The 57047-nt window shown below is 58.1% G+C and carries 53 protein-coding genes and 3 tRNA genes (2 of these 56 running past the window's edge); 33 read left to right on the top strand and 23 right to left on the bottom strand.

What is annotated here, in order from left to right:
* From uvrC to nadB, 6 genes are all read left to right on the top strand, one after another.
* A protein-coding gene (gene uvrC / locus B7L15_RS02580; RefSeq protein WP_085917480.1) for an excinuclease ABC subunit UvrC crosses the window boundary here: on the top strand, positions 1 to 526 show its 3' portion. It extends 1289 nt beyond the left edge of the window; the window shows 526 of its 1815 coding nt (coding positions 1290-1815); its start codon lies beyond the left edge, outside the window; it ends in the stop codon at positions 524 to 526.
* 96 nt (positions 527 to 622) lie between these two features.
* Positions 623 to 1171 carry a CDP-diacylglycerol--glycerol-3-phosphate 3-phosphatidyltransferase gene (gene pgsA / locus B7L15_RS02575; protein ID WP_085917479.1) on the top strand — a complete coding sequence of 183 codons (549 nt, stop codon included), beginning with the start codon at positions 623 to 625 and terminating at the stop codon, positions 1169 to 1171.
* 76 nt (positions 1172 to 1247) lie between these two features.
* Positions 1248 to 1322, top strand: a tRNA-Gly gene (locus B7L15_RS02570).
* Between the two features lie 12 nt (positions 1323 to 1334).
* Positions 1335 to 1408 (top strand) — tRNA-Cys (locus B7L15_RS02565).
* Between the two features lie 33 nt (positions 1409 to 1441).
* A tRNA-Leu gene (locus tag B7L15_RS02560) sits at positions 1442 to 1528 on the top strand.
* Positions 1529 to 1726: 198 nt separating this feature from the next.
* Positions 1727 to 3331, top strand: a complete 1605-nt coding sequence (gene nadB / locus B7L15_RS02555) for an L-aspartate oxidase (RefSeq protein WP_085917478.1) — start codon at positions 1727 to 1729, stop codon at positions 3329 to 3331.
* Here nadB and B7L15_RS02550 read toward each other — a convergent pair.
* Both B7L15_RS02550 and B7L15_RS02545 read right to left on the bottom strand, forming a co-directional pair.
* A complete protein-coding gene (locus tag B7L15_RS02550) occupies positions 3328 to 3726 on the bottom strand; it encodes a hypothetical protein (protein WP_139839339.1) in 399 nt (132 codons plus the stop codon). The genes nadB and B7L15_RS02550 overlap by 4 nt on opposite strands.
* Positions 3686 to 3979: an FAD assembly factor SdhE gene (locus B7L15_RS02545; RefSeq protein ID WP_085917476.1), complete on the bottom strand. Its 294-nt coding sequence runs from the start codon at positions 3977 to 3979 to the stop codon at positions 3686 to 3688. Before B7L15_RS02545 ends, B7L15_RS02550 begins: the two co-directional genes overlap by 41 nt.
* Positions 3980 to 4185: 206 nt before the next feature.
* Here B7L15_RS02545 and B7L15_RS02540 point away from each other — a divergent pair, with 206 nt between their 5' ends.
* The 3 genes from B7L15_RS02540 to lapB all read left to right on the top strand — a co-directional run bounded on the left by B7L15_RS02540 (position 4186) and on the right by lapB (position 6114).
* Positions 4186 to 4482, top strand: a complete 297-nt coding sequence (locus tag B7L15_RS02540; protein WP_085917475.1) for an integration host factor subunit beta — start codon at positions 4186 to 4188, stop codon at positions 4480 to 4482.
* A 126-nt stretch (positions 4483 to 4608) separates the two neighbouring features.
* Positions 4609 to 4914 carry a lipopolysaccharide assembly protein LapA domain-containing protein gene (locus tag B7L15_RS02535; protein ID WP_085917474.1) on the top strand — a complete coding sequence of 102 codons (306 nt, stop codon included), beginning with the start codon at positions 4609 to 4611 and terminating at the stop codon, positions 4912 to 4914.
* Entirely contained in the window at positions 4915 to 6114 is a 1200-nt protein-coding gene (lapB, locus tag B7L15_RS02530; protein WP_085917473.1) for a lipopolysaccharide assembly protein LapB, read from the top strand.
* 12 nt (positions 6115 to 6126) lie between these two features.
* Here the strand turns inward: lapB and pyrF are convergent, their stop codons facing one another.
* A complete protein-coding gene (pyrF, locus tag B7L15_RS02525) occupies positions 6127 to 6825 on the bottom strand; it encodes an orotidine-5'-phosphate decarboxylase (RefSeq protein WP_085917472.1) in 699 nt (232 codons plus the stop codon).
* Between the two features lie 220 nt (positions 6826 to 7045).
* On the opposite strand from pyrF, the gene B7L15_RS02520 reads away from it, so the two are divergent.
* The gene (locus tag B7L15_RS02520) at positions 7046 to 7330 is read left to right on the top strand and encodes a ComEA family DNA-binding protein (protein WP_085917471.1); all 285 of its coding nucleotides are present in this window, start codon (positions 7046 to 7048) and stop codon (positions 7328 to 7330) included.
* A gap of 54 nt (positions 7331 to 7384) precedes the next feature.
* Here B7L15_RS02520 and B7L15_RS02515 read toward each other — a convergent pair whose 3' ends face one another.
* Genes B7L15_RS02515 through B7L15_RS02490 form a run of 6 tightly spaced genes read right to left on the bottom strand, consistent with a single transcriptional unit; the run spans position 7385 to position 15592 of the window.
* A complete protein-coding gene (locus tag B7L15_RS02515; protein WP_085917470.1) occupies positions 7385 to 8875 on the bottom strand; it encodes a bifunctional 2-methylcitrate dehydratase/aconitate hydratase in 1491 nt (496 codons plus the stop codon).
* 11 nt (positions 8876 to 8886) lie between these two features.
* A complete protein-coding gene (gene prpF / locus B7L15_RS02510; protein WP_085917469.1) occupies positions 8887 to 10071 on the bottom strand; it encodes a 2-methylaconitate cis-trans isomerase PrpF in 1185 nt (394 codons plus the stop codon).
* Positions 10072 to 10085: 14 nt separating this feature from the next.
* Positions 10086 to 12710 carry a Fe/S-dependent 2-methylisocitrate dehydratase AcnD gene (gene acnD / locus B7L15_RS02505; RefSeq protein WP_085917468.1) on the bottom strand — a complete coding sequence of 875 codons (2625 nt, stop codon included), beginning with the start codon at positions 12708 to 12710 and terminating at the stop codon, positions 10086 to 10088.
* Between the two features lie 12 nt (positions 12711 to 12722).
* The gene (gene prpC, locus B7L15_RS02500) at positions 12723 to 13850 is read right to left on the bottom strand and encodes a bifunctional 2-methylcitrate synthase/citrate synthase (RefSeq protein ID WP_085917467.1); all 1128 of its coding nucleotides are present in this window, start codon (positions 13848 to 13850) and stop codon (positions 12723 to 12725) included.
* A gap of 56 nt (positions 13851 to 13906) precedes the next feature.
* On the bottom strand, positions 13907 to 14794 hold the full coding sequence (gene prpB / locus B7L15_RS02495; protein WP_441316941.1) for a methylisocitrate lyase: 888 nt from the start codon (positions 14792 to 14794) through the stop codon (positions 13907 to 13909).
* Positions 14795 to 14851: 57 nt separating this feature from the next.
* Entirely contained in the window at positions 14852 to 15592 is a 741-nt protein-coding gene (locus B7L15_RS02490) for a GntR family transcriptional regulator (protein WP_085917526.1), read from the bottom strand.
* A gap of 274 nt (positions 15593 to 15866) precedes the next feature.
* Here B7L15_RS02490 and pabB point away from each other — a divergent pair, with 274 nt between their 5' ends.
* Both pabB and B7L15_RS02480 read left to right on the top strand, forming a co-directional pair.
* A complete protein-coding gene (gene pabB / locus B7L15_RS02485; RefSeq protein ID WP_085917465.1) occupies positions 15867 to 17222 on the top strand; it encodes an aminodeoxychorismate synthase component I in 1356 nt (451 codons plus the stop codon).
* 117 nt (positions 17223 to 17339) lie between these two features.
* Positions 17340 to 17960, top strand: coding sequence for a phosphoadenosine phosphosulfate reductase domain-containing protein (locus B7L15_RS02480; RefSeq protein WP_085917464.1), 621 nt, complete (start codon positions 17340 to 17342; stop codon positions 17958 to 17960).
* A 13-nt stretch (positions 17961 to 17973) separates the two neighbouring features.
* On the opposite strand, the gene cysB is transcribed toward B7L15_RS02480, so the two are convergent.
* Positions 17974 to 18948 carry an HTH-type transcriptional regulator CysB gene (cysB, locus tag B7L15_RS02475; RefSeq protein WP_085917463.1) on the bottom strand — a complete coding sequence of 325 codons (975 nt, stop codon included), beginning with the start codon at positions 18946 to 18948 and terminating at the stop codon, positions 17974 to 17976.
* 254 nt (positions 18949 to 19202) lie between these two features.
* Between cysB and trxA the strand changes: the two genes are divergently transcribed.
* Complete coding sequence (trxA, locus tag B7L15_RS02470) at positions 19203 to 19586, top strand: thioredoxin (protein ID WP_139839338.1); 384 nt, start codon at positions 19203 to 19205, stop codon at positions 19584 to 19586.
* A 44-nt stretch (positions 19587 to 19630) separates the two neighbouring features.
* On the opposite strand, the gene B7L15_RS02465 is transcribed toward trxA, so the two are convergent.
* Positions 19631 to 20734 carry an AI-2E family transporter gene (locus B7L15_RS02465; RefSeq protein ID WP_085917462.1) on the bottom strand — a complete coding sequence of 368 codons (1104 nt, stop codon included), beginning with the start codon at positions 20732 to 20734 and terminating at the stop codon, positions 19631 to 19633.
* A gap of 204 nt (positions 20735 to 20938) precedes the next feature.
* Here B7L15_RS02465 and B7L15_RS02460 point away from each other — a divergent pair, with 204 nt between their 5' ends.
* On the top strand, positions 20939 to 21772 hold the full coding sequence (locus tag B7L15_RS02460) for an SIMPL domain-containing protein (protein ID WP_085917461.1): 834 nt from the start codon (positions 20939 to 20941) through the stop codon (positions 21770 to 21772).
* Here B7L15_RS02460 and serS read toward each other — a convergent pair.
* Positions 21717 to 22994, bottom strand: a complete 1278-nt coding sequence (gene serS, locus B7L15_RS02455) for a serine--tRNA ligase (RefSeq protein WP_085917460.1) — start codon at positions 22992 to 22994, stop codon at positions 21717 to 21719. The two genes, B7L15_RS02460 and serS, sit on opposite strands and share 56 nt — an antisense overlap.
* Positions 22995 to 23156: 162 nt before the next feature.
* Here serS and B7L15_RS02450 point away from each other — a divergent pair, with 162 nt between their 5' ends.
* From B7L15_RS02450 to B7L15_RS02435, 4 genes are all read left to right on the top strand, one after another.
* Complete coding sequence (locus tag B7L15_RS02450; RefSeq protein WP_085917459.1) at positions 23157 to 23747, top strand: DUF4202 domain-containing protein; 591 nt, start codon at positions 23157 to 23159, stop codon at positions 23745 to 23747.
* Positions 23748 to 23835: 88 nt separating this feature from the next.
* Positions 23836 to 26934 (top strand): D-2-hydroxyglutarate dehydrogenase YdiJ, encoded by a 3099-nt coding sequence (gene ydiJ, locus B7L15_RS02445; RefSeq protein ID WP_085917458.1) that lies wholly within the window; start codon positions 23836 to 23838, stop codon positions 26932 to 26934.
* 74 nt (positions 26935 to 27008) lie between these two features.
* A complete protein-coding gene (locus tag B7L15_RS02440; protein WP_254902834.1) occupies positions 27009 to 28085 on the top strand; it encodes an efflux RND transporter periplasmic adaptor subunit in 1077 nt (358 codons plus the stop codon).
* An 18-nt stretch (positions 28086 to 28103) separates the two neighbouring features.
* Complete coding sequence (locus tag B7L15_RS02435) at positions 28104 to 31247, top strand: efflux RND transporter permease subunit (RefSeq protein WP_085917456.1); 3144 nt, start codon at positions 28104 to 28106, stop codon at positions 31245 to 31247.
* Here the strand turns inward: B7L15_RS02435 and trpC are convergent.
* The 3 genes from trpC to B7L15_RS02420 all read right to left on the bottom strand — a co-directional run bounded on the left by trpC (position 31244) and on the right by B7L15_RS02420 (position 33809).
* Positions 31244 to 32047, bottom strand: coding sequence for an indole-3-glycerol phosphate synthase TrpC (gene trpC / locus B7L15_RS02430; RefSeq protein ID WP_085917525.1), 804 nt, complete (start codon positions 32045 to 32047; stop codon positions 31244 to 31246). The two genes, B7L15_RS02435 and trpC, sit on opposite strands and share 4 nt — an antisense overlap.
* 101 nt (positions 32048 to 32148) lie before the next feature.
* Positions 32149 to 33168, bottom strand: coding sequence for an anthranilate phosphoribosyltransferase (gene trpD, locus B7L15_RS02425; RefSeq protein WP_085917455.1), 1020 nt, complete (start codon positions 33166 to 33168; stop codon positions 32149 to 32151).
* Positions 33169 to 33203: 35 nt separating this feature from the next.
* A complete protein-coding gene (locus B7L15_RS02420; RefSeq protein WP_085917454.1) occupies positions 33204 to 33809 on the bottom strand; it encodes an anthranilate synthase component II in 606 nt (201 codons plus the stop codon).
* Between the two features lie 269 nt (positions 33810 to 34078).
* Here B7L15_RS02420 and B7L15_RS02415 point away from each other — a divergent pair, with 269 nt between their 5' ends.
* Positions 34079 to 34996: a metal ABC transporter solute-binding protein, Zn/Mn family gene (locus tag B7L15_RS02415; RefSeq protein ID WP_085917453.1), complete on the top strand. Its 918-nt coding sequence runs from the start codon at positions 34079 to 34081 to the stop codon at positions 34994 to 34996.
* Between the two features lie 18 nt (positions 34997 to 35014).
* Here the strand turns inward: B7L15_RS02415 and B7L15_RS02410 are convergent, their stop codons facing one another.
* The gene (locus tag B7L15_RS02410) at positions 35015 to 35683 is read right to left on the bottom strand and encodes a phosphoglycolate phosphatase (RefSeq protein ID WP_254902833.1); all 669 of its coding nucleotides are present in this window, start codon (positions 35681 to 35683) and stop codon (positions 35015 to 35017) included.
* Positions 35684 to 35829: 146 nt separating this feature from the next.
* Between B7L15_RS02410 and B7L15_RS02405 the strand changes: the two genes are divergently transcribed.
* Positions 35830 to 37128 (top strand): NAD(P)/FAD-dependent oxidoreductase, encoded by a 1299-nt coding sequence (locus tag B7L15_RS02405; RefSeq protein WP_085917451.1) that lies wholly within the window; start codon positions 35830 to 35832, stop codon positions 37126 to 37128.
* Positions 37129 to 37150: 22 nt separating this feature from the next.
* Here the strand turns inward: B7L15_RS02405 and rpe are convergent, their stop codons facing one another.
* Positions 37151 to 37846, bottom strand: coding sequence for a ribulose-phosphate 3-epimerase (rpe, locus tag B7L15_RS02400; protein ID WP_085917450.1), 696 nt, complete (start codon positions 37844 to 37846; stop codon positions 37151 to 37153).
* Positions 37847 to 38077: 231 nt separating this feature from the next.
* Here rpe and cysP point away from each other — a divergent pair, with 231 nt between their 5' ends.
* Genes cysP through B7L15_RS02380 form a run of 4 tightly spaced genes read left to right on the top strand, consistent with a single transcriptional unit; the run spans position 38078 to position 41882 of the window.
* A complete protein-coding gene (gene cysP, locus B7L15_RS02395) occupies positions 38078 to 39085 on the top strand; it encodes a thiosulfate ABC transporter substrate-binding protein CysP (protein ID WP_085917449.1) in 1008 nt (335 codons plus the stop codon).
* A 24-nt stretch (positions 39086 to 39109) separates the two neighbouring features.
* Entirely contained in the window at positions 39110 to 39964 is an 855-nt protein-coding gene (cysT, locus tag B7L15_RS02390; RefSeq protein WP_085917448.1) for a sulfate ABC transporter permease subunit CysT, read from the top strand.
* Complete coding sequence (cysW, locus tag B7L15_RS02385; RefSeq protein WP_085917447.1) at positions 39964 to 40791, top strand: sulfate ABC transporter permease subunit CysW; 828 nt, start codon at positions 39964 to 39966, stop codon at positions 40789 to 40791. The genes cysT and cysW overlap by 1 nt, the downstream gene beginning before the upstream one ends.
* Complete coding sequence (locus tag B7L15_RS02380; RefSeq protein WP_085917446.1) at positions 40788 to 41882, top strand: sulfate/molybdate ABC transporter ATP-binding protein; 1095 nt, start codon at positions 40788 to 40790, stop codon at positions 41880 to 41882. Before cysW ends, B7L15_RS02380 begins: the two co-directional genes overlap by 4 nt.
* Before the next feature lie 77 nt (positions 41883 to 41959).
* Here the strand turns inward: B7L15_RS02380 and B7L15_RS02375 are convergent, their stop codons facing one another.
* The gene (locus B7L15_RS02375) at positions 41960 to 42577 is read right to left on the bottom strand and encodes an alpha-ketoglutarate-dependent dioxygenase AlkB family protein (protein WP_085917445.1); all 618 of its coding nucleotides are present in this window, start codon (positions 42575 to 42577) and stop codon (positions 41960 to 41962) included.
* A gap of 174 nt (positions 42578 to 42751) precedes the next feature.
* Here B7L15_RS02375 and B7L15_RS02370 point away from each other — a divergent pair, with 174 nt between their 5' ends.
* Positions 42752 to 43345 (top strand): YajG family lipoprotein, encoded by a 594-nt coding sequence (locus tag B7L15_RS02370; RefSeq protein ID WP_085917524.1) that lies wholly within the window; start codon positions 42752 to 42754, stop codon positions 43343 to 43345.
* Positions 43346 to 43380: 35 nt separating this feature from the next.
* Here B7L15_RS02370 and B7L15_RS02365 read toward each other — a convergent pair whose 3' ends face one another.
* From B7L15_RS02365 to B7L15_RS02355, 3 genes are read right to left on the bottom strand one after another with little or no spacing between them, the layout of a single operon-like run.
* Positions 43381 to 44016 carry a thiopurine S-methyltransferase gene (locus B7L15_RS02365; protein ID WP_085917444.1) on the bottom strand — a complete coding sequence of 212 codons (636 nt, stop codon included), beginning with the start codon at positions 44014 to 44016 and terminating at the stop codon, positions 43381 to 43383.
* A gap of 21 nt (positions 44017 to 44037) precedes the next feature.
* Complete coding sequence (locus B7L15_RS02360) at positions 44038 to 44673, bottom strand: TIGR04211 family SH3 domain-containing protein (protein WP_085917443.1); 636 nt, start codon at positions 44671 to 44673, stop codon at positions 44038 to 44040.
* 48 nt (positions 44674 to 44721) lie between these two features.
* Complete coding sequence (locus B7L15_RS02355; protein WP_085917523.1) at positions 44722 to 45048, bottom strand: DUF1820 family protein; 327 nt, start codon at positions 45046 to 45048, stop codon at positions 44722 to 44724.
* A gap of 374 nt (positions 45049 to 45422) precedes the next feature.
* On the opposite strand from B7L15_RS02355, the gene B7L15_RS02350 reads away from it, so the two are divergent.
* Both B7L15_RS02350 and B7L15_RS02345 read left to right on the top strand, forming a co-directional pair.
* On the top strand, positions 45423 to 47465 hold the full coding sequence (locus B7L15_RS02350) for a hypothetical protein (RefSeq protein ID WP_085917442.1): 2043 nt from the start codon (positions 45423 to 45425) through the stop codon (positions 47463 to 47465).
* The gene (locus B7L15_RS02345; RefSeq protein WP_085917441.1) at positions 47462 to 48220 is read left to right on the top strand and encodes a TlyA family RNA methyltransferase; all 759 of its coding nucleotides are present in this window, start codon (positions 47462 to 47464) and stop codon (positions 48218 to 48220) included. Before B7L15_RS02350 ends, B7L15_RS02345 begins: the two co-directional genes overlap by 4 nt.
* Here the strand turns inward: B7L15_RS02345 and mscK are convergent.
* Positions 48217 to 51549, bottom strand: a complete 3333-nt coding sequence (gene mscK / locus B7L15_RS02340; RefSeq protein WP_254902832.1) for a mechanosensitive channel MscK — start codon at positions 51547 to 51549, stop codon at positions 48217 to 48219. The two genes, B7L15_RS02345 and mscK, sit on opposite strands and share 4 nt — an antisense overlap.
* Before the next feature lie 152 nt (positions 51550 to 51701).
* Between mscK and B7L15_RS02335 the strand changes: the two genes are divergently transcribed.
* The 4 genes from B7L15_RS02335 (at position 51702) to B7L15_RS02320 (ending at position 53839) form a co-directional block, all read left to right on the top strand.
* On the top strand, positions 51702 to 52739 hold the full coding sequence (locus tag B7L15_RS02335) for a phospholipase A (protein WP_085917439.1): 1038 nt from the start codon (positions 51702 to 51704) through the stop codon (positions 52737 to 52739).
* Positions 52740 to 52810: 71 nt separating this feature from the next.
* Entirely contained in the window at positions 52811 to 53143 is a 333-nt protein-coding gene (locus B7L15_RS02330) for a DUF883 family protein (RefSeq protein WP_085917438.1), read from the top strand.
* A complete protein-coding gene (locus B7L15_RS02325; RefSeq protein ID WP_085917437.1) occupies positions 53143 to 53544 on the top strand; it encodes a phage holin family protein in 402 nt (133 codons plus the stop codon). The genes B7L15_RS02330 and B7L15_RS02325 overlap by 1 nt, the downstream gene beginning before the upstream one ends.
* Entirely contained in the window at positions 53519 to 53839 is a 321-nt protein-coding gene (locus B7L15_RS02320; protein WP_085917436.1) for a YqjK family protein, read from the top strand. Before B7L15_RS02325 ends, B7L15_RS02320 begins: the two co-directional genes overlap by 26 nt.
* Before the next feature lie 19 nt (positions 53840 to 53858).
* Here the strand turns inward: B7L15_RS02320 and B7L15_RS02315 are convergent, their stop codons facing one another.
* Positions 53859 to 55043 carry an NAD(P)/FAD-dependent oxidoreductase gene (locus tag B7L15_RS02315; RefSeq protein WP_085917435.1) on the bottom strand — a complete coding sequence of 395 codons (1185 nt, stop codon included), beginning with the start codon at positions 55041 to 55043 and terminating at the stop codon, positions 53859 to 53861.
* A 177-nt stretch (positions 55044 to 55220) separates the two neighbouring features.
* On the opposite strand from B7L15_RS02315, the gene B7L15_RS02310 reads away from it, so the two are divergent.
* Together B7L15_RS02310 and B7L15_RS02305 are read left to right on the top strand one after the other, a co-directional pair.
* The gene (locus tag B7L15_RS02310) at positions 55221 to 56288 is read left to right on the top strand and encodes an efflux RND transporter periplasmic adaptor subunit (protein ID WP_085917434.1); all 1068 of its coding nucleotides are present in this window, start codon (positions 55221 to 55223) and stop codon (positions 56286 to 56288) included.
* On the top strand, positions 56288 to 57047 hold the 5' end (the start) of the coding sequence (locus B7L15_RS02305; RefSeq protein WP_085917433.1) for an efflux RND transporter permease subunit. It continues 2354 nt past the right edge of the window; only the first 760 of its 3114 coding nucleotides appear in the window; its start codon is at positions 56288 to 56290; its stop codon lies off the right edge, out of view. Before B7L15_RS02310 ends, B7L15_RS02305 begins: the two co-directional genes overlap by 1 nt.

Here is a 57047-nt window from a genome sequence, read left to right as displayed (position 1 = left end):
GGCGGCGGGTGATGACTATGCGGCCATGCAGCAGGCGCTAACACGGCGGCTCAAACGGATTAAAAACGGCGAAGCCATAGCGCCGGATATTTTAATTGTCGACGGTGGCAAGGGACAGTTGAACATGGCCCGCGAGGTGTTGAGCACGCTGGACATCAGCTCGATCACCTTGCTGGGCGTAGCGAAAGGCACCACGCGAAAAGCCGGCCTTGAAAGCGTGTTTCTCGACACGCCAGACCATCCATTACCCCTCGACCCCGCTTCTCCAGCGCTGCACCTTATCCAACATATTCGCGACGAATCACACCGCTTTGCCATTGCAGGCCACCGTGCCCAACGCGACAAGGCAAGACGCACGTCGACACTTCAGGACATCCCCAAGGTCGGCCCCAAACGGCGACGAGAACTGCTGCGTTTTTTTGGTGGTTTGCAAGGTGTGCAAAAAGCCAGTCGCGCCGAACTCGCCCGCGTTCCAGGTATCAGCGAAGCCCTGGCCGAGAGCATTTATCTCGCACTCCACGGATAAAACCCATCGTGGACATGGATGCCATAGGCCAAGGCAGATAGAATAGCGCCATACACCTTTGTTTCCATGACTCCACGGCAAGGATCGCACTCCGCGATGAATATACCCAACATACTCACGCTCGCAAGAATCGCGTTTATTCCCCTGCTGGTGGTGCTGTTTTACCTGCCTTTCAGTTGGAGCATGCCCATCGCCGCCGGGATGTTCGCCCTGGCGTCCGTCACCGACTGGCTTGACGGCTACCTGGCGCGTCGCTGGGATCAGTCCACGCCTTTCGGGGCATTTCTTGACCCTGTCGCCGATAAGCTGATGGTCGCCGTCGCCCTGGCACTGCTGATCGAGCGCTTTGATACGGCGCTACTTACGCTCCCTGCCCTGGTGATCATCGGGCGCGAAATTGTCATTTCAGCACTACGCGAATGGATGGCGGAAATGGGCAAGCGTGGCATGGTCGCCGTATCCTGGGTCGGCAAGCTTAAAACCACACTGCAGATGGTCGCCATACTGGTGCTGCTTGCCTTCCCTCCTGCGCATCCGCTGGCGCAAATCGGCGTGGTCATTCTTTACGCCGCGGCCATGTTAACGCTGTGGTCGATGATCCAGTACTTAAAATCCGCCTGGCCTCATCTCAGTCGCTCAATGTAGATATTCGCGCAACCTGATAGCGGAAATGTTTGATTGACAACCTAAACGCGTTGCGTATAATTCGCCCTCGAGTCGAGCGGGAATAGCTCAGCGGTAGAGCATCGCCTTGCCAAGGCGAGGGTCGGGAGTTCGAATCTCCTTTCCCGCTCCAACGACTCACCGAGGCTGGATGGCAGAGTGGTTATGCAGCGGACTGCAACTCCGTGTACGCCGGTTCGATTCCGACTCCAGCCTCCATCTTTCCGGTGCACCGATTCCCATCGCTGCGCTGCCCGGATGGCGAAATTGGTAGACGCAAGAGACTTAAAATCTCTCGGGGGCAACCCCGTGCCGGTTCAAGTCCGGCTCCGGGCACCATTCCTGAAATCCCCCCGATGTTATCGCCTAATCTGGCTTTTTTGATTTAGCTGCTGTTAACCGCGCCGAATAATCCAGTGCCTGCGTTATCGCCATCTGCCTGACACCGCGCTATGATGCCTGCCGTTACCCCAAACGCTATCAGCCGTCGCTGATCCGCTGACTCAAAGCCCAGGACAAGCCCGCTAAGGAGCCCCCATGACGACGCCCACCTCAGAGATATTGATCATCGGTGGCGGCGTTGCCGGCTTAACCCTTGCCTTGACCGCTGCTGAAACGCACCGGGTGGCGCTGATACGACCGGCTCAGGACGACAAGGGGGCCAGCCGCTGGGCACAGGGCGGCATTGCCGCTGTGCTTTCGCCCGACGATCATGTCGATGCCCACGTCAACGACACACTGATTGCCGGTGACGGCCTGTGCGATGAGCAAGCGGTGCGCTTCACGGTCGAGCACGGTCCGAAAGCCATTGCGTGGCTGATTGATAGCGGTGTGCCCTTTACACCCGACCACTCTGCCGAGGCACGTTATCCCTTTCACTTGACGCGTGAAGGCGGGCATAACGCACGGCGTATCATTCACGCTGACGATGCTACCGGGCGCGCCGTGGTCGACACCCTGTTACAGCGCGTCACGGCACATCCCAATATCCAGCAGTACCACCACCTTAGCGTGGTGGGGTTGATACAAGATGATCAAGGGATATGTCTAGGCGCTTACGCACTCGACGAGCAACACCAGTGGCATACGCTGACAGCACAACACACGGTACTCGCCACCGGGGGGGCCAGCGGCCTCTACCAGCACACCACGACCCCCGCCCCCAGCAGCGGCGAAGGCATGATCATGGCGGCAGAACTCGGTGCCACCCTGATGAACCTGGAGTTTCAACAGTTTCATCCCACTTGCCTGTACGACCCGGACGGCCCGGCCTTTCTGATTAGCGAAGCCGTACGTGGCGAGGGCGGTCACCTGCTCAATGCAGCAGGTAAGCGCTTTATGCCCGCACTGGACGCCAGAGCCGAGCTTGCCCCCCGTGATGTTGTCGCGCGCGCCATCGACGCCGAGATACAGACTCAGGCGCTACCCCATGTATGGCTGGACATACGCCACTTAGGTGTAGAGGCTATACAGCATCACTTCCCGACGATTCAAGCGCACTGCGCATCGCGCGGTATCGACATCACCCAACAGCCTATTCCCGTGGTTCCCGCGGCGCACTACAGCTGCGGAGGTGTCGCCACTGACCTTACCGGCGCCACTGGCGTGCCGGGACTATTCGCCATCGGCGAAACAGCCTGCACGGGGCTGCACGGGGCCAACCGCATGGCCAGCAACTCACTGCTGGAGTGCCTGGTGTTTGCCCGGAGTTGCGCCCATGCCATTCAAGCGACCGCCTCCGTCACAAGGCAATACGACGTCAACTTGCCGTCGCTCCCCGGCGCCGATGCGTTTATCGATACCCAGATCGCAGCGTTGCGCAAACAGCTACGTGCCACCATGAGCCAGCATGTCGCCATTGTGAGAAGCACTGCTGGCCTCGCTTCTGCCAGCAAGGCCCTCACTGAGATAGCCGCCGCACTTGGCGAGCTGAGTAATGGCCAGATGACGGTGGAGGCACAGCGTTTGCGGCAGTTGATCAACCTTGCACGATTAACGGTCACCGCGGCGCAGCAGCGGCATGAATCAAGAGGCTTGCACTACACCATGGATTGGCCTGGGCACGCTGAACACAGCCAGCCGTCCCGGCTCACGCTCAAGGATCTACCCAAGGGCCAGACACCTGTCGGACGGAACGTTTAGCGACCGGGAGAGTGAAACAAACGGCGCACCGCCCGGTGCGCTTCCCGGGGAACGCTATCAGGCCACAGCCAGACGCGCTGCTGGCCCACTTTCAGGCCTACCAGCCATGGCGTCAGGTAGTCACAGCTGACGACCAATGACGCATCAAGCTCGCCTTGCGGCAGCAACCAACGGCCAAGAGGGCCTTCCGCCCGAGGCAGAAGATAAAGGGTACCGCGAGGCAGGCAGCGAACGCTGCGCCACAAGCAACCCCCGCCCACCCCTATCACCATAGCGGCCGTTAGCCACCCCATAGTGGCCAGGCACATCAAAGCAAGCCCCAGCAGCAGGCCGCTGTGTAGCCCACCCCATAGCCTAGAGCGTGCGATAGGCAGAATTATCGGTGCTTTCGGCATGCTCGACGATCATCTTCACAACACGGCGCAGGACGGGGTCGCCCGGCCATTCCCGGCGCATCAGCCAGACAAACAAATCTTGATCTTCTTCCTCAATCAGTTGTTGAAAAGCAAGCTGGTCACCCTCCTCCAACTGGTCGTAACGCTGTTCCAAAAAGGGAATTAACAGTAAATCCAGCTCCCACATACCTCGACGTGAGTGCCAATAAAGCCGCTTGCGGGCGATAGCGGCTGGGGATGTGTCGTCGCTCAACGTTGGCCTCTCTTGGGAAAAAATGGAATGAGGGATCAGTATACCTAAGCCACAGGGTCGCGCCAGGGCCTCGCTTGGCCTATGCTAATATCGATTGTAGTACCTTGTTTTATCTAAATTGTTTTATCTTCGATTGCGCAGTATGCTGAATGAGGTGACAGAAAGGCCGTATTGATCGACCTTAAACGTCCGCAGGGAGCCAACCGATGACCAAATCTGAATTAATCGAACAAATTGCCATGCACCAGCCCGAGCTGTCTGCCAAAGAAGTCGAGACCGCCGTCCGGATTATTCTCGACGACATGACCGACGCACTGGCCAGTGGCGGGCGGGTGGAAATTCGTGGTTTTGGGAGTTTTTCACTTCACTACCGCGAGCCAAGAACCGGGCGTAACCCGAAAACCGGCGAACCCGTCGAGCTTGACGGGAAGCACGTTCCCCATTTCAAGCCGGGCAAGGAATTACGCGAACAGGTCGATGCGAGCCGTGCATTGGGGTATTGATATAGCAGGGCGTTATTGTCCTTGGCCAGGCATTAATAAGCGGATTCATGCCTTCTTTGGGATGACGTCGGGCGGCGACTCGTACACAATGTCACTACCGTGAAAGCTACTGATTAGGAACTTCTCATGCGTTGGATAAAAGGGCTGATTCTGGCCATCATTTTGCTGGTAGTGCTACTGGTGGGTATCTTGTTTGCGGTCAATAACCAGCAAGCCATTGCGTTGAACCTGATTTGGCTGGAGCTACCCGCCGTCTCGTTATCCGTCTGGCTATTGGCAACGTTAACGTTCGGCGTACTTATTGGCATGTTGGCCATGATCGGCGTGTATGTACGTCTAAAAGCCAGACTGGCTCGTAGCGAACGCCAGAACAAACAACAAAGCAAGGAACTTGACCAGCTACGTACGCAGGAGTTTAAGGAACTGGCTTAGATGCTGGACTTCGCACTGCTGGGCGTTATATTCGTCGCTATTGCGATTGGCTACGGGCTCGGCTTTCGCAAGGCATCCCGGCGGTCAAACGAACGCTCGGGATCTACTCACGGTAGTCTATCCCGGGATTACTTTGTCGGGCTCAACTATCTGCTCAACGAGCAGCCCGACGAAGCCATCAATACCTTTATCAACGCACTGGATGTCAATAGCGATACGGTTGAGACGCACATCACACTGGGGCGACTATTTCGTTCGCGGGGCGAAGCCGACAAAGCCGTAAGCATTCACCAAAATCTTCTGGCACGTCCGGCACTCTCCGATGCCACTAATGCGAAGGTTCAACTGGAACTCGCGCGTGACTTTGTAGCGCTGGGTGTCCATGACCGGGCACAGCGGCTGCTTAGAACGCTACTCGACCAAGACCACGACAGCGAGCTGCGCTACCCTGCCAAGCGACTGTTGATCGATCTGCTAGAGCGCGAAAAAGACTGGCAAGGCGCCTTGGATACCGCCGCCCCGCTGGTTAAGCAGCATCCCAATATCCGCCGAGCAGCGGCCCACTGGCAATGCGAACTGGCCGAACTCGAGACCGCCAATGCCAGCCGCGCACTTGCCAAACGCCATTTGAAAAAAGCCCTGCAGCTTGACTCCCATTGCGTCCGCGCCAACCTGTTGCTTGCCGGACTTGAAATGGAAAATGGTCATTATCCGCAGGCAACCGGCTACTTGACGCGCATTCTTGACCAAGACAGCGCCCATCTTCCGACCATGCTGCCCGCATTAAAGCGCGCCTATCTGCGCAACAACGATGAAGGCGGGCTTGAAGCCCATCTACGCCAGCTGATTACCATCGTGCCCTACACCAGCTTAATCATCGAACTGGGTGAGCTTATCCATCACCGGGATGGGGTCGATGCCGCGATTGGCGTCACCGGCGAACTTCTCGGCCAGGCCCCCAGCTTGCGGGGACTCAACTACCTGGTTGATCTGTATATCGAGAGCCAGCGCCTTCAGGGTAGAGACGCACCGGACACACGGCTCGTGCTGCTTAAGCATCATACCGAAGCATTGCTGAAGGGTCGCCCTCGCCACCGTTGCCAACGCTGCGGCTTTACCAGCGATGCCTTGCAATGGCAGTGCCCCACTTGCCGTTACTGGGGCACTATCAAACCGATTATCGGGGTTGAAGGCGAATAACGGTTTCGTTCCCTATTCCAGCTCTTGCTGGATAGCCTTCAACGCCTCCATGGGACGCTCTGCCTGGGTAACCGGCCGCCCGACGACCAAGTGCGTGCTACCTGCCTGCATCGCGTCCCTGGGCGTCATGATCCGCTGCTGGTCATTAGCCGCAGCGAAGGCAGGTCGAATGCCTGGCGTCACTTTCAAGAACTCGTCACCACATAGCGATGCAAGTTGAGTCGATTCCTGAGCCGAACACACAACACCGTGCAAGCCACTCTGTTGGGCGAGCTGAGCCAGCCGCGTCACCTGGTCGCTAACCGATGACGGTATACCGACATCCACCAGATCACGGTCCTGCATGCTGGTCAGCACCGTCACAGCGATCAGGTGCGTGGTGAGGCGCTGTTGCGCCAGGCGCGTTGCGGCGGCTTCCATCATTGCCCGACCGCCGCTGGCGTGAAGGTTGACCATCCACACCCCCTGCTCTGCTGCCGCCTCTACGGCGCTGGCCACCGTGTTGGGAATGTCATGGAACTTGAGGTCCAGGAACACATCGAAGCCACGCCCGTGCAACGCTTCAAGGACGGCCGGGCCGCTGCGGGTAAATAGCTCTTTACCGACCTTCAGCCGACACCAGGACGGATCCAACTGATCCGCCATGCATAGCGCCGCGTCCAGTGATGGGTAATCAAGTGCGATAATCAGCGGTGATTCAGTGACAGCCATACCAAGCTCCCCAAGTGTTTCGGCGCATTATATCAGTCCCTTTCGCTCGCCATGTAAGCCTTTTGCCATGCGTGTATAGCAAAAATCTTACATAACGTATCGCTAATTTCCGACAGCATCGCTCCGGAATCCAGTTAAGGTGAAAGAGCGGGGACTTCCCCGCTCACAATAGGACTGATAACCGCCATTAGGACTGAAACCACTATTAAAGGGGCTTAGGATGAAGCTATCACTGAAAGGATTATTCGCCGCATTACTCTTCAGCATCGGCATTGGGGTTGCAAGCAACGGGGTGGCCCAGGACATTGCCCCGATCAACGTCAACAGCGCCGACCCCGAATTACTCGATGAGCTACCGGGTATCGGCCCCAGCCGAGCCGAAGCTATCATTGAAGAGCGTGAAGCAAACGGCGACTTCGAAAGTGCCGATGACCTTACCCGCGTCAGCGGTATTGGACCGGCAACGGTTGACCGTATGCGCGATCAGGTCAGCGTTGAAGACTAACATGACAACACTAAACGCCGCCCGATTACGCTAGTGAATCGGGCGGTTCGTCGTTTAGGGTGTCATCTCCCATAGCGCCATAAAGCGGTTAACCGGCATGGATGCAAGCGCTGCATGATCCTCGCATACCCGCATGATCTGCTCGCACCGATGTGCCGGGAACCGCGTAGCAAGGTGGCGATGAAATTTGTCAAGTAACAACGGCATACCCTCGTCCCGTCGCCGCCGATGACCCAGCGGGTACTCCACGGCGACCTTTTCAGTGGCTGTGCCATCATCGAAAAACACCTGCACGGCATTGGCAATCGAACGCTTTTCGGGGTCCAGATAAGCGCTTGAATAATCAGGGTCCTCTTCCACTTCCATCTTTTCGCGTAGCTGATCAATCAGCGGGTGTGTGGCATGGAAGTCATCTTCATAGTGATCCGCGGTTAATGTCCCCTGTATCAGCGGGACGGCCACCATGTACTGCAGGCAGTGATCGCGGTCAGCGGGGTTGGCGAGCTGGCCGGTTTTGGAAATAATCCGGATAGCCGCCTCATGGGTCGTGATCACAACGCGCTCGATAGACGATAAGCGATCTTTAACCTGCGGATGTAATGCCACCGCCGCTTCACAGGCCGTCTGGGCGTGGAACTCAGCGGGAAACGCCACCTTGAAGAGAATATTTTCCATCACGTAGCAACCCAACGTGCGCTGGAAGCGAAGTCGACGCTCGCCGTCAGGCTTAAGACGGAGGTCTTTATTACTATGACTGAAGGCGATGTCGTAAAACCCCCATTGAGGCGCGCTCAAGGCACTGGGAATACCCATTTCACCGCGCATGGCGATATCCGCGAGGCGCACGCCGCGTGAGGTGGCATCGCCTGCCGCCCAACTTTTGCGGGAACCTGCATTCGGGGCGTGCCGGTAGGTGCGCAAGCTCTGTCCGTCGACCCAGGCATGGGAAAGCGCCGACAGCATCTGCTCACGGTCGGCGCCCATCAGTTTCGCGACAACGGCGGTGGAGGCCACTTTAACCAGTACCACATGGTCCAGCCCCACCCGGTTGAAACTGTTTTCCAGCGCCAGCCCCCCCTGGATCTCATGGGCCATGACCATGGCGTGCAGGACGTCCGCCATCACCAAAGGTGCAGCGCCTTCGGCCACTCGCTTCTGGGAAAGATGGTCGGCAACGGCAAGAATCGCGCCCAGGTTATCAGAGGGGTGTCCCCACTCAGCGGCGAGCCATGTATCGTTGTAATCGAGCCAGCGCACCATCGCACCGATGTCCCAGGCCGCCTTGACCGGATCCAGTCGCAGCGATGTGCCGGGTACGCGAGCGCCATGCGGCACTGTCGTCCCCTCGACCAACGGGCCAAGGTGTTTGGTACACGCAGGGAAACGCAACGCCAACAACCCACAGCCCAGCGTATCCATCAAACAGTAGCGCGCCGTCGTCAGCGCTTCCTCGGAGGGGGCACGAAAGTTGAGAACGTAGTCGGCCAGCGTTTGCAACTCAGGGTCATAGTCCGGACGATCATTCACATCGGCGGTGGTATGCATGTCTTATCCCCCTACTGGTTCAGCGTATCACTCGGAACGCGCACGGTTCCTTCCATCAATACGCGTGCGCTGCGGCTCATGACAGCTTTGTCTATTTGCCAGCGTCCGTCCACCAGGCTTGCCTGAGCCCCCACCCGCAAACTGCCCGAGGGGTGGCCGAAGGTGACCGCATCACGTTCGACGCCTCCCGCCGCCGCGTTGACCAGGGTGCCTTTAATCGCGGCCGCCGAGGCGATCGCGACAGCGGCGGTGCCCATCATGGCATGGTGGAGTTTACCCATGGAGAGCGCACGTACCAGCAGGTCGACATCACAGGCGTCAATCATTTTGCCGCTCGACGCCGTATACCCCGCAGGTGGTGCAACAAACGCCACTTTAGGCGTGTGCTGCCGGTTGGCCGCTTCATCCACGTGTTTCATCAACCCCATACGGACGGCACCATGGGCTCGGATGGTTTCAAACATCGAAAGCGCTTGGCTATCGCCATTGATCGCCTCTTGAAGCTCAGTACCGGCATACCCGATGTCGGCGGCGTTAATAAACACCGTGGGAATACCAGCGTTGATCATGGTGGCTTTGAGCGTGCCTACCCCTGGTACCTCCAGATCATCGACAAGATTGCCGGTGGGGAAAATAGCCCCTTCGCCGTCGGCTGGATCCATAAAGGCCACCGGAATCTCGGCAGCGGGAAAGGTGACGCCATCGAGCTCAAAATCGCCGGTTTCCTGTACCTCTCCGTTGGCCATCGGCACCCGCGACACGATCGTTTTCTGGATATTGACCTGCCAGATACGCACCTCGACCACGCCGTTTTCAGGAATGCGTCCGGGATCAACGAGACCGTGGGTAATCGCAAAAGGGCCGACCGCCGCCGAAAGATTGCCGCAGTTCCCGCTCCAATCGACAAACGGTTTGTCGATTGCGACCTGACCAAACAGATAATCCACATCGTGCTCGGGCGATTCACTTTTCGACAGAATTACCGTTTTACTGGTGCTGGACGTCGCGGCGCCCATGCCGTCGATTTGTTTCTCGTAGGGATCTGGGCTACCTATTACCCGTAACAGCAGCTTGTCGCGCGCCTCGCCAGGCTGCCGGGCGGCGTCGGGCAAGTCGTCGAGTTTAAAAAACACACCCTTGCTGGTCCCGCCACGCATATAGGTGGCGGGAATTTTGAGTTGAGGGCCGTAGGGCATTACGTCATCTCCAGCTAGGCGGCAGTGGATTCGAGAAAGTCCTGAGCAAAGCGTTGCAGCACGCCACCAGCGGTGTAAATCGACACTTCCTCGGCGGTATCCAGGCGGCAAATCACCGGTACGCGTTCGGAGCTGCCACTCTGGCGATGAATCAACAACGTGAGCGTGGCGCCCGGCTGCGGGGTGCCCTCCACATCGTAAATTTCGGTGCCGTCCAACTCCAGCGTGTGGCGCGTTGTGCCTTCTTCAAACTGCAGCGGCATAACGCCCATGCCGATCAGATTGGTGCGGTGGATGCGCTCGAACCCCTCGGCCACAATCGCCTCGACGCCAGCCAGCGCAACGCCCTTGGCAGCCCAGTCACGGGAAGACCCCTGGCCGTAATCGGCGCCCGCAATAATGATCAGCGGCTGCTTGCGGGCCATGTAGGTCTCAATGGCTTCCCACATCCGGGTAACCTTACCCTCCGGCTCAATACGGGCAAGCGACCCTTGCACCCCATTACCCTGCTCGTCACGTACCATTTCATTGAACAGCTTGGGGTTTGCCAAGGTGGCGCGCTGAGCAGTCAAATGATCACCCCGGTGGGTCGCGTAGGAGTTAAAGTCCTCCTCCGGCAGGCCCATCTTGTCCAGGTACTCACCCGCTGCGCTGTTCAACTGAATCGCATTAGAGGGCGACAGGTGATCGGTAGTGATATTGTCCGGCAGAATTGCCAGAGGTCGCATCCCTTTCAATCCGCGCTCTTTGGCCATATTGCCTTCCCAGTATGGCGGACGACGGATATAGGTGCTCTGAGGGCGCCATTCATACAGCGGGCTGACCTGAGTGCGGGCACTTTTATCCAGGTCGAACATGGGGATGTACGTATCGCGGAACTGCTCAGGCTTTACCGCCGACTTCACGATGGCGTCAATCTCGCTGTCGTCGGGCCAGATATCCTTGAGCGTGACCGGGTTGCCTTCAGCATCGTGACCCAGAATATCCTTTTCGATATCAAAGCGAATCGTGCCCGCGATAGCGTAAGCCACCACCAGCGGCGGCGAGGCCAGAAATGCCTGTTGGGCATGGGGATGTATCCGTCCGTCGAAATTACGGTTACCGGACAATACCGCCGTCGCGTATAAATCCCGGTCGATAATTTCCTGCTGAATCTTCGGATCCAGCGCGCCGGACATGCCGTTACAGGTGGTACACGCATACGCCACCACGCCAAACCCAAGGTCTTCCAGCTCGCCCATCAGGTCGGCTTCTTCGAGGTACATCTTGACGGTTTTGGACCCCGGAGCGAGCGATGACTTGACCCAGGGCTTGCGGGTAAGACCCAGCTTATTGGCATTTCGGGCAATCAGGCCCGCCGCCACCATATTGCGCGGGTTCGACGTATTGGTGCAGCTGGTAATCGCGGCGATGATCACTGCGCCATCCGGCATTCTGCCCGCCTGTTCTTCGGCGCGGGCTTTATCCAGATCAACCGCAATACCGCGCTTGGCAAGCTCTGAGGTCGGCAAATGTGCATGGGGGTTGGAAGGCCCCGCCAGCGTGCGCGTCACGCTGGATAAGTCAAAACGCAGCACCCGCTCGTATTCGGCGCTTTTCAAGCTGTCGGCCCAGAGACCGGTATGCCTGGCGTAAGCCTCGACCAGCGCCACCTGCTCGTCCTCGCGCCCGGTAAGCTTGAGGTAGTCGATGGTCTGGCTGTCGATGTAAAACATGGCAGCCGTCGCACCGTATTCCGGCGTCATGTTGGAGATCGTTGCACGATCGCCGACGGTCAGCGCATCGGCGCCCTCACCATAGAATTCCAGGTAGGCGCCGACCACGCGCTCGCTGCGCAGAAACTCTGTAATCGCCAGCACCATGTCGGTGCCGGTCACGCCCGGCTGTAGTTTACCGGTGAGTTCGACACCGACGATATCCGGTAGGCGCATCATTGAGGCGCGGCCGAGCATCACGCTCTCTGCTTCTAGGCCGCCGACACCCACCGAAATCACGCCCAGCGCATCGGTCATCGGTGTATGACTATCAGTACCCACGCAGGTATCAGGGTAAGCCACACCTTGCTGGACCTGGACCACTGGCGACATCTTCTCCAGGTTGATCTGGTGCATGATGCCGTTGCCAGGCGGGATCACATCGACGTTCTCGAAGGCCACTTTCGTCCAGTTGATGAAATGGAAACGGTCGTCGTTGCGGCGGTCCTCTACCTGGCGGTTTTTTTCAAAGGCGTCTTTTTCAAAACCGGCGTGCTCGACAGCCAGCGAATGGTCGACGATCAGCTGCGTCGGCACCACCGGGTTGACCTTCGCCGGGTCGCCGCCTTTATCGGCAATGGCATCGCGCAGGCCCGCCAGGTCGACCAGCGCGGTCTGGCCGAGAATGTCGTGACACACGACCCGCGCCGGATACCAGGGAAAGTCCAGGTCGCGCTTGCGCTCGATCAGCTGTTTGAGGGCAGCCGTCAGCTGCTCTGGATCACAGCGGCGCACCAGCTGCTCGGCCAGTACTCGTGAGGTAAACGGCAGCGTTGCGTAGGCGCCAGGCTGGATATCCTCCACGGCCTGGTAGGTATCAAAGTAATCAATGGCAGTCCCGTCGACCGTGACACCCGGCAGCGGTTTGCGATAATTGGTGTTCATCGTCACTCTCACTTAATCACGGGCTTCAATGGGTACCCATTCGCTCTTCTCGGGGCCGGTATAGTCAGCGCTGGGGCGAATAATGCGGTTGTTTTCACGCTGCTCAAACACGTGGGCGGCCCAGCCGGTAAGCCGTGACATCACGAAAATCGGCGTGAACAGCTTGGTGGGAATATCCATGAAGTGGTAAGCGCTGGCATGGAAGAAGTCCGCGTTGCAGAATAGTTTCTTCTCCCGCCACATGACCGCTTCGCAACGCTCAGAAACGGGGTAGAGCACGCTATCGCCCACATCGTCGGCGAGCTTTTTCGACCAGTGCTTGATGATGGCATTACGCGGATCTGACTCGCGGTAAATGGCGTGCCCAAAGCCCATGATTTTTTCTTTGCGCTTCAGCATGCCGAGCATTTCCCGCTCAGCTTCTTCAGGCGAGGTCCAGTTTTCGATCATCGCCATCGCGGCTTCGTTGGCGCCACCGTGTAGCGGCCCACGCAGCGTCCCAATCGCCCCGGTCACACAAGAGTGCATGTCGGAGAGCGTTGAGGCGCAAACTCGGGCGGTGAATGTGGAGGCATTGAATTCGTGCTCTGCGTAAAGGATGAGAGATACGTTCATTACCCGTGCATGCAGCTCGGAGGCCGGTTCACCGCGTAGCATATGCAGGAAGTGACCACCTACCGAGGCATCGTCGGTTTCGGTATTGATACGTACGCCGTCATGGCTGAAGCGATACCAGTAGCAAATGATCGAGGGCAGCACGGCCAGCAGACGGTCGGCCACGTCTTCCTGTTCTTCAAAGCTTTCCTCGGTCTCCAGATTACCCAGCATGGATGCCCCGGTACGCATCACATCCATGGGATGAGCGTCTTTGGGGATCTCTTCCAGCACGTTTTTCAAGGCGCTGGGTAAGCCACGCTGGCTTTTGAGTTTGTCAATGTAATCGTCCAGCTCAGCTTGATTGGGCAGTTCGCCCTTTAGCAGCAGATAAGCGACTTCTTCAAACTTGGCCTTTTCAGCCAGTTCTTTAATGTCGAAGCCACGGTAGGTTAATCCAGAGCCTGTTTTACCGACGGTACACAGCGCGGTGGAACCGGCGCTCTGGCCACGCAGTCCGGCACTGTTTTGCGGTTTATCAGCCATGTAGGTCTCCTGCTAGCGTATTTTATTGGTTATAACGTTGTAAGGGTTAACGGCGATTAGGTATCTTTCTGCTCGGCGAACAGCGCATCGAGCTTTTGTTCGAAGTCGTGGTAGTTCAAAAAGTCGTATAGCTCATCGCGGGTTTGCATGGTGTCCAGCACGTCTTTCTGATGGCCGTTGTCCAGAATGCTCTGATAGACATGCAGCGCGGCGGCGTTCATGGCGCGGAAAGCCGAAAGCGGATACAGCACCATTCGGCAGCCCACCTCCCCCAACTCCTGCTGAGTGAAAAGCGGCGTCGCGCCAAACTCAGTGATATTGGCAAGGATCGGCGCATTGACCCGTTCGCAAAACGCCCGGTAATCGTCCAGCGTATGCACCGCTTCAGCGAAGATGGCGTCAGCACCTGCCTCGATACAGGCATTGGCACGCTCGATCGCGGCATCCAGCCCCTCTTTCTGAAAGGCGTCAGTGCGGGCGATGAGGTAAAAGTCAGGGTCGAGCCTGGCATCCGCCGCGGCCTTGATGCGATCGACCATTTCCTGCTGGGAGACGATCGCCTTGTTGGGGCGATGCCCACAGCGCTTCTGGGCGACCTGATCTTCCAGGTGTACCGCCGCCACGCCCGCACGCTGCATTTCCTTGACGGTGCGCGCAATATTAAACGCCCCGCCCCAGCCGGTATCGATATCCACCAGCAGCGGCACATCCGTCGCACCACAAATACGGTGAGCGTCTTCCACCACGTCGTTCATGGTGGTCATACCCAGATCCGGCAGACCGAAGGAAGCATTAGCCACGCCGCCGCCGGACAGATAAATCGCCTGATGACCGACCCGCTCGGCCATCATTGCCGTGTAGGCGTTGATCGTGCCAAGAATCGGCAGCGGCCGATTCGCCTCTAGCGCTGAGCGAAAACGTGCACCGGGGGTAAGCCCTGACAGGGGAGATTGAGACATGGACATGAACTCCTTTGTATTCCGACACGGGTAGACGGCGTTTTATTCCGAGGGTGTCGATGATTGTTGTTCAAGAATAGTGGCGTAACGGTCGGCAACATTGGCGCGGGAGGCGCTGACGTGACGGCGCATCAACAACTCGGCGAGTTCGGCATCACCGGCTTCAATGGCATCGACAATGCGATGGTGCTCCACAAAGGCCCGCTGGGGACGCGCGCCGCTGGCGCTGAACTGGGTACGATAAAGACGGACAAGGTAATAAAGGTCGTCGCAGAGCAGGTTCATCAACATCTTGTTGTGGCTGCCCTGAACGATCCGATAGTGAAAATCGAGATCGCCTTCACGCTGATAGTAGGCCTCACCACGCTTAAGATCGCTCTGCCCCTCGTGGAGTGCCAGCACGTCCCGTAGCCCCTGAATCTCGTCTGCAGACATGTGCTCGGCGGCCAGCCGAGCGGCCATGCTTTCCAGGGCCTCGCGTACGTCAAACAACTCAATCAGCTCCTTCATTGAGAGTTTGACGACCCGAGCCCCGACATGGGGAACCCGCTCGATCAAACGATGTGCTTCCAGACGTCGCATCGCTTCACGCAGCGGCCCCCGCGAAATACCGTAGGTTTTCGACAGCCCCGGCTCGGTAATCTTGCTGCCTGGGGCCAACTCACCGCGAACGATAGCGTCCTGGAGTTGTTGGAAAACCCGCTCGGCCAGCGTGCGCACTTCCGGAGAGGCTGCTTCATGATCCGATGAATCTTTGTGTGTCGTCACAGCTGATAAGGTCATGGGTAAATTGTCGACAATTAAATGATGGGACAACTTTAGTCCTCTGCAAAACCGCCGTCAACCTTGCTTACCGTACGATCAGGTAGGCCTTTTGTCGTACGACCCAGGGCAATAACGTCTTGCGGTGTCAACAATCTAGCGAGAAGCAGGAAAGCGTCGGAGGCAATGTCTTTCACCATGTGATTAACGTGAGAAAGCCGTCGAGAAGACCGACTGGTGTCCTTCTTTAACGCCCTCTAAAATATGCTGCCCCACTTGGCCAGGCGTTTGCTTCATGATATCAGCGTTAACACTGACGGCACTGCCCTACCTACCTGACCCCTTGACGACGTTCGCGGCACTTCGCCAACGCTCAGGCGCGGTCTTGCTAGATAGCGGGCGCCCGTTGGCCAATGGCCGGTTTGACATCATGAGCAGTGACCCACTGGCGACGCTTGAGATCGATGCCAACGGTCAGTCGAAGGTCACGTCCGATCAACTTACTGCGCCCCTTGACTGGCCGGATGCCTTTGCCCCCCAGCAGTGGCTGCTTGATCAGTTGCCTGTGCCATCACAAGACATGGGCGAGCTCCCCTTTGCTGGCGGCTTGATCGGTTACTGGGGTTATGACCTGGGCCGTGAGCAGCAGTCGATTGCCAGCCAGCAGCCGTGTGTCACCGACCTGCCCCAGGCCCGAATTGGGCTCTATGACTGGTGCATCACGTTTGACCACCACACCCAGCAAGCATGGCTGGTCGCCACCGACGAGCGCCGCGAACAGGTCATGCACTGGCTTGGCCGCTCGTTGCCAGCGACGGCGCCGTTTTGCCTGACCGCTTCTTTTCAGGCGGAGCTCAGCCGCGCTGACTACCATCAGCTCTTTCATGCCGTGCAAGATTACATTCGCGCCGGAGACTGCTACCAGATCAACCTTGCCCAACGTTTTTCGGCGTCTTATCAGGGTGATGAGTGGCAAGCCTATTTGCGACTTCGCCGGGCCACCCCCACGCCTTTTTCAGGGTTTATGGCGTGGCAGGACAAAGCAGTGCTTTCGCTCTCTCCCGAACGGTTTATTCGTAGCCATGAAGGCCAGGTGGAAACCCGCCCTATCAAGGGAACGCGCCCCCGCGGCATGACCCCTGAAGAAGATCAAGCACTCGCCGAGCAGTTGCTTAACAGCCGTAAAGACCGCGCTGAAAACGTCATGATCGTGGATCTTTTGCGTAATGACCTCGGCCGTATCTGCCTTCCCGGTACGATCAGGGTGCCTCAGCTCTGTCATCTGGAAAGCTATCCCAACGTTCATCACCTGGTCAGCGTGATCCAGGGACAGCTCCCCGACCCGCGTGCCGCCCTCGCCCTACTCGCCGCCGCGTTTCCCGGCGGCTCGATTACCGGCGCACCCAAAATTCGTGCCATGCAGATCATCGATGAGCTGGAGCCCTGCCAGCGAAGTATTTACTGCGGCAGCCTCGGGTATGTCGACGTACGGGGAAGCATGGACACCTCGATTGCCATCCGTACGGTGGTGGCAGACGCCGGTAGGCTTCACGTTTGGGGAGGCGGCGGGCTGGTAGCCGACTCCAACGTCGACGAGGAATACACTGAGACACTGGACAAAATTCGTCACTTGATCAAAGCGCTGGAATAAGCAAGCACGGTCTTTAAATCAAAAAGGAATATAAAAGCCAAACCAAACGGTATTGGGGCGACCTGCCTGCTCTTTGGTAGCCTATCGGCATGATCTTTCCGACGATAAGGAGGAAGCATGTCCTCAGAACTTGAAGCGATCAACAATGAATTTGCCAACAACCCTCAAGGGTTAGTTGAGTGGGCACTGGCTCAGGGCACACGGCCCATCTGCACGACCAACTTCCGCCCGTTCGAAGCGGTCATTCTGCACATGGTGACCCAGGTACGCCCCGATATTCCCATCGTATGGATGGACAGTGGCTACAACACCGAGGCGACTTACCAATTTACTGATGACGTCATCAAGCAGCTTAACCTCAACATCGTCAGCTTCCTGCCCAGGCGGACCCGCGCGCATCGCGAGGCACTGGAAGGCCCCATGCCAGGCATTGATGACCCGCGCCACGATGCCTTTACCCAGGAAGTCAAAATCGAACCCTTTGAACGTGCCCTGAGGGAAATGCATCCGGACGTGTGGCTCACCGCCCTGCGGGCAGAAGACACGCCGGAACGTGCCAGGATGCAACCGGTCAGCCGCAATGCTGACGGCCTGTTGAAAGTCGCGCCGTTACTCCAGTGGACAGCCAAGGATATGTACCAGTATCTGCAAGCCCACAATCTGCCCAACAACTTCGACTACTTTGACCCCACCAAGGTCGAGGAAAAGCGCGAATGCGGACTGCATTTACAGCACTAACCCACACGGCGGGTTAGTACTCCGGCAGGTCCAGGTCGTCAAATAACGACTGCTCATGACGCGGGCCCGCGGTCAGCGCCTCTTCCACCCGATCACGGGTAAGATGAGGCGCAAAACGGGTTAGAAAATCGTACATATAACCGCGCATGAAGGTGCCACGACGAATACCAATCTTGGTCGTGGAGCTTGCAAAAAGATGCCGTGCGTCCAGCGCCACCAGGTCATCATCCAGGGCCGGGTCGACGGCCATATGGGCCACAATGCCCACGCCCATGCCAAGCCGCACGTAGGTTTTGATCACATCGGCATCTGCCGCCGTGAGTACCACGTTAGGTGTCAGCCCTTTGGCTTTGAACGCATCATCCAACTGGGAACGCCCGGTGAAGCCAAACACATAGGTGACCAGCGGATGCTCCGCCAGCGCTTCCAGTGTCAGCGGCGCATCCAGATGGGCCAGCGGATGGTCTTTGGGTACCAGAACACAGCGGTTCCATCGATAGCAAGGCAGCAGAATAAGATCGGTAAACAGTTCCAGCGACTCGGTGGCAATGGCGAAATCCGCCTGGCCCTCACTGACCATCTGGGCGATTTGCTTGGGTGTGCCCTGCTGCATATGCAGGGCCACATCGGGGTATTTCTGGGTGAAAGCGCTGATAATGGGCGGCAGCGCATAGCGCGCCTGGGTATGAGTGGTGGCAATCGCCAGACTACCGCGCCGTTCGTCGCTGTGCTCCTGGGCCACATGCTTGATGTTCTCGGTCAACCGCAGCACTTGCCCGGCCAGATCAATGATCGACTGACCTGCTGGCGTCACACGGGTCAGGTGCTTGCCACTACGAGCAAAAATCTCGACACCCAGTTCGTCTTCCAACAAGCGAATCTGTTTGGAAATTCCAGGCTGCGAGGTGTAAAGACTTTGCGCGGTGGCCGAAACATTCAAATTGTGCCGATTCACTTCCCAAATGTAGCGAAGCTGCTGCAGTTTCATAGTGTCACCTAACCGGTCAATGCACGGATGATTGCGTTGAAACGACAAGCGCTGCCTTTGCACTTGGCTCACACAACCATTATTAGAATAAAAAAAATCGCTATAATGCCTTTATAGTATAAAAAAACGGCCCTAGCAGCACCTATTACTTTTTACTATTTTATCGATTTCGTGCCGTTCGCATTTGCCACACCCCGTTTCGCCCGCTAACATTTGCCGACTTGGCGCGATGAAATGCGCTATGTAATCGCGTGATGACCGTTGCTCCATTTGAGGCAACGAAACAGCAAGAGCAACGCAAACGGGAGAAGCAAATGGCTACTAATGTTGATGTTACTAACGCCAATTTTGAGCAGGAAGTCCTCAACGCCGAACAGCCAGTCCTACTGAAGTTTTGGGCCCCCTGGTGTGGCCCCTGCAAAGTCATGGCGCCGGTGGTCGATGAAGTCGCCGACGAACAAGGCGAAAACCTCAAGGTGGTCAGCGTGAACGTTGATGACGCCCCCGAGATCGCGGCAGAGCAAGGCGTCCGCGGCGTTCCTACCGTCATGCTGTTTAAAGCCGGCACCAAGGTGGCATCGCTGGTGGGTGCTCAATCGAAATCGCAGCTAACCCAGTTTATTGACCAGAACGCTTGACGTAAAAAAACCGCCGACTACGTCGGCGGTTTTTACGATTCCATTCAGTGACGTCTTAACCAAGGCGGTCGCCGAGCGTCCAGCTTGCTGGATTTTTCCCCTCTTCGACTGCCTGGACCCAATAAATGCGCCATCCATCGCGTTTGCGGGTGGCTGTCCAAGGCTATCTTGAGCGTCATGGTCAAAACGACCGACAGCAACATCCCGGCAACCCCGAATACCCACCCCCATACCACCAGCGATAAAAACGCCACAAAGGTGGAAAGCCCCAGCGCCTGCCCCATGATCCGCGGCTCAACCAAGTTACCCAGCACGAAATTGATTGCCAGGTAAGTGGATGCCAGCAGCAATGCCTCCCAGATCCCTCCATTCTGAGAAACCAGCAGCAATAATACCGGTGGAATCGCGGCTATCGCGGAACCGATATTGGGAATAAAGTTGAGCGCAAAGGCCAGCACCCCCCAAAGCAGCGGAAACTCAACCCCCACCATCAGGCAAGAAAGCCATACCAAAATCCCCGTCGCCAGGCTAATCACCGTCTTTACGGCGAGGTAGCGCTTCAACGTCAAGCTGAATTCGCTGAAACGCTTCAAACTCGGCGCCGGGTTTTCCAAGGCCCGCGACACCTTATCGCGAAAATTCAGCGTTTCGAACATCAAGAAAATAACCAGCAACGCGACAATGCTGCTCTGCATGAACAGATTGCCTAGCTCTCCCAGCAAGGTTTGCATCCAGGACCCTTCACCTTCCATTTCCAGCATCGAGCTTAGCTGATCAGGATCTATCGCCAGGCCGCGCGAGGCCAACGCATTTAATATATCCCAGTAGTGCTCGTAGAGACGCGTTTCAATATCAGGCAGGGCTTGAATGAAGGTACTGAAACTGTTCACCACCAGCAGGCCGATCAGCGATATAAACACCAGCATGAAAATCAAGGTGAGAAACACGGCGAGCCGTAAGCTAAGCCCGCAACGATTCAGCCAATGCACGGGGGATGTGCATACCACCGCGATAAAAATGGCGAGCAGCAGTGGCACCAGCAGATCCGAGCCCATTTTCATGCCCGCCATAATGACCACCAAAGCCGCCATGGCCAGCGTGGCATTCAACGGAATACTGCGGTAACCCTCATCCGATAACTTCGACATACCCCTCCATCCCTAAGCAATATCGCCTTCTAAACCAGAAGACAACGGAATTTAGCACCAAGCGTGCAAACTTCTAGCAACAACTTTCCACCACACCGCTACGGCTGAACTTTCTTTGGCCTACCGCATTCCAAGCAGAGTCTAGTCTTACTCTTTCTCCTCCGCCATGTGCCTAGCGCACACGCAATAATAGGGATGTTACCAATGAAATGTCGCTTACCCTCTAAAACACCACTACGCCAACGCCTCGCCGTCGGCGCACTACTTACCCTGATCAGCATTCCGATGGCCCAGGCAGCCCCAACGCCCCCGAGCTTACATGTACAAGCTCAATCCTTTGTTGAGGTCGCGCCTGACAAAGCCACCCTCAATGCCCGTTTATGGGAAAAGACGCCCGCACTATCAAGCCTTGAAGACACCGACAGCGAGGAATTAACCGCTGCACGGGAGCGTCTTGAACGCCGGGCCAGCGAGCTGATAAACACCATGGAAGATAGCGGCCTTGAGCGCGATGCGATCAGCGCCGGTTCCTTGAATATTTACCCTGAACAGGTATCAGGTCCGCGTGGCGGTAATGGCGAGGGTGAAACGCTGCAACGCACGCGGCTCGAACGCCCGGTTACCGTCGAATTGACGGATATCGACCAGCTTGGTGACGTGCTGGACGCCTTGATGGATGCAGGCGTGAACGCCTTGGACGGCGTGCAATTCGACCTGCAGGACCGTGACGCTGCTACCGACGAAGCGCTGGTCAAGGCACTGGAAAAAGCCCGGCACAAGGCCGAGCGAATGGCCGGAACGCTGGAGACTAACCTCGGTCATGTTCAGCACATTGAAGAAACCCAATCGCCCATTTTTCAACCCCGCATGATGTCCATGCGTGCGGAAGGCAGCGTCAGTGCCGATACCCATGATAGCCCCAGCCGCGAATACCGCCCTGGGACCATCCGCATAGAAGCAGGCGTTAACGTGGAATGGGCGCTTAAAGGGCCAGACGCTCCAGCCCACCCAGATACCGACGTAGCGGCTCAGGAATAACTACCGAGCCATCCGCCTGCTGGTGGTTTTCAAGCACCGCCAGCAGGCAACGCCCAACTGCCAGCCCTGAGCCGTTCAGGGTATGCAACAGTTGGGGCTTTTTCGCCTCCGGATGACGGAAGCGCGCCTGCATACGCCGCGCCTGGAATTCCTCACAGTTGGAAACCGAGGAAATTTCGCGGAAGGTATCCTGACTGGGTAGCCATACTTCCAGGTCGTAGGTCTTCGCCGCCCCGAAACCCATATCGCCGGTACACAGCGTCACCACGCGATACGGCAACTCAAGCGCCTGCAGGATCGCCTCAGCATGGCCGCGCATTTCTTCCAGCGCCTCATAGCTTTTGTCCGGCTCGACAATCTGGACCATCTCGACCTTGTCGAACTGATGCTGGCGGATCATGCCCCGAGTATCGCGCCCGTGTGAGCCCGCCTCAGAACGAAAACACGGCGTATGCGCAGTGAGCTTCATGGGCAGCGCTGCCAGGTCAACGATTTCATCGCGCACAAAGTTGGTCAGCGGCACTTCCGAGGTAGGAATCAGGTGGTATTCACGCTCATCATCCAGGCGGAACAAGTCTTCGCCAAACTTGGGCAACTGGCCGGTGCCCGTTAGCGATGCGCGGTTGACCATGTACGGTACATAGCACTCTTCGTAGCCGTGCTGCTCGGTTTGGGTATCCAGCATGAACTGCGCCAGTGCGCGATGCAGACGCGCCACCGGCCCGCGCATCACTGCAAAGCGTGCGCCGGTGATCTTGGAAGCCAAATCAAAATCGAGATAGCCTGACTGCTTGCCCAGATCAACGTGATCCAGCACCTCGAAATCGAATGTACGAGGCGTGCCCCAACGGTGCAGTTCAACGTTATCGTCTTCGCTTTTGCCTTCCGGCACGCTGTCATGGGGAATATTGGGAATCCCACTGACCACATCGTCCCACTCGGCCTGCACCTCCGCCAGCTGCTGTTTCGCGGCATCCAGGCGCTCGCCCAGGTCACTGACCTCGTCCAGTAGCGGCTGAATATCCTCACCGTTGGCCTTCGCCTTGCCAATTGCCTTGGAGCGGGTATTGCGCTCGTTCTGCAGTTGCTCAGTCTGGGTTTGCAGCTCGCGACGGCGGGACTCCAGCGCCTGAAGTCCTTGTTTATCCAATACAAAGTCCCGGCGTGCCAGTTGTTGCGCCAGCGCATCAAGATCACCGCGCAGCAGTTTCGGATCGAGCATGAGGTATCCCTTGGCCTGAATTCAGTGAACCACGGCGCAAAGCGCCGACAACAAAGGCAACTATTGTAGGCAAAAGCACGGCGGGGGGCTATGGGGTTATCCTGCTGCGCGCAGCACTGCTAACATAAGCGTATCGACCTTGATTAGCCAAGCGAGCTTCAAATGACCTCCGCTTTTGAGCAAACACTCGACGCCATTGATGCGCTTCATGCCCAGGACCCGCGTTCCACCACGCTTGACGATGGCACCACCATGCCTCAGGAGTTGGCTTATGCCCAGCGGATGAGCAAGTGGCTGGAATCTGTTTTTGATGCACCCGGCGAGCTATTGCAACTGGCGGTACGCGCCCAGCACTTGCAGCGCTGGCAGGTCCCCCGCGAAGACTATGATAAAGGACGGGTGGGCTATTTGACCTGGCGGCGCGACCAAGGCAAACGGGCAGGCGAAACTACTGCCAAACTGATGGAGAAAGCCGGTTACAGCGTTGAGGAGGCCAAACGCGTCGCGGCAATGATCGGCAAGCAAGGTCTGGGGCGTGATCCCGAGGTACAGGCGCTGGAAGACTGTGCCTGCCTGGTGTTCCTGGAAAACTACTTCGCCGATTTCTCGCGCAAGGTCGAGCACGATCATATGGTGCGAATCGTACAGATGACCTGGCGTAAAATGTCCCCGCGTGCCCATGAGCTGGCGTTGACGCTGCCCATGTCGCCATCATCGACCGCGCTGGTCAAAGAAGCCCTGGGCGAGGCATAACGCCGCCGCCCTGATGCACCAGCGGCGACGCTGCGGTAAAGTAGCTGTCTTCTCTTTTCCGCTTTCGGCAGTGACGACCTGATCAATTATGATTGCATCTCTGGATTCACGCACCACGCCATTTGAACGCCTGGGCGCCCATTACGTCCGTTTTCTCGAGGCGCTGAAAACGCGTGGCTTTGAAGGCGAGATCGCGCCGGATTACGCCAACCGCACGGTACTGGCGACGGACAACTCGATTTACCAGCGCCTGCCACAGGCGGCGGTCTTCCCCAAGCACGCCGAAGACCTGGAGCGTCTGACCAGACTGGCGGGCGAAGTGCCCCATCGCAATATCGTACTGACCCCACGTGGGGGCGGTACCGGCACAAACGGCCAGTCGCTGACCGACGGCATTGTGGTGGATGTTTCCCGCCACATGAACCAGATTATCGAGATCGACGCGGATAATCGCCGGGTGCGCGTCCAGGCGGGCGTGGTCAAAGACCAGCTCAACGCCGCGCTCAAGCCTCACGGACTGTTTTTCGCGCCGGAGCTCTCAACCTCCAATCGCGCCACCATTGGCGGCATGATATCCACCGACGCCAGCGGCCAGGGCAGCTGCGAGTACGGCAAGACCCGCGACCATGTGCTTGAACTCGACACGGTGCTGCTGGGGGGTAAGCACTTACATAGTCGCCCGCTGAGCGTTGAAGAAGAAACCGCTGAATGCGCGCAAGAAGGCATTCTCAGCCGGATCCACGCCACTGCCGCCAAGATTATCGACCAGCAGCGCGAACTGATCGAGACCACCTTCCCGCCGCTCAACCGTTGTCTGACTGGCTATGACCTGGCCCACCTGCGTGACGATAGCGGCCAGCTCAACCTCAACAGCCTGCTCTGCGGCTCAGAGGGCTCACTGGGCTTTCTGAACGAAGCGGTATTGAACGTTTTGCCGATTCCCAAGCACTCGACGCTAGTGAACGTTCGCTACGCCGGTTTTATGGAGGCCCTGCGTGACGCCAAAGCACTGATGGCGTCAAGCGCTCGCCCCACGTCCATCGAAACCATCGACGACACCGTGCTGCAACTCGCCATGGACGACTTCGTATGGGACAGCGTGGCCGAATTTTTTCCGGCCGGTGACACCGCCATTCGCGGCATTAACCTGGTCGAGTTCAACGACGACGACCCCGATGCGCTGGCCCGGCGGGTTCGCGCGTTCACCGAGCATTTGCGCCATGATGCCACCGTCGAGCGGCTGGGCTACACCCTGGCCGAAGGTCGCGGTCAGATCCAGACCGTCTACGGCATGCGCAAGCGCTCGGTGGGGCTTCTGGGCAACGTTCAGGGCGAAAAGCGCCCGCTGCCGTTTGTGGAAGACACCGCGGTGCCGCCCGAGCACCTGGCCGACTATATTGCCGAATTCCGCGCGGCGCTGGATGCCCGGGGGCTTGACTACGGCATGTTTGGCCACGTGGATGCTGGGGTACTGCACGTTCGTCCGGCGCTGGATATGAAAGACCCGGCTCAGGAAGCGCTGATTCGGGCAATCTCCGATGAAGTGGTCGCGCTCACCCAGAAATACGGGGGGCTTTTATGGGGCGAGCACGGCAAGGGCGTCCGATCGGAATACTCGCCGACATTTTTTGGTGAGCTCTACCCCAGCTTGCAGCGAGTCAAAGCCGCGTTTGACCCTTATAACCAGCTCAACCCCGGCAAGATCGCCTCCCCTGGTGAAGGGGACAAGCTGATCGCCCGGGAGCACGACCCGGAGCTGCTCACCATCGACAGCGTGCCGATGCGCGGCCAGCTCGACCGCACCATCGATGAACGGGCCTGGCAGGCCTACGACGCCGCGGTCTACTGCAACGGCAACGGCGCCTGCTACAACTACGACGTCGACGACCCCATGTGCCCTTCCTGGAAGGCCACCCGCGACCGCCGCCATTCCCCCAAGGGCCGCGCCAGTTTGATCCGTGAGTGGCTACGCCTGCAGTCCAATGCGGGTATCGACGTGGTGGAAGAGTCGCGCAGGAAAAAAGCCGAAAGCAGCTGGGGCTTTATCAAGCACTTCCCACGGCGGGTAGCCAACACGCTGAGCCGCAGGCAGCACCACGACTACTCCCATGAGGTCTATGACGCCATGGCGGGCTGCCTGGCGTGCAAATCCTGCGCCGGGCAGTGCCCAGTCAAAGTCAACGTACCGCAGTTCCGCTCGCAGTTTCTGGAGGTCTACCACGGTCGTTACCTGCGCCCGCTGCGGGACTATGTCATCGGCGGCACCGAGTTCATGTTGCCGACCTTTGCCAGAGCCGCCCCGCTGTACAACGCCATCATGGGCCAGCACTGGGTCGAGCAGTTGATGCGCAAAGGCGTAGGCATCAGCGACTCCCCGGCGCTGTCCCGGGCCAACCTGAAAAAGAAGCTGCGCGCCTGGGGGGTGGCCGAGGCCACACCGACCTCGCTTGCGCTGCTCACCGAACAGCAGCGCGCCAACAGCGTGATCATCGTGCAGGACGCGTTCACCAGCCACTTTGAAGCCAAGCTGGTGATGGATATCGTCGAACTGCTGTCGCGGCTCAACCTGCGGGTGTTCGTCATGCCGTTTTCCGCCAACGGCAAGCCGCTGCACGTCCAGGGTTTCCTGGGAGCGTTCGAACGCACGGCGCGGAAACAGGCCGAGCGGCTGCGTACGCTGGCGCACTTTGACATCCCCCTGGTGGGCATCGACCCGGCGATGACCCTCACCTACCGCCAGGAGTACGTCAAATCGCTGGGCAGCGCGGCGGTGCCCGAGGTGCTGATGCTCCAGGAGTGGCTGGCCACCCGCCTCAACACCCTGCCTAGCCGCCCGGTGGAACTGAGCGACCCCAGCTTCAAACTGCTTTCCCACTGCACCGAAAGCACCAATGCGCCGGGCTCCCCCAAGGCATGGCAGCAGGTATTCGCCGCCTTCGGGCTGGAGCTTGAACTGGTCAGTACCGGCTGCTGTGGCATGTCCGGCACCTACGGCCATGAAACCCGCAACGTGGCGACCTCTAAGGTCATCTACGCGCAGTCCTGGCAGCCGCAGGTGGAAGCCGAAGAGAATGCGGGCAAGCTACTGGCGACAGGCTACTCCTGTCGCAGCCAGGTGAAGCGTTACTCAAGCCAGGTGCTGCCTCACCCGCTGCAGGCGCTATTGAGCGCGCTCAAGCGCGGATAACGTTGATACCACCAACGCCAACCGACCGTTTGATTCTGGCATGCTGGGCGCAATCCTAGAGCCGGGGAATCATCTTGCGACGATTGTTGACTATCGCTCGCGCCCTTCGGGCGTGCGCCACGACACTGGCCCTGCTGATGGGTGGCATCGGCGTGGCCGCCGCACAGGACGCCCGAGTCGAAACCCAGCGGGTTGAAGACACCCCGCGTATCGAGACGCTGCGTCTGACCGGTAGCGTTTCCGCCCCGCGCACCTCGCAGCTTTCCAGCGCCGAAGCGGGCCAAGTCGCGTCCCTTGACGTCGCCCTCGGCGACCGGGTCAGCCAGGGTGAACGGCTGATGGCACTGGATAGCCGTGAAGCCGAGCTGGAGCGCCAGCGCGCCCAGGCCAATATCGATCAGGCCCGCGCTGATCGCGACGATGCCCGTCAGCGCCTCAACGAAGCCAACCAGCTCTCCGCACAACAAAATATTGCGGTCAGCGAACAGCGCCGGCGGCAAAACACGCTGGCAGCGGCCGAGGCCCTTCTAGACGCCCGGCAGACCGAATACGCGCTCTGGGAGCTACGCGTGGCCCGCCACACCATCACCGCGCCCTTCGATGCGCTGATCACCCAGCGCGACAGCGAGCTGGGTGAATGGGTCACGCCCGGGGACACCCTGATGACGCTGGTCGACATTGACGCCTTGAGACTGGACTTCCCTGTGCCTTTCTCGGCCTATGGCCGCATGGATGACGCCACTCTCGAGATCCGGCTGGAAGGCGATACCCGATGGTACGCCGCCCGCCCCCAGGCACGGGTACCCCAGGACGCCACCAGCCGCCAGTTCCTATTGCGCGCCGAGCCTGCTGAAGCCCTCAGCCTGCTGCCCGGCATGGCGCTCGAAGGGCGGCTGTTGCTTGAAGGCGAGACAGGCCCAAGCGTCCCCCGCGATGCCTTGATCCGCCGCCCGGACGGCAGCGTGAGCGTATGGCTGGCCCGCCAGGAAGACGACGCATGGCGCGCCTATGAACAACGCGTGGAGATCGGCAGCGGCCACGAAGGCAACGTTGCGGTGCTGGACGGTATCGAGGCGGGCGATCGCGTCATTGTGGTCGGCAACGAACGCCTGGAAGAGGGGCAGACCTTGTCCCTTATCGACGACGATTAACAAGGAGCGCCCTCGCGCATGTTTGCCGCCATCATCCGTCACGGCATTTTGGTCAGTGTCGTCACCCTGATTCTGCTGATCGTGGGCATTGCCGCCATCTGGCGGATTCCCGTGCAAATGATTCCCGACCTGGAAACCCGGGTGATTGGCGTTGAAACCCAGTGGGCCGGTGCCAACCCGCAGGATATCGAAAAGGATATCCTCATCGAGCAGGAAGAGTATTTACGCAACGTCCCCAACCTGCAGCGTATGGAATCCACCGCCAGCAGCGGCAGCGCCGAGGTTGAGCTGGAATTTCCGTTTGGCGTTGACCTCACCGAAACGCTCATTCGGGTCAACAACGCCCTGAGCCAGGTGCCCTCCTACCCCACCAACGTTGACCAGCCGCGCATCGTCGCCAACTCGTTTTCGGCCAATGCGTTCATGTACTTCAACGTCGGCCCCCGCGAAGGCAATCCGCGCGATCTGGACATGCCAGCCATGCGCGACTATCTGGAAGATAACGTGCGCCCGCGCATGGAAAGCGTTAGCGGCGTGTCGGAGGTCACCGTCTCCGGCGGCGCCGAACGGCAGATGCAACTACTGCTCGACCCCGACGCCCTCGCCGCCCGCGACATCAGCATCAGTGATATCCAGAACGCATTGCGGGAACGCAACCAGGACGTCTCCGGTGGCCAACTGGAAAGTGGCAAACGCCGCTATCTGCTGCGCACCGTCGGGCGTTTCGAGGATGTCGAGAGCCTGGAAGCGTTGATCCTTGACCGCCAGGGCGATGAGGTAACACGGCTTGGCGACGTTGCCGAGGTGCAGCAGTCCTACGCCGAGCTGACCTCGCGCTCTTACAACTCGACTGGTGAGCCAGTTTTGAGCGTTCAGGTGCGTCGCGAGCCGGGGGCCAACGTCATCGACATCAAGCGCGCCATGCTGGACGAGGTGAAGGCTCTGAATGAAGGCCTGCTGGCCGAACAGGGCATGCAGATGATCCTATCCAGCGACGACGTTCGCTACGTGGAGTCCTCGATTGCCAACGTCTGGGTCAACCTGGGCCTGGGGGCGCTGTTTGCCACTCTGGTGATGTACGCCTTCCTGCGCTCGGCCCGGGCCACCTTCGCCGGCATCATCGGCATTCCCATCTGTACCATTGCGGCATTTCTCGGCCTTCTGCTTGCCGGGCGCACCCTGAACGTAATTTCCCTGGCCGGGGTGGCCTTTGCTATCGGCATGACCATCGACAACACCATTGTCGTGCTCGAAAGTATCGAGACCCAACGGCGGCGCGGGCTGGCCCGTTTCCAGGCGGCGCTTGAAGGCGTCAAGCAGGTCTGGTCGGCAGTGCTCGCCTCGACGCTGACCACGATTCTGGTGTTTGTGCCGATTTTCTTTATCGAGCAGGAAGCCGGCCAGCTGTATTCCGATATTGCCGTGGCGATCTCCACTTCGATCCTGGTCTCGATGGTGGTCGCCATTACCGTCATCCCCACGCTCGGCGCGCATATCGATTTCCGGGGCCGCGATAACGGCAATGGCACTCGCCCGCGCTGGATGAGCGCCTGCCTGTGGGTGGTCGACCGCATGATCAAAAGCACGGCGCGGCGCACGGCGGCCGTGGTGTTGGGCATCGTTGGCGGTGTGGCGATTTTTGTCGGGCTGACGCCGCCTGCGGAATACCTGCCCGAGGGCGAGGAAGCCAAGACCTTCGCCAGCATGAACGCCCCGGCAAGCTACAACCTCGCCACCATGGACGCCATCGCCCAGGACCTGCAGCGGGAACTCGAACCCCACGTCGGCGCCGACCCTGAGGACTTTGAACGCGGCGTCACCGACGTGCCCCCCATCCGCACCATGGGCATCCAGGCCGAAGCGCAGAGCCTGCGCATCATTGCCGAAACCATCGACCCCAATCATATCGAGGCGCTGATGGACGCCCTCACCACACGCTACGAGGCCTACCCGGATATGCGCGCCTTTGCCGCGCGCGGCTCGATCATCTCGAGTAACGACGGCGGCACGCGCAGCATCACGCTGGATATTGCCGGTAATGACCTGGAAACCCTCTACGCAACGGCCAATCGTATTTACGAACGCGCCCAGGCGACCTTCGACAACCCGCGTATTCAATCCCGCCCCTCGGCGCTGGATCTGGGCCAGCCGTTGATCGAGATTTATCCGGACTGGGAGCGCGCCGCCGAGCTGGGCTTTGATACCGAGGCTCTGGGCACCGCGATTGCCGTGCTGACCAACGGGTCGTACCTGGACGATTTTTACCTAGGCGATGAGAAGATTGATCTTTACGGCTATGGCCCGGAGGCCGGCGATATCGACCTCGACCGCTTGGCCAGCCTGCCCTTGCATACGCCTGCCGGCTTCAACGTACCGCTGAACGACGTCGCCGATATCGAAGAAACCGTTGGCACCGCCACCCTACGCCGGGTTGATGGCCGGCGCAGCGTGACCCTGAATGTGATCCCACCGCGCAGCGTGGCGCTGGAAGCGGGTATCGAACGGATGCAGCGCGAAGTGATCGAGCCCATGCGCGATCAGGGCGAGCTACCTGGCGGTATCGATATCACGGTAAGCGGTGCGGGCGACCAGCTCGATGCCACCCGCCAGTCTCTCACCGGCAACGGCTTGATTGCCCTGGCGATCGTGTATTTATTGCTGGTGGCGATTTTTGCCCACTGGGGCTATCCGCTGCTGATTCTGGCGACCATCCCCCTCGGCGCCGCCGGAGGGATTGTCGGTCTGTGGCTGATGAACAGCGTGGGCGCGATGCTGCCGCGTATCGGCTTGAACGCCATCAGCCAGCCTTTCGACATGATCACCATGCTGGGCTTTTTGATCCTCATGGGCACTGTGGTCAACAACCCGATACTGGTCGTCCATCAGGCACGCATCAACCTGCGCGAGACGACCATGGACGGACGCGATGCGGTATACAGCGCCGTGGAGAGCCGCCTGCGGCCCATTGCCATGACCACCTTGACCACGCTGTGCGGGCTATCGCCGCTGGTGTTTTTACCCGGCGAGGGCACCGAGCTGTATCGCGGCGTCGGCGCCATCGTGCTGTTCGGGCTGCTGGGCACCGCCATCGTCACCGTCACCTTTCTACCGGCGCTTACCGTGGCGGTACTTAGCCGGCGGACTAAGCGACAGCCGGATTAGAAAAACAGCTGCTTGAGGGCTGCACCCGGGTCGGCTTCACGCATGAAGACCTCACCCACCAGGAAGCCGTTAATTTCGTGGTCACGCATTAGTTCCACGTCGTCACGGGTGTGGATTCCCGATTCCGTTATCACCGTGACTCCCTCTGGAATACTGGGCAGCAACTCCAGCGTGGTGTTCAAACTGGTCTCGAAGGTGTGCAGGTTGCGGTTGTTGATGCCGATCAGCTTGAGATCCAGCGCCATGGCCCGTGACAGCTCGTTGGCATCGTGGACCTCTACCAGCACGTCCATGCCCAGGGCGATGGCTTGCTGGTTCAGGTCACGAAGCTGGGCGTCGTCCAGCGCGGCGACAATCAGCAGAATACAGTCAGCCCCGATCGCCCGCGCCTCGGACACCTGATAGCCGTGGGTAATGAAATCCTTGCGAATCACCGGCAGCGAACAGGCATCACGCGCGGCGATCAAGTAATCTTCGTGGCCCTGGAAAAAATCCGCATCGGTGAGAACGGACAGACACGCCGCGCCGCCCTGGGCATAGCTTTTGGCGATATCCGCCGGGTGGAACTCCTCACGAATCACCCCCCTGGAAGGCGAGGCCTTTTTAACTTCGGCGATGATAGCGGCATCCCCGGCGGCGATGCGAGTATTAAGCGCATCGGTAAATCCCCTGGGCGCGCTCTGCTTTTCACCCAGCGCCAGCAGGTCGGCTTCCGAAACGGCCTGGCGGCGCTCGGCCACTTCCTGGTCCTTGCGGTCCAGAATGCGCGTTAAAATAGTCGGCGTTGCCTGTTGAGTCATGGTGATCTCTTCTTGTTTAAAACTAACCTTCATTAAAACTATTTTTTTAAAATTAATCTTTATTAAAATTAATCTTTTTTAAACATAGTTTGTTTAAGCGCCTACTGCTTGAAAACGCTGGTGAAGTGGGACAATTCTTTTAGCTTTTCAAGCGGTAATTTGGAGGCCTGGGCATCCTGAGCCAACATCACGCCCTCTTTCAAGCTATCCGCCACGCCCGCGCAATACAGGGCCGCACCTGCATTCAGCGCGACCATGTCCGCCGCCGCACCGTCACCACTCAGCGCCGCTTTCACCAGCCGCAAGCTATCTTCCGCGCTGGTGGCCTTGAGCGTAGCCAGACTCTGGCGCTCGATGCCGAAGTCCTCGGGATTAATGGTGTACTGGGCAATCTCGCCGTCCTTAAGCTCTGCCACCTGGGTCGGGGCGGCCAACGAAATTTCATCCAGGCCGTCTTCGGAATGCACGACTAGCACGTGGCGACTGCCAAGCTTCTTCAGCACTTCCGCCATCAGCGGCACCAGCGACGGCGCATAGACACCCAACACTTGATTGGGCGCGCTGGCCGGGTTGGTCAGCGGCCCCAGAATATTGAACAGCGTGCGCACGCCCATTTCACGGCGTGGGCCAATGGCATGGCGCATCGCTGGGTGGTGGTTGGGGGCAAACATGAAACCGACACCTACTTGCTCGATACAGCGGGCAACCTGCTCAGGCTTCAGGTCGAGGTAAATATCCGCCACGTCGAAAAGGTCGGCACTGCCAGACGACGATGAAACGCTGCGGTTGCCGTGCTTGGCCACATGGGCGCCAGCAGCGGCAGCGACAAAACTGGCGGCAGTGGAGACGTTAAACAGGTTGGCGCCATCGCCGCCGGTGCCGACGATATCCACGATGTTGTCGGCATCCAATTCAACCCGCTTCATCAAGTCTCGCATTACCTGGGCGGCAGCACTAATTTCAACTGCACTCTCGCCTTTCATGGCAAGCCCCACCAGCAGACCGCCAATCTGGGCATCGGACGCTTCACCGGTCATGATCTGGCGCATCAGCGCGTGCATGGCATCGAAAGAGAGGTCTTCGCGGCGCATCACCGCGTTAATTGCGTCTCGCATTTGCATGAACAGGAAAGCCCCTAAAGCTGTATTTCCGGCGGTCAGCCGCGTTGTAAAAAGTTGGCCAGTAGCGCATGACCTTGACGGGTAAGGATGGATTCAGGGTGAAACTGAACGCCTTCGACATCGAGTTCGCGGTGTCGCAAGCCCATGATAACCCCTGGCGTAACATCGTCATCAGCGGTCAATGCGGTTATCTCCAGGCAGTCGGGCAAGCGTTGCTTATCCACCACCAATGAATGGTAACGGGTCACTTCCAACGGGTTATCCAAGCCGGTAAACACCCCTTGGTTATCATGCTCTACCGCTGAGGTTTTGCCATGCATGACCTCTGGGGCGCGCACCACATGGCCGCCGTAGACCTGTCCAATGGCCTGATGCCCGAGACACACCCCCAATATCGGCAGCGTGCCGGCAAAATGTTCAATGGCCGACAGGGAAATTCCGGCCTCATTGGGCGTACAGGGGCCTGGCGATATAACCAGATGGGTTGGCGAGAGTGCCGCCATCTGCTCAATGGTGATCTCGTCATTACGATGGGTCACGACCTCAGCGCCTAACTCGACCAGATACTGAACGATGTTAAACGTAAAGCTATCGTAATTGTCCAGCATAAGGACGCGCTTGGCGACCTTCACCTTTGCCATTGGCTGTCGACCCTTTAGGTAAAACGATCAGTAACAACTGCTTTACCACGATGATACCCCAACCCGGTGCGTCATTGCAGGGGTTTAGAAGGCGACCAGGAGACGTTGACGCCGGGCCACCCACAGGAACACGCTATGCTGTTAAGGTATAAGTTGCCAGCGCAGTGGTCACGTAGCGTTTGCGGGACGCCTCCCAGCTAACGGGAACTGGTATCGCGGTAGAACAATCTTTATTATCAGTCGCTTTTCAAGAGAGTCAGGAGCGTGGGATGCGTAACAATGTCATGAAATGGGGGCTGCTCTTGCTGGCATTGATGATCGCCAGCCCCTCGACAACGGCGCAAACCCCGCTTCGGGTGGTGGTGTCATTTTCGGTGATCGCTGATCTGGTCAAGCGAGTGGCGGGTGACGCTGCAAGCGTGGATGTGATCGTTCCTGCCGACGAAGACGTCCATCGTTGGGAGCTTACCCCGCCCAATGTGCTGGCATTGGAAGAAACCGATCTCGTGTTTTACAACGGCCTGGAATTAGAGCCCTGGCTGCGCGATGTAAAAGCCATTGTGGAAAATGATCTGCCCATGGTGGCCTTGGCCGAAAATGCAGATTACCCTGCGCTGCCGCTTACCTCTGGTCGCTATCAAGGCTACGCGAACCCCCACATGTGGATGGCCCCCGAGGGCGCCGCTGCTTATGTGGACGTTATCGCCGATACCCTGTCAAAACATGCACCGGACCATGCTGACGCGTTCGATCAACGCGCCGCGGATCTCAAGCAGACACTGAAAGAGCTCGATGCCGATATTGAAGAGCGCCTGGGCGGCATTCCCCAGACGAACCGAACGCTTGTGACCAGTGAAGCAGGCCTTGCCTACTTCGCCGACGCCTACGCGTTCGAGTACGACGCTTTGTGGGGCGTCAATCACGAAACTCTGGGGACCCCGGCCGCGATGGCCCGCCTGCAGGCAAGGCTGGCCGAGAAGCGACCACCCGGCCTGTTTTTCGAGAGCACCACACCAAAGATTCACATGGACGCCCAGGCACGTTATGTCGGTCTTCCCCTGGCGGGGCCACTCTACGTGGACGCCCTCAGCGGCGGTGACGGACCGGCATCCAGCTACGCGGACATGCTGCGCCACAACGCCGAACAGTTGCATGCCACCCTGGGTGGTGCCAGAGAAGAAGACTAGGAGCCTGGCAGCTTCATATCAGGTGATCATCTCGGCGAGTGACGTCAGTACGGCATCAGGATCGCTGTGGCTGATCGGTTCGCCGTGATTATAGCCATAGGGCAACGCCAGGGTGGTAAAACCAGCGGCTTTACCCGCTGCGATATCATGTCGTGAATCCCCCACCATCACGCAATCGCCGGGGGGCACACCGCAGGCGTTAGCAGCGTACAGCAGCGGTAACGGGGAAGGCTTCTTCTCAGCCAGGGAATCACCGCCCAGGCACAGATTAAAGCAGGCGTTCAACTCGAAGTGGTCCAAAATAGGCGCAATAAAGCGCTCTGGCTTATTGGTGATCAGCACCAGGATATAGCCTGCTTCGCGGAGCGCCGTCAGTGCTTGCCCGACGTGAGGATATAAGGTGGTCAACTGATTGGGGGCCGCCGCATAATGGTGTAAAAACCCCGCGTAAGCACGCTCAAAAAGCCGGGCATCGGGTGGCGTGCCCAGCGTCCAGGTTAATGCCCGCTCAACCAGCACGGCAGCGCCGTTTCCAACCCAGTCGCGAACGTTATCTGACGCTGGCATTGTCAATTTCTGGTCGGCCAGCGCATGGGCTACCGCGACCGTTAGATCGGGAACCGAATCGATGAGCGTGCCATCGAGGTCGAAGGCAATCATACGCTTGCCGTGAAGAAGTGGGTGCAAGTGACCATCCTTTCTACTTAAAAATCACCTAAAGCTGGCTCCAGGACGCGCCCTGAGACCGGCTTTGCTATATGAAACGCAGCTTACATTCGTCACTACCGCAAGAAACCTCTATGCTGAGTCTTATTTCAGTCAAGGAGTAAGACATGAGCCTTCCCACCATCGTGATCGTTGGCGGCGGTGCCGGCGGACTGGCCCTGGCAACTCAATTGGGACGTAAGCTTGGCAAGCCTGAGCGCGCCAATGTTGTCTTGCTTGACCGTAATACAACCCACGTCTGGAAGCCGTTGCTGCACGAATTGGCCACCGGGGTACTGAACTCCAGCATGGACGAAGTGGATTACCGCGGTCATTCGTCGGCGCATCATTATCGCTACCAGCGTGGCTCGCTGTCCGGCATTGATCGCCAGGCCAAGCAGCTGCACCTGGCCCCCATTGTGGATGAACAAGGCGAGGAGGTTCTCCCCGCAAGACAGCTAGGCTACGACTACCTGGTCATGGCCCTTGGCAGCGTATCCAACGACTTTGGCACGCCAGGGGTCGCCGAGCACTGCCATTTTATCGATTCGCCCCAGCAAGCCAAGGCGTTTCAGCGCGATATGATCAATACCTTCCTGCGCTACACGGACCCATCGCTGCGCCAGCATCCCCAACTGACCATCGGTATAGTGGGCGGTGGCGCTACCGGGGTGGAACTGGCCGCCGAACTGTTTGACGCCTCAAGGATGCTCAATGCCTACGGGGTGACCGCCACCGACCACCAGCAAATCAGCGTGCACCTGCTCGAGGCCGCACCGCGATTGCTTCCGGGCCTGTCCGAACGCATCAGCCAGACCGTTCAGCAAGAGCTGGAAGACATGGGCGTCACGGTCCACGTGGGGACTGCGATCAAAGAGGCCCAGGCTAGCTGTCTGGTTACCGGCGACGATGACGTGATCGAGACCGACCTCAACGTCTGGGCGGCGGGCATCAAGGCACCGCCGTTTCTCGCGGAGCAGGGACTTTCGACCAATAACAAAAACCAGATCAAGGTCGCTAAAACGCTTCAAAGCGTCGATGATCCGGCGATTTTTGCCCTGGGCGACTGTGCCGACTGCCCGCAGGGGGACGACAGCGCCGTACCCCCGCGTGCCCAGGCCGCTCACCAGCAGGCCAAACACCTGGTCAAGAACCTGGTCAATCAGCTGGAAGGCAAACCGCTCGCCGATTTTCGCTACCGGGATCACGGCTCGCTGGTGTCCCTTGCCCGTTACGATGCCGTCGGCAGCCTGATGCGCAGCTCTGCATCACGCGGGCTATTCCTGGAGGGTTGGCTGGCACGCCGTGCCTACGCGTCGCTCTACCGAATGCACCAGCTATCGATCCACGGCGCGCCCAAAACCGGCCTTGCCTGGCTGGTCGATAAGCTCAATCGTTACCTGAAACCCCGCATGAAGCTGCATTAATCAATTAAACCAAGCATTTAAATCAGGCACTGGCAATCGCTTCGCGCAACTGCCGAATTACGGAATCATAGCCGTGCGGGTCACTTTGCTGGTGGGCATTAAAGATCGCCGACCCGGCGACGAAGGTATCCGCCCCGGCAGCGGCGATATCGGCTATGTTATCGGCCTTGACGCCACCGTCGACTTCGAGGCGGATCGCGCGCCCTGACGCATCAATCCTCGCGCGCGCATCGCGCAGTTTATCCAGCGTACCAGGGATGAACGACTGCCCGCCAAAACCGGGGTTGACGCTCATCAGCAGCACCATGTCGACCTTATCCATGACGTAATCGAGATAGGAAAGCGGCGTTGCGGGGTTGAATACCAGCCCGGCTTTGCAGCCGCTGTCGCGTATCAGCTGCAGCGAGCGGTCAATGTGCTCGGAGGCTTCCGGGTGAAAGGTAATATAGCTGGCCCCCGCCTCGATAAAATCGCTGATCATTCGATCCACTGGCTTGACCATCAGATGCACATCAATGGGCGCTGTCACGCCGTGTTGGCGTAATGCCTTGCAGACCATCGGCCCGATGGTGAGATTGGGCACATAGTGGTTATCCATGACATCGAAGTGGACGATATCCGCTCCTGACGCGAGCACATTGTCCACTTCCTCTCCCAGGCGGGCGAAGTTGGCGGAAAGAATCGAGGGAGCAATTAAGCAATCACGCGCAGCGGTCATATCAACAATCCTGCTTTACCAAAGTGAGTAAACAACGGCCATTACCGCATTCAAGGGGTTGCATGTTACCAGAAGCGTCGCGCAGCGGGGTTTGTCAGGTATTGTCTTTAACATATATTCTAAAAAAGAATATAAAACAGAATTGTAATTCCACAATCACAGGTTTAAGCTTGCTAACTATATTATCAATACCAGATTGCCAACACTGGCTAAGTTATTAAGGAGCTTAGAATGTCATTTGTCGTTTTCCGTCGTAGCGTCTTGGCGTTGGCTATCGGCGCCACGCTTTCAAGCCCTGCCATTGCCCAGGAACGCGAACTGCTGAACTCCTCCTACGATATTGCCCGGGAGTTGTTTGCCGAGATCAACCCCAAGTTTGAAGCCTGGTGGGCAGAAGAACACGGTGAAGACGTTGAGGTCAGCCAATCCCACGGCGGTTCATCTGCCCAGGCACGCGCCATCATGCAAGGGTTGCGAGCTGACGTCGTGACGTTCAACCAGGTGACCGATGTCAACGTCCTCGCTGAGGCGGGCCTGGTTGATGAAGACTGGCAGGAGGCGCTGGACAACAACGCCTCGCCCTACTACTCCACCACGGCGTTTTTGGTGCGCAAGGATAACCCCAAGGACATCGAAAACTGGGACGACCTGGTGAACGAAGACGTTGAAATCGTTTTCCCCAACCCGAAAACGTCGGGCAACGGCCGCTATACCTACCTGGCCGCCTGGGGCTTTGCCGACGAGCAATTTGACGGCGACGAAGAGCAGATTCAGGACTTCATGCGTACCTTCCTCGCCAACGTGGAGGTCTTCGACACCGGCGGTCGCGGCGCGACGACCAGCTTTATCGAACGTGAGATCGGCGATGTGCTGATCAGCTTCGAGTCCGAGGTGAATAACATTCGCAAGGAATATGGCAGCGATGATTACGAAGTAATCGTGCCGCCTACCAGCATCCTTGCTGAGTTCCCCGTGGCCGTCGTGGGCGAAAACGCTGAGCGAAACGGTAACAGCGACCTGGCGCAAAGCTATCTGGAATATCTCTACCGTGAGGACACCCAGCGGCTGCTGGCAGGCTTCAACTACCGTGTGCACCATGAGGCGGTGGTCGAGGAATTTGCCGATCAGTTCCCCGAAACCGACCTGCTGAAAGTTGAAGATGTTTTCGGTAGCTGGCCAGAAGCGATGGAAACGCACTTTGAAGGTGGCGGCATGCTGGACCAACTTCAGCGCCGCTAATTCTCTAATTCGCCGGACTGAGCCATGAGCCACTTCGCCCTTCGACACTCCGGCAGCGCGCGCGTGCTGCCGGGTTTTGGTCTTTCCATGGGTATCAGCGTACTGTTTATCTCGCTGGTACTGCTGCTGCCCATTACCGGGCTGTTTGGCCAACTCGCCGGACTGAGCTTCGCTGAATACTGGGCAATCATCACTGAAGGCCGTGTCGTCGCCAGTTACATGGTGACCATTGGGGCGGCCGCCCTCGCGGCGTTGGTCAATGCCGTCTTTGGCCTGCTGCTGGCCTGGGTGCTGGTCCGCTATGACTTCACCGGCAAGCGGCTGCTCGACGCGCTGATGGATTTGCCCTTCGCCTTACCTACAGCGGTGGCTGGCATTACCCTGGCAACGCTCTACGCGAGCAGTGGCTGGATGGGCGGCTGGCTGGAGTCACTGGGATTTCAGGTTGCCTACACCTGGGTCGGTATTGCTCTGGCCATGGCGTTCACCAGCATCCCGTTTGTGGTCCGCACGGTACAACCCGTACTGGAGGACATGCCCGCTGAAGTCGACGAGGCGGCGATGTCACTGGGCGCCACTGACGGTGTCGCGTTTCGTCGGGTCATCATGCCCCACTTATGGCCGGCGCTGGTCACTGGCACGGGGCTTGCGTTTGTGCGCTCACTCGGCGAATTCGGCGCCATTATCTTTATCGCTGGCAATATGCCTTACGAAACCGAGATCACCGCGCTGATGATTTTCGTCAAGCTGCAGGAGTACGACTACGCGGGGGCTTCGGCAATCGCCTCGGTGGTGCTGTTTGTTTCGCTGACCCTGTTGCTTGCGATCAATGTCTGGCAGGGGCGCTTTATTCGTCGCTTGCATGGAGGTAAGGGGTAATGCGTCGAATTGGGGATGCACCACTGATCCGCCGCCTGCTGATTGCAGCGGCGGTGGGCCTATCGGGGCTATTTCTACTGCTGCCGCTGGTCGCCATTTTCGCTCAGGCCTTCTCGCAGGGTGTCAGCGTGTTCTGGTCAAACGTCAGTGACTTTTACACCCTGCACGCAATCGGCCTGACGCTGGGTATTGCCCTGCTGACAATTCCGGTCTGCCTGGTGTTCGGGGTGGCACTTGCCTGGCTGGTGACGCGCTTCAGCTTTCCTGGCCGTCGACTGCTACAAACGTTAATCGATATACCGTTCGCGGTATCTCCCGTCGTCGCCGGGCTTATCTACCTGCTGCTATACGGGCGCAACGGCTGGATCGGCGGCTGGCTGGACAGCTACGATATTCAGTTGATGTTCGCCTGGCCGGGGATCCTGATGGTGACCATCTTTGTCACCTGCCCCTTTGTTGCCCGGGAACTGATCCCCTTGATGCAGGCCCAGGGCTCACGTGAAGAAGAGGCGGCCGTAACGCTCGGTGCATCGGGATGGACGACGTTTCGGCGCGTTACCCTGCCCAACATCCGATGGGCACTACTTTACGGCATCATTCTCACCAACGCCCGCGCGGTGGGTGAGTTTGGAGCCGTCTCGGTGGTATCCGGGGCGATTCGTGGCCAGACCAACACCCTGCCCCTGCACCTTGAGCAGCTTTATCAGGATTATAACGCCGTGGGGGCTTTTGCCTGCGCGGCTCTACTCGCATTGATTGCCCTACTGACGCTCGCCGCCAAGGCCGGGCTGGAATGGCGCTCGTCGCGCCGGGAGGCATTTGCATGAGCATTCGCTTACACAATATCGCCAAGCACTTTGGCGCGACTCAAGCGCTGGAACCGATCAATCTGGATATCCAGGAAGGCGAACTGGTTGGTCTGCTAGGTCCTTCCGGCTCGGGTAAAACCACCCTGCTACGCATCATTGCAGGGCTTGAAAACGCCGACCAAACACCGACGCCCGGCAAGATTTTATTCGGCGAGCGCGATGTCACCCACGTGCATGTCCGTGACCGGCGGATTGGCTTCGTGTTTCAAAATTACGCCTTGTTCCGCCACATGAGCGTCTACGACAACGTCGCGTTTGGCTTGACTGTCATGCCGCGTGCGAAGCGGCCCTCTGCCCAGGACATTCGGGCCCGGGTGTATCGGCTGCTTGAAATGGTCAAACTCGAAGCCTTTGCCCACCGCTACCCGGCGCAGCTCTCCGGTGGCCAGCAACAGCGCGTTTCACTGGCCCGTGCGCTCGCCGTCGAGCCGGATGTTCTACTGCTTGACGAGCCGTTTGGCGCGCTCGATGCCAAAGTACGCCAGGAGTTGCGCCGCTGGCTGCGTCATCTACACGAAGAGTTTAACTTCACCAGCGTGTTTGTGACCCACGATCAGGAGGAAGCCCTTGAGCTCTCTGACCGCGTCGTTGTAATGAGCAACGGGCGTATTGAGCAGATCGATACGCCGGAAACCCTCTACCGGGCACCCCAGAACCGCTTTGTGTTTGAGTTTCTCGGCGACGTCAATTACCTGGAAGGCAAGGTACACAACGGCACGCTTACCTGCGGCGACGCGCACCTGGCGGTGGACCTGCCGGATGGCGACGAAGAATTGTTGCTGCGGCCCCATGAGATTCGCCTGGCCGAGCAGCCCGCCCCGGAGAGCCACCTGCCAGTGACGATCACCGCGATTTCCCCCGTGGGCGCCGAAGTCCGGGTGGAACTGGAAGCCGACTGGCTGGCAAAGCCCTGGCTGGCAACGGTGCGCCACGCCGATTTCAACCGGCTGGGATTACGCCGCGGCCAGCGGCTTTACGCCCACCCGAGGCATTGGCGACGCTTCCCCGACGCAACAGAAAACACGATGGCGAAAACTCAAGTCGCATAGTGAGTTGCACAGTCCGTCGGCTGCCCCGGACGGGGCAACCGACGTCAATAACAGGATTATGTTTTCTGACTCAAGCCTCAGAAACGCATCTGCCTGAAGGTCAAATTGACCCGCGGATCAGAGACTTTTTTGGTTTTGGGCAGGCTATGTAGCCAGTTTTTCTGGGTACTGCCTTTCATTATCAACAAGCTGCCGTGCTCAAGGCTCAGCGACACCCGTTCGCCGGTGACTTTATGTTTAAACGAGAATTTTCTGGCACTGCCTAGCGTCAACGACCCGATCGCCCCCTCTTCAACCAGCTCTTTTTCGCCATCGCTGTGCCACCCCATGCCTTCATCGCCCGAGCTGTAAAAATTACACAGGCACGAATTGAAGATATCGCCACTGCTGCTTTCCACCCGCTGCTTAATCTCGCGCAAGACGTCAGGCCACATCAACGCCGTCCTGGTATGCCCGGAGTACGTATAGGAGACGGGCTCATCCGCGTACCAGGCCATCTTCCTCTGGGTCACGATCTCTTTGCCAAACATGAACGCACGATCATGCGCCCAGCTCAGTTGATCAATACATTGCTCCAGATAACGATCCGCCGCGCCAGCATCCAGGATTTTTCCGTGGTAATAGGCTTCGCCGTCCTGCGGCAAGAGGTTAATCAACTTCATTTCGTCATTTTCAAATAGATCGGTATACGTCATCACAACGCCTGGTTGGTGTCCATGGAGCGAAGCCAGCTTTGCACTGCCGAGAGTGGCTCACAGTCAGCGGTTAAAAACAACTTGGCAAACCCGCATCGTCTGATCATACCGCTGGCGCACTACCAGCGTTATACTGACGCTCTGATGACAGTTTCAACAACAGCGGAGAACTCCATGCTACGGCGTCATTTGCTCACTTTATCTGCCTCCTTGCTGGCCACTGTGTGGCTTGCGGGCTGTGCCAGCCCCCACTACCTGCAGCTTTCCCCGGAACGCACCGCCAACGTACCTTCAGTCGGTCAGGGGCAGGAAGTGACTGTCCTGGCGCAGGATGGTCGTGACAGCGAAGTGATCGGCAACCGTGCAGGCGGTGGCATGTCGACCGCGAAAATCACCGTCAACAGCCATGAAATCATCCCACGCTTGCAGCAGGAAGCCGAGCGGGCAGTCGCCGATATGGGCTTCACGCCCACCCGGCAAGCCGCCGACGGGCGTCCCAGCCTGACGCTGGAACTGGCAAGCCTTACCTATGTGCAGGGCAACAGCGACCAGCCATTGATCGACGAAGCTCGGATTGAAGGCGTGTTACGCGCCATCGCGCGCAATGACGGCACCACCTACACGGGTACCTACACCTCCAGGCGCACTCAGGAGTATGCGGTCAAGCCCGACAAGGATACCAATACGCGAATGGTTAACGACCTACTAAGCGATGCGCTGAATCGCGCCTTCAGTGACCAGGACCTTGGCCAACTGCTGGCCCGCTAACCCCTTTGACCATTACGTTAGTGCGTCAGAGGTTTTTATGGTTCCAGCGGCCCTCGACGCACTAAATGCCAAACGGTTTCCGTTATCCCGCGCGCATCCGGCTCGGTCTCTTCCAACAGCGACAACCGGAAATTGGGCGTCAACAGTGCCTCGACTTCCTCATGCGGGACGCTGTAAGGAGGGCCCCCGCCCTCTCCCTGGTGTGCCACACTCACCAGCAGCCCTTTGGCCCCCGGCGGCGTCAGTTGGGCAAGATGAAACGCATAACGCTGGCGCGTCGCTTCGGGCAGGGCGATTAGCGCGGCGCGGTCGTAAAACGCGCCGATTTCGCTTGCCTGCTGAATGTGCAAGTGAAAAAAATCGCCGCACCACAACTCGATATTGCCTTGGCGGCTGATGTTGAACCCCGCCTGTTGATAACGCGATACCGGAGTCGATGACTGGGCAAGAAACTGCTCGATTGCCTCAGGCGCCAGCTCAACACCCAGCACTGGATGCCCCGCTTCAGCAAGCCAACGCATATCCAGCGTTTTACCGCAGAGGGGAACCAGTACCTTGGCGCGGTCAGGCACGCCAAGCGATGGCCAGTAATGTGTCAGCGCGGGGTGGGGTTGGGGCAAATGAAAGCCAATACGCCCCTCCTGCCACCGGGCTCGCCAGAGATCCGTCATTTTTGGTCGCTCATACGCCCATTAAAACCAGCGATCGCGTTTTTTACGCCGACGTGGCAGGTGAGGCACGATAAGACCGACAACCAGGCCAGCACCGGCGACGCCTCCGCCATACATGAAGTAGCGCAGCAGCAGGTCCTCTTCCTGGGTATCAAGCCGTGCTTGCAGGGCGCGCACTTGCTCGCTCGACTCATCGACATTACTGCTCAGTTGGTCGTTACGCGTTTCCAGTTCATCAATGCGCTGCTGACGTGCTTCCAAGGTATCGCGCATGGTGGCCACGCGCTGCTCCCATTCTTCGTTGATACCGTCTAACTCATCGGTAAGCGCGGCCACCCGTGACTCGAGTTCTGGCAGCTGTTCGGTGGCACTGGGCGTTTCCTGGAGCTCATCGCTCAAAATCCATACGGTATCGCCGCCATCACCGCGCACGCGGGTGTAGTCGCCGCTGGTTTCAAGCACCTCAACCTGCTCGCCGGCATTCAGCGTCCCCACAATGCGGTAGCCATCCGTGGGGCCACTGCGTACATAGGTTGAAAGCTCATCACTTACCCAGGCCTCATTTTCCGGCTGGGCCACCCCATTGACACACCACACACTGACTAATACACCGGCGGCAACCGCCCGGTAACGATGACAAAATTGAGCTATCTGCATGACGTAATGTCCTGATTAAGTCACTGCCCTTCGGCAGCGCTAACGTGTCTAATCTCCGCGCGGTGGGAGTGAAAACGGACGAGGAAACTCCGCCACCTGCGCGTCGCTTTTAACGGCTTTCAAAGGTCCCTCACGCTCCACTTCATCAATGCGCACGATCGCGTTGAGCGGGAGGTAACTTCGCTTCACGCCTTCGAAGGTGCGCTGCAATTTTTCGCTCGCAGGGTCGATTACTACCCTCGAGGAATCTTCAAAGACAAACTCCTCGACTTCAATAAAGCCCCAGAGTTCGCTTTGGAATATCTCGCGCACGTATAAATCCCAAATTTCACCCTGCTGGTGCACCACCACTCGGTAAATTGGCTTGGCCGCCATCTTGGCCTTTTCCTCTTGCCGCTGGAACGTTAATTTAGCGGTGAAGCTTAACATATTCCCGTATGCAAGCGTTTGCCGTTCGGACAACCCTTCCATGGCCGAAACCTCCGCTTGTGTGTAGGGTAGTCAAGTCTGTTTGACTTTTTTGTCCTTCATCCAGAAGCAATCACCCATGCAAAGGGCCCAAACAGGAGCAATAGCGATCTTCCTGGCTGGTGCTTCAGTGCCATCACCCAAAGTATCCCGCTTGGTACCCACTGCGGTCTGGTCTACTTTAAGGGTGAGAATGCACATTCGCTTCGCGATCTACTAAAACATCAAGAAGATCTCGACTTCTATGTATAATCCCCGCTCACCCGGGACAAGGAGTCATCGTGACCACCGATCAACAGCCAGCGACGCAAGACGATAAATTTAACGGGCTGCTGACCAATTTTGACGACGCCGTGCACCTGCTGTCGCAAGCGCCTGCGTTATCAAAACCAGCGGAACTACCCCGCGTCTTGGACACAGCACGCGAACTTTTAATGCTGGACGGCGGCGCCCAAGCGCTCGAGCAGCGTGCGCAAGCATTTGAGGCGGCGGGCGTCTTCTTGGGTTCCGACTGGGAAACCCCCCAGTATCTGGTGCCAACCCTGACCACGTTTGCACTTAAAAGCACCGACCCCAACGTGGTGGTCATCGAGACGCTCAGCGAGATTCGTTTACTCGCCGTGGCAAAAGGTGGTTATGCGCACCCATTGGTATCGGAAGAATTTTCGCATCACTACCTGACCCAGGTCATCGCCATCAATCTATGGCTGCTGTTTACCGCGCCAAGCGAAGCTGAGCGTGAACAGCAGGGACGCCTGGCCGTTATTCCACGCCAACTCTTCCAGTATCTGGCGGAACGGATTGGTTACGAACACATCATCGACCAGTTGATTGACGAAATATGGCGCATTCTCAAGCAGCGCCCCATTCAGGTCGATTCCATCAAACAGATGATTACCCAAATCTCCCTGTGCCAGGCAAACCCCGAGATCGACCTGGGGGCCAGCGGCCAGGGGGCCGACAGGCTGGTAAGCTCGCTCTTCGGGCCAACCCAGGCGTGTCGCGAAGACCCAGGCATTGATATCTACCGCGAGCGGCTGGATGGCATGGACCAATCGGCTCTACAGGCTGAAGCAACCGGGTTTGCACGAGCCATGCACGACACCGGGCTGGTATCGCCCTACCACGCGGTCCTGCTGCGTCACTTGCTCGAAGAGGGTGATCATCTGGTGTCTGAAGCCTTCGGGCTCTCGTCAACCGGCCGTGATTGCCTGCTGTGTTACCGCGAGCTGGTTCATGCACTGATTCGCGGCAGCGTATATCCAGCCACGGCCCAGGCCGTCTACGGGCTGGCCCTGATGCTCGAGCGAGGGATTCTTTACCAGCCCCCGGTGGCACCGGCCATGTGGCGCCAGCTCAACCTGCCTCTTTCCGAATGGTCTCAGGCACGCCTGAATATTGCCTATGGCGAGATAGCGTCGCCAAGGGCTCGCCTGCTGGAAGGCGTGCTGTGCATGCTGGGCTTGCCGTTAGGTGTTGGTCAGGGCAATAACCCGACCTGTCAGTCGGCCCGCGCGTTATCAATGTGGGCTTACAATGACCCGGACTACTTGTTGCAGATGGTCACCTGGGCCGCACGGGATGACGAGATCATCATGCACTTCGAAGGCCAGGCCATCTCTTCGATGGCGAGTTTATCGGGCGTGGCTTCGGAGCTACCGATAGACCTTGACCCCGTTTCATTGATTGTGGTGCCGCATCTGGACCGTATCTACGCCGAAATGGGTCGACGTTGCATTAGCCGTGAAGGCGACCCCCACCGCTGGGTGAATCCGGAATTTCACGGCTGGTGGTCAGGCCGCGGCTTTCGTATCAATGTCGATGTGGCTACCGGCAAATTAGTCGACTTGAATGATTTTATTCGTCACTTCTACGCCTGCTACCACCCTTACTACAATGGCAACCAGCCACTGATTCATCCGCAGCCTGCCGGTATTGCCGTCACCGACAGCGCCGCCCGTTTCATTGGCTGGCACGCCATCACCATCCTGCGCGCCTCACTTGATCCTAACGACGTGATGCGTATTTATTTTTACAATCCCAATAACGATAGCGGTCAGGATTGGGGGGATGGTGTAAAAGTCAGCACCGCGGGGCACGGCGAACGCTTCGGCGAAGCCTCGCTGCCGTTTTCGCAATTTGTTTCGCGGCTGTATATTTATCACTTTGACCCGCTTGAACGCGGTGAACTGGCGACAGTCACCGAAGACGAGCTCGATACCGTTAAACGTTACCTGCAGCAAAGCTGGGGGGCCGAACGGCTACCCGCCACAGAGCTGCAAGCCAACGAAGGCCCTTACCACACCCCACCCAACGACACATGATGCGACTTGACCAACTGCTCGTCAGCCAGGGGCTGACGAGCTCGCGCACCCGCGCTCAGCGCCTTATCCGCAATGGCCGTGTCTCGCTTGATGAGACGACGCAGGCACTCACCAAACCCAGCGAAAAGTGGCCCGAAGATACCCGCCTGTACGTTGCCCCGGACCCTGAGGAGCGCTTCGTATCACGTGCCGGCCTCAAGCTGGAGGCCATGCTTGACGCACTTGAGCTCCGACTCGACGGACTGGGTGTCCTCGACGTCGGCCAGTCAACCGGGGGGTTCAGCGACTGTGCCTTGCAAGCCGGCGCGCGCCACGTGATTGGTGTCGAAGTCGGCCATGGCCAGTTAGATGCACGCCTTAGAAACGATCCACGGATCACCTGTCTGGAAGGCATCAATGCCCGCGCCATGCGCGGGGAAAAGACCCTGCAACAGGCGCTCGCCGAGCACCCCGTCGATTTGGCGGTCATGGACGTATCGTTTATTTCGCAAACCTTGATCCTGCCTGAAATAGCCGCCCTGCTGCCGCGCCACGGACGGCTAATTTCTCTGGTGAAACCGCAGTTCGAGCTGACACCGAAAGCACTGGACAAACGCGGCGTGGTCCGCGATGACGCGAATTATCATGACGTTGAGGAACGCTTAAGGAAAGCATGCCAGTCACTGGGGTTCACCGTCCAACATTGGCAAATCAGTCCGATTACCGGCGGCGACGGTAACCGCGAGTTTCTGCTTTACGCGCAAAAAACCGACTAGTCATTGGAAGTTCCCGGAGACGGCTTTAGCGTTTCCACTTTCACCGACTCCCCCGACGCCCGGTGCAGCCAGACATCCATTTGCTCAAAGGCAATGCGTACGCCCGCTTCGCGGAACAGCGCATCCACCCGGCAATTGATCTCATCGGCGGCAAACAGTCGATCCAGCAGATCGTTGACAAAGATACGCAGTTCAAAGTTGAGGCTATGGGGCCCATAGCTCATGCAGAATACCTGCGGCTCGGGATCGGCAAGCACACGGACATTTTCATCCGCCGCTTGGCGCAACAAGCGGTGTACCGTCGCCAGATCTGAGCCATGGACCACGCCGTAGGTCAGCACCACGCGGGTCACGTTGTCGGAGAGCGACCAGTTGATCAATTGATCGGTCACGAAGGTTTTATTGGGAATGATGATCTCTTTGCGATCAAAATCGGTCACGGTCGTCGCACGTATGCGAATACGGCTCACCGTGCCGTGCAGATTACCCAGGGTGATGGTATCGCCAATCCGGATGGGGCGTTCGAACAGGATAATCAGACCGGAGATAAAGTTGGCAAAGATCTCCTGCAGCCCAAACCCCAGGCCCACACTCAAGGCCGCTACCAGCCATTGTAATTTGTCCCATGACACGCCCAGCGTGCCCAAGGCCGACACGATACCGGTCCCGACAATGGTGTACGACAGCAAGGAAGTGATCGCATAGGCACTGCCCTGTTTTAACGTCAGGCGGGAAAGCACCATGACCTCCAGCAGCCCTGGCAGATTGCGCGCCAGAATAAACGTCAGTGCCACCACCAGCAGGGCACCCGACAGGTCGGAAATCGACAGCGCACTATCGACCAATTCGCCATCGGTGTTCTCCCATAGCGATACCTGGTCCAGATAGCTCAGCACTGAGAGCAGGTCTGCCCAGACCAGATACAGCAAGCCACTGAAGGCAACCAGTAAAATCATTTTGGAAAGGCGTAGCGACTGAGTATTGATCTGCTCCATGTCCAGCGGCGGCTCTTCTACGACTTCCAGACCGCCTTCGGCACCCTCCTGAACCTGGGCGCGTCGCCTTGCCAGTGCACGCCGATAAGCCAGGCGCCTTGCCGCCACGGCCAAACTACGCACCCCTGTGGCTTCTACCACCACCCACAAGCCCAGTAGGTAGAGCGTGGCAACAAAGCGACCCACCAGCCTCAGCGCCGTGTATTCATATCCCCATACCACCAGCCCCAGCAAGACGATAGGCACTGCCGACATGGCCAAACCGAGTAGCAGGCGAAACAGGCGAACGCCAAAAATGGGCACATGGGCCAGGATCAACCTGGCCAAGCACACGCTCATTGCCAGCAGCCCCAAGGTTAACAGTCCCATGGCAACCGGCCGCTGGGCGAGCGGCGTCTGAAGATTGTCGGCCAGTGTTGAAATGGCAATCACCGGTACCAGCGCCACCCCTAGCCCCGCCAGTAAACGCCGCAGTTGGGCGTTATAAGCAGGCGACCAGGTAAAGTGTTGCTCGGCCACGCCATCCGCCACCAACAGCCGTCTCCCCCAGGCGACAACAACCCAGCTCAACGCCAACTGCAATAAGGCAGGAGCCAGGTTCGCCGACAGTAGACTCTCGGTAGCGCCCAGTGCCACCCCCACTCCCGCCAGTGCCAACGGCCCTGGCATCGCCAGCAAGGCATTCAGAAAAACGGCTCTGGGCGTATGCAGCTGGGTGTCGCTCTTTAGTCGTCCAATTTGGCCGTGTAGTGTCGCCAGGCGCTTCTTGATCCGGCGGCGTAGAACGGCCAGCAAAAGTCCAGCGGCAAAAAAAGGAACACCGCTCAACATTTCCCAATCCGGTGACGGCCAGCGATTCGGCAAAGCAGCGCGCCACTCGCCTTCCTGCCACTCGATGCGTAGATGTTGAGGTAACTGCCGGAGCCAGTTAACGTCCAGTGGTCGGCTATTGGCCACCCAGAACAACTGCTCGTCAATGGTACTGCGCAACGCTTGGGTAGTGGCCAACAACTGCTGTTGATTAAGCTGTAGCTCGACGGCAGCGCTTAGCAACCGTCCATAGACCTCTTCAAGCTCATCGACCAATTCGCGGCGTGACTGGTAGAGCCTTGACAGCGTATTGATCAGCGCGGGAGTCGGTTCGACATTGGCATCCTTGAGACGTTGCCTGGCCAACTGCTCAGCCTGACGTAGCTGGTCGCGCTGGCGAACCAGATCGAACTGTTTGAGACGCAAGTCGGCAATCTCATCCTGCAAATCGCGACGAGGTTGGACATTAGGCAACGACTGGCGCTGCTCGCGTAGTATCCGTGACAGCAACTGGCTGCCGCGAATCGCCTCTATCTGCTCGTTCAAACTACGCTGTAGTTGGCGCACATGTTCAAGCTGGCGCTGGGCATCGATATTGTCGCGCACCAGGCTGTTATCCCGCTCACCCGCCTGCAATAAAGCCAGACTAAGCGATTGGTTACGCTGCTGAGCCTGCACCACAACAGGGTGTCCAGCCGCAATCAGGGGATCTGTCTGGGCAGCATCGGCAATCGCCTGTTCTGATGCCAGCCGTCGCTCCCTATCTATAACGTTTTGCAGCAAATTAAGCCGCTGCTCCTGTTGATCAATTTTCAGCATCAACAGGTCCCGACGCTGCTGGGCAAGATCACGCAACCGTCCATTGGCGCTCAGCTGGCGCTGATAAAGAGCCACCTCACGATCGGCGACGGCCCGCTCAAGACGCAGTTGAATCATGCGGGCATCATTCAGGGCGGATAGCTGACGATCCCCCAGCAGTGTTTCACGTTCAGTGGCGTCACGGCGCAGCGACTCCATGCGCTCAAGCGTTACGGCCATGGATTGCTGGGCGCGTTCGGGCAACGTTTGAGCCGTCAGAAATTGCGAATTCACTTCCGCAAGCTGGCTCTGAAGCTGCTGGAGCTGGGTCAGCGCCTCTGCCTGCTCGGATTCCAGTGCGGCCAAGGGTAAGTTGCTGAGCTCATCGATCGATGGCATGTCATCGCTATCTTCAGTCTCAGCGAGCTCACGCTCGACGGCAATCAGCGCATCAGGCGCCTGGCTTACCCGCTCCTCCAGCTCCGCGAGCTGCTGTTCGATGGCATCCAGCCGCTCGTAAGCCTCCAATGCGGCGATCAACGCTTGTTGATCCAGCGCCTGCTGAGGGTTTAATGTTTCCTGAGATTCAAGCTGATCAAGCCGTTCCTGGAGAGAGGCTTCGTCGGGCACATCGTCCACCGTCGCCGCTTTCAAGGCAACGCTACAAAATAGTAGCATCAGGACCAACAACCCTTTCATTGCCAAACGGAAGACGAATTTCTCCACAGCGCTATGCCTCGCTAACGCATCAGTATTGAGCTTGGCTATTGTCGGGGGTTGGCAGTCGCGGCGCAATCATAACAGTTGACTTACGTCGTCAGCATGATAGAACAGCTCAAGCACAGGCACGTGCCCCACCCTATCCATGTGAGTTATCGATGGTCATTCGACACCGACGTCTAAAAAGCTTCTTTTTACTTTGCGGCCTGACCGTCTTCAGCGCTTTCTCCCACGCCAATACCCGCGAGGATATTGAGGCGCGTATTAGCGAGCTTAACAATGAGCTCTCCCGGCTTCACCAGCAACTGCAGCAGGCCGAAGCGCTTGAAGAAGAGGGTCAAACGGACACTGGCGATATTCGACCACCTGAAGAAGTCGCGATTGAAGATCTCAACGAGCGGCGTCAGTTGGAACAGGAATCCAGCCGCAACCCCTTTTCGATTACCACGCACCGGACCAACTACCTATTTCCGGTGAGCTATAATGAAAAACAGAATCGCGAAAACTTCAAAAGTGTCTCTTCAGATGCCTCACCGGATAGCACCGAACTGAAGTTCCAGTTCAGTGCCAAGGTCAATCTGGCAGAGAATGTACTATGGGGCGAGTACGGCGACGTCTATTTTGGCTATACCCAACGTAGTTGGTGGCAGGCCTTCAATACAGAAGCCTCTTCGCCGTTTCGTGAGACCAACTACGAGCCAGAAGTGTTTATTGACATTGATGCACCGTGGGGGGCCTTGGGCTGGGTCAACACCCGCAACCGTATCGCAGTCAACCATCAGTCCAACGGCCGTTCGGACCCGTTCTCGCGTAGTTGGAACCGAGTCTATCTCGAGAGCATCTTTCAAAGTGGCGACTGGGCCGTCACCTTTGCGCCCCACTGGCGGGTTCCCGAATCCGAAGGCGACGACGACAACCCGGATATTGACCGCTATATGGGGTACGGCGACATTCGTATCGCCAAACGACTCGATGACAACCATGAGGTCAGTGGCCAACTGCGAGGGAACCCCAGCGCTGGCAATATGGGAACGCAAATCGACTACAGCTGGCCGGCCTTCAATTCTCTACGCGCTCACGTGCAGTACTACTACGGTTACGGCGAAAGCCTGATTGACTACGATCACCGCGTGCATCGCTTGAGCATCGGGTTCAGTTTAAACCCGTTATTCAGCGCCAGCGGCCTGAACCGATAGCCAATTCGCTTGTCAGTGACTATGCGACTGCTATGCTGATAGCTGTTCATTAACCGTCAAAGGAAGACATCATGGCTAAACGTCAAAACGAAAGCACCGCTCAGGCCGATCAACTGAAAGAAGATCTGCGCCATCTGAGCGATACCGTCGAAGAACTGGTCAATGCCACCTCGAAAGACGCCAGCGGCGAAATGCGCGACCTGCGCACCCGCGCCGAACAGCGTCTCAAGGATACCCGTCAGCGCCTGGAAGCGCGTGGTGAGCGTATTTATGAAGACACCCGCGATTCCCTGACACACCAGGCTGATGCCTGCGACCGCTATGTCCACGAAAACCCCTGGACCAGCATCGGAATCGGTGCAGCGGCCGGCGTTATCATCGGTATGCTTATCGGTCGTCGCTAATGGCTTTGGGGCCTACCCAACGCGTTTTTTCAGCCGCTAAACGCTTACTCAACTCGCTGATCGCCAACGGTGAAACGCGCTTGCGTTTAGCGGTAGTAGAGCTGGAAGAAGAACGCTCACGACTGCTTGTGCTGATGTTGTTGGCTGGCGCCAGTCTGCTTTTGCTACTGCTTGGTGTCGCCACGCTGGTGGCACTGGTCGTGGTACTTTTCTGGGATACCTACCGGCTTGCCGCTATTGGCGGAAGCGCTCTGGTATTGATTGTAGCCAGCTTTACATTGGCCGTGATAGCGCTTCGCCAAGCGAAACAGCACACCTTGCTGAAAGAAACGCTGAACCAATTAGCCGCCGACCGCGCCTTGCTGGAGGCAAAAAATGAGTCCGATCAACGCCCCCGCTAAGCCACCAGGTGCCGATACCAAGCCGCTTTCCAGGGCAGAGCGAAAGGCGCACCTGTTAGCCGAGCTGGAGCGGCAGCGTGTGGATATTCTGGTCGACAGTGATCAGTTATTGCGGGCGGCATCCCCCCTCGACTCCAATTGGCAACGCTTTAAAATACCTGCTTATTTCGTCGGCGGTATCATTGCCTTGCGCCTGGCTCGTCATCCCCGAGGGGCGCTGGCAGGTGGCCGTAAAGTCCTGGCGGGCTACATGCTTTTCCGCAAGCTCAAGTTGCTTGCCAAAGCGACCACCTAGCCGACACAGTTTGCCTGGGTCAGCAAGCCTGGCCGCAGGCTACCCCGCTGGCCCAGGCCCACTGAAAGTTATACCCCCCCAGCTCGCCGGTCACATCGAGCACTTCACCGATGAATCGCAATTGGGGCAATCCGCTGACCTCAAAGGTCTTGGATGAAATTGCCTGGGTATCCACCCCTCCCATCGTCACCTCCGCCGTTCGCCACCCTTCCGTTCCGGCAGGTTTCAACTGCCAACGATTTAGCCGCGCCGCCCAACGCTCAAGCTGCGTATTGCTGTATTGCGCCAGCGGTTGCTTGTCGTGGCCTTCTGGATACCAGTCACAAAGCGATTGCGCCACTCGCTTGGGCAAATAATCCATCAACCACGTGGCCAACTGGCGCTTAGGTGTGTGCTCGCGGGCATGGTGCAGCAACGCTTTGGCATCCTGCTGCGGTAATAAATCAATTTCAATCGCCTCGCCGGGTGCCCAGACGCTGGACGCTTGCAACATGCCAGGGCCGGATAACCCGCGATGGGTAAATAGCATGGGCTCGTTAAAACGTTGCGAGCCAGCGCTCACCGTCACCGGCAAGCTGACTCCCGACAGATCGCTGGCCCTGGCTTTCCACTGATCGCTGAGCGTAAAAGGTACAAGACCTGGCGTCGTCGGCCGCACGGCAAGGCCAAACTGACGGGCGAGGTCGTACCCGAAACTACTCGCCCCCATGGTCGGAATCGACAGTCCGCCGCTTGCCACGACCACGACACCCGCATCGATACTACCTATTGAGGTCGTTAGCCGCATGGCACTGCCCTGCTCCTCGACGCGGGTGATCTGAGTACTGAGACGTATGTCAGCGCCCGCCCACTCGCACTCGGTGAGCAGCATGCGGACGATCTCTTTGGCAGAGGTCGCACAGAATAGCTGACCGGGCGTTTTTTCTACGTAGTCAATCCCATGACGCTCTACCAGCTCGACAAAATGCTCGGGCCGATAGCGTTTTAACGCCGAAATACAAAAGTAGGGGTTTGACGAGTAAAAGTGCTGTGGCGTAGTGCCAAGATTGGTAAAGTTGCAGCGCCCCCCGCCTGACATCAGGATTTTTTTGCCGGCTTTTTTCGCATGATCAATCACCAACACACGCTTTCCGGCATAGCCCGCCTGGGCAGCACACATCAGGCCTGCCGCACCAGCCCCAATGATCACGACATCGTAGGTCATTCGTTAGCGCTCCAAGCTTGGCAAAAGGCGGCATTTTAACAGCCTCTCAAGGCTTTTTTATTGTATCATTGAAATAATAAATATAGTTTTTGTATAAAATTAAACAGCTATCGACATTGACAACATAAACCGCTGCCTGGCGTCAGCGCACGCGGTCCACGTATTGCAGAGAGACTTATGCCTTTATTGTGCCGCCGCCTGGCTGTCACGCTACTGCTCATCACTGCCCCCATCGCCAGCCTGGCTCAATCCGAGCCCAGCGTGATTGGTGTTCGCGCCATGCTTGCTCCCTGGTCTGACCCCATTGAAGCATTGGGTACGCTACGCGCCGATGAAAGCGTGACGCTATCGGCCACCGTCACCGATACCATTGCCGACATCAATTTTCAGGACGGCCAGCGTGTGACCAAGGGCGATACGCTCATTCGCCTGCAGGACGCTGAAGAGCAGGCACGTTTAAAGGTCGCACAATCGCTTCGAGACGAGCGGCTTAATGCCCTGGGACGCGCCTCTGAGTTACAGAACCGCAATTTGGCAGCTCGCGCTGACGTAGAAGATAACCAGTCGCGCGTTGACCAGGCCGAGGCTGAAATTGCGGCATTACGTGCACGTCTTGCGGATTATCGACTAACCGCCCCGTTCAGTGGCCGTGTCGGCATACGCAATTTGAGCCCTGGTGCATTGGTGACACCGGGTATGGAGCTGGTCACGCTTGACAAACTGGACGTCATGAAGCTGGATTTCAGTGTCCCTGAAACCTACCTCAGCCGACTTGCGCCTGGGTTATCGCTCAGCGCCACCACCGCCGCCTATCCAGACGAGGTTTTCAACGGTGAAATTGCCAGCCTGGGGACGCGCGTCGACCCGGTAACACGCAGCATTGGCATTCGCGCGGAAATCGACAATCCGGATGAACGGCTACGTCCAGGCATGCTAATGGAAATCGTAGTTCGCCAGCAGCCCCGACAAAGCGTGGTCGTCCCCGAAGCAGCTGTCCAACCCAATGGTAATCGCCACTTTGTGATGCTGATCGACGATCACGAGAGCACTCCTCGGCTTCGCCAGCAGAGCGTCGAATTGGGCGAGCGTCGGGCAGGCGAAGTGGAAATTAACGAAGGGCTAGCGGCCAATGACATCGTCGTGGTGCATGGCCTGCAGCGAGCCAGGGATGGTCAAGCGGTGAGGCTGATAGGCCTGATTGACGAGGATACCAGTGTACGCGAGTTACTTGAGGCTGATCGCTAATGCGCTTATCGGACATATCGGTTCAACGCCCTGTCCTGGCGGTGGTGATGGCGGCATTGATCATTGCCTTTGGCCTCCTGGCACTTGATCGCTTGCCGCTTCAGGAATACCCCACCGTGGATCCTCCGATCGTGAGTATTGATACCCGCTACCCCGGGGCCTCGGCAAGCGTCGTTGAAACACGCATTACCCAGGTGCTTGAAGACCGCATCGCCGGGGTGGAAGGAATCAAACTGATCACCTCCGAAAGTGAGGACGGCCGCTCACGTATTGATATCGAATTTGCCCTGACCATGGATATCAACGCGGCAGCCAACGACGTGCGCGACCGGATAGGCGGCGCGTTGCGCAACCTGCCCGACGATGCCGAGAACCCCGAGGTAAGCAAAGCCGATAGCAGCGAGGAAGTCGTGGTATGGCTAAGCCTTTCGGGAGATGGCTACTCGATCACCGAGCTTACCGACTATGCCAACCGCTTTCTGGTGGATAGCCTTTCTGTACAACCGGGAGTGGCCAGGGTGCGCGTGGGCGGTGGCCGTGACTATGCCATGCGCATCTGGATTGACCGCAAGGCCATGGCGGCACGGAACTTAACCGTCAGCGATATTGAAGATTCATTACGGGCCGAAAACGTTGAGCTCCCCGCCGGTGCCATTGAATCCGAGGATCGCCAATTCATCGTTCGCTTACCGCGCACCTTTGAAACCGCCGATGACTTTCAGGCACTCCCGCTTGTCGAAGGCGACGATGGCTACCTGG

The sequence above is a fragment of the Halomonas sp. CSM-2 genome, from assembly GCF_002119345.1.
In the GTDB taxonomy this organism is placed as follows: Bacteria; Pseudomonadota; Gammaproteobacteria; order Pseudomonadales; family Halomonadaceae; genus Vreelandella; species Vreelandella janggokensis.
The sequence above is the reverse complement of the archived record's forward strand: the minus strand, read 5'-3'. Positions and strand labels throughout refer to the sequence as shown.

Excerpts from the sequence above, each read along its gene's own strand:
- B7L15_RS02380 (WP_085917446.1), top strand. The coding sequence starts at position 40,788 with ATGAGCATTCGCTTACACAATATCGCCAAGCACTTTGGCGCGACTCAA.
- ydiJ (WP_085917458.1), top strand. The coding sequence starts at position 23,836 with ATGATTGCATCTCTGGATTCACGCACCACGCCATTTGAACGCCTGGGC.
- B7L15_RS02450 (WP_085917459.1), top strand. The coding sequence starts at position 23,157 with ATGACCTCCGCTTTTGAGCAAACACTCGACGCCATTGATGCGCTTCAT.
- B7L15_RS02325 (WP_085917437.1), top strand. The coding sequence starts at position 53,143 with ATGGCTTTGGGGCCTACCCAACGCGTTTTTTCAGCCGCTAAACGCTTA.
- B7L15_RS02375 (WP_085917445.1), bottom strand. The coding sequence starts at position 42,577 with ATGACGTATACCGATCTATTTGAAAATGACGAAATGAAGTTGATTAAC.
- B7L15_RS02520 (WP_085917471.1), top strand. The coding sequence starts at position 7,046 with ATGAAGCTATCACTGAAAGGATTATTCGCCGCATTACTCTTCAGCATC.
- B7L15_RS02420 (WP_085917454.1), bottom strand. The coding sequence starts at position 33,809 with ATGGCAAAGGTGAAGGTCGCCAAGCGCGTCCTTATGCTGGACAATTAC.
- rpe (WP_085917450.1), bottom strand. The coding sequence starts at position 37,846 with ATGACCGCTGCGCGTGATTGCTTAATTGCTCCCTCGATTCTTTCCGCC.
- B7L15_RS02480 (WP_085917464.1), top strand. The coding sequence starts at position 17,340 with ATGTCCTCAGAACTTGAAGCGATCAACAATGAATTTGCCAACAACCCT.
- cysT (WP_085917448.1), top strand. The coding sequence starts at position 39,110 with ATGAGCCACTTCGCCCTTCGACACTCCGGCAGCGCGCGCGTGCTGCCG.
- B7L15_RS02330 (WP_085917438.1), top strand. The coding sequence starts at position 52,811 with ATGGCTAAACGTCAAAACGAAAGCACCGCTCAGGCCGATCAACTGAAA.
- prpF (WP_085917469.1), bottom strand. The coding sequence starts at position 10,071 with ATGCCCTACGGCCCTCAACTCAAAATTCCCGCCACCTATATGCGTGGC.
- serS (WP_085917460.1), bottom strand. The coding sequence starts at position 22,994 with ATGCTCGATCCGAAACTGCTGCGCGGTGATCTTGATGCGCTGGCGCAA.
- B7L15_RS02460 (WP_085917461.1), top strand. The coding sequence starts at position 20,939 with ATGAAATGTCGCTTACCCTCTAAAACACCACTACGCCAACGCCTCGCC.
- trxA (WP_139839338.1), top strand. The coding sequence starts at position 19,203 with ATGACCGTTGCTCCATTTGAGGCAACGAAACAGCAAGAGCAACGCAAA.
- B7L15_RS02315 (WP_085917435.1), bottom strand. The coding sequence starts at position 55,043 with ATGACCTACGATGTCGTGATCATTGGGGCTGGTGCGGCAGGCCTGATG.
- B7L15_RS02465 (WP_085917462.1), bottom strand. The coding sequence starts at position 20,734 with ATGTCGAAGTTATCGGATGAGGGTTACCGCAGTATTCCGTTGAATGCC.
- B7L15_RS02515 (WP_085917470.1), bottom strand. The coding sequence starts at position 8,875 with ATGCATACCACCGCCGATGTGAATGATCGTCCGGACTATGACCCTGAG.
- B7L15_RS02370 (WP_085917524.1), top strand. The coding sequence starts at position 42,752 with ATGCTACGGCGTCATTTGCTCACTTTATCTGCCTCCTTGCTGGCCACT.
- prpC (WP_085917467.1), bottom strand. The coding sequence starts at position 13,850 with ATGGCTGATAAACCGCAAAACAGTGCCGGACTGCGTGGCCAGAGCGCC.
- B7L15_RS02320 (WP_085917436.1), top strand. The coding sequence starts at position 53,519 with ATGAGTCCGATCAACGCCCCCGCTAAGCCACCAGGTGCCGATACCAAG.
- B7L15_RS02415 (WP_085917453.1), top strand. The coding sequence starts at position 34,079 with ATGCGTAACAATGTCATGAAATGGGGGCTGCTCTTGCTGGCATTGATG.
- B7L15_RS02550 (WP_139839339.1), bottom strand. The coding sequence starts at position 3,726 with ATGCCGAAAGCACCGATAATTCTGCCTATCGCACGCTCTAGGCTATGG.
- pabB (WP_085917465.1), top strand. The coding sequence starts at position 15,867 with ATGATATCAGCGTTAACACTGACGGCACTGCCCTACCTACCTGACCCC.
- B7L15_RS02535 (WP_085917474.1), top strand. The coding sequence starts at position 4,609 with ATGCGTTGGATAAAAGGGCTGATTCTGGCCATCATTTTGCTGGTAGTG.
- pgsA (WP_085917479.1), top strand. The coding sequence starts at position 623 with ATGAATATACCCAACATACTCACGCTCGCAAGAATCGCGTTTATTCCC.
- pyrF (WP_085917472.1), bottom strand. The coding sequence starts at position 6,825 with ATGGCTGTCACTGAATCACCGCTGATTATCGCACTTGATTACCCATCA.
- trpC (WP_085917525.1), bottom strand. The coding sequence starts at position 32,047 with ATGACTCAACAGGCAACGCCGACTATTTTAACGCGCATTCTGGACCGC.
- B7L15_RS02345 (WP_085917441.1), top strand. The coding sequence starts at position 47,462 with ATGATGCGACTTGACCAACTGCTCGTCAGCCAGGGGCTGACGAGCTCG.
- B7L15_RS02335 (WP_085917439.1), top strand. The coding sequence starts at position 51,702 with ATGGTCATTCGACACCGACGTCTAAAAAGCTTCTTTTTACTTTGCGGC.
- B7L15_RS02365 (WP_085917444.1), bottom strand. The coding sequence starts at position 44,016 with ATGACGGATCTCTGGCGAGCCCGGTGGCAGGAGGGGCGTATTGGCTTT.
- B7L15_RS02490 (WP_085917526.1), bottom strand. The coding sequence starts at position 15,592 with ATGACCTTATCAGCTGTGACGACACACAAAGATTCATCGGATCATGAA.
- acnD (WP_085917468.1), bottom strand. The coding sequence starts at position 12,710 with ATGAACACCAATTATCGCAAACCGCTGCCGGGTGTCACGGTCGACGGG.
- B7L15_RS02310 (WP_085917434.1), top strand. The coding sequence starts at position 55,221 with ATGCCTTTATTGTGCCGCCGCCTGGCTGTCACGCTACTGCTCATCACT.
- B7L15_RS02540 (WP_085917475.1), top strand. The coding sequence starts at position 4,186 with ATGACCAAATCTGAATTAATCGAACAAATTGCCATGCACCAGCCCGAG.
- nadB (WP_085917478.1), top strand. The coding sequence starts at position 1,727 with ATGACGACGCCCACCTCAGAGATATTGATCATCGGTGGCGGCGTTGCC.
- B7L15_RS02435 (WP_085917456.1), top strand. The coding sequence starts at position 28,104 with ATGTTTGCCGCCATCATCCGTCACGGCATTTTGGTCAGTGTCGTCACC.
- cysB (WP_085917463.1), bottom strand. The coding sequence starts at position 18,948 with ATGAAACTGCAGCAGCTTCGCTACATTTGGGAAGTGAATCGGCACAAT.
- cysP (WP_085917449.1), top strand. The coding sequence starts at position 38,078 with ATGTCATTTGTCGTTTTCCGTCGTAGCGTCTTGGCGTTGGCTATCGGC.
- trpD (WP_085917455.1), bottom strand. The coding sequence starts at position 33,168 with ATGCAAATGCGAGACGCAATTAACGCGGTGATGCGCCGCGAAGACCTC.
- lapB (WP_085917473.1), top strand. The coding sequence starts at position 4,915 with ATGCTGGACTTCGCACTGCTGGGCGTTATATTCGTCGCTATTGCGATT.
- B7L15_RS02360 (WP_085917443.1), bottom strand. The coding sequence starts at position 44,673 with ATGCAGATAGCTCAATTTTGTCATCGTTACCGGGCGGTTGCCGCCGGT.
- B7L15_RS02355 (WP_085917523.1), bottom strand. The coding sequence starts at position 45,048 with ATGGCGGCCAAGCCAATTTACCGAGTGGTGGTGCACCAGCAGGGTGAA.
- cysW (WP_085917447.1), top strand. The coding sequence starts at position 39,964 with ATGCGTCGAATTGGGGATGCACCACTGATCCGCCGCCTGCTGATTGCA.
- B7L15_RS02405 (WP_085917451.1), top strand. The coding sequence starts at position 35,830 with ATGAGCCTTCCCACCATCGTGATCGTTGGCGGCGGTGCCGGCGGACTG.